The sequence below is a fragment of the Methylorubrum podarium genome (assembly GCF_040270385.1).
GTDB classification, from domain to species: Bacteria; Pseudomonadota; Alphaproteobacteria; order Rhizobiales; family Beijerinckiaceae; genus Methylobacterium; species Methylobacterium podarium.
The window spans coordinates 1-54,712 of sequence record NZ_JBELQE010000084.1 but is presented as its reverse complement, the minus strand read 5'-3'; the positions used below and the strand labels follow the sequence as shown (position 1 = coordinate 54,712).

The 54,712-nt window shown below is 69.7% G+C and carries 57 protein-coding genes and 2 tRNA genes (1 of these 59 cut by a window edge); 26 read left to right on the top strand and 33 right to left on the bottom strand.

From position 1 onward, the window contains the following. On the top strand, positions 1–2,385 hold the 3' portion of the coding sequence (putA, locus tag ABS772_RS15255) for a bifunctional proline dehydrogenase/L-glutamate gamma-semialdehyde dehydrogenase PutA (RefSeq protein WP_350395699.1). 723 nt of this gene lie to the left of the window's left edge; only the last 2,385 of its 3,108 coding nucleotides appear in the window; its start codon lies beyond the left edge, outside the window; it ends in the stop codon at positions 2,383–2,385. 4 nt (positions 2,386–2,389) lie between these two features. On the opposite strand, the gene ABS772_RS15250 is transcribed toward putA, so the two are convergent. Both ABS772_RS15250 and ABS772_RS15245 read right to left on the bottom strand, forming a co-directional pair. Further along, entirely contained in the window at positions 2,390–2,632 is a 243-nt protein-coding gene (locus ABS772_RS15250; protein ID WP_238253830.1) for a DUF2188 domain-containing protein, read from the bottom strand. Positions 2,633–2,723: 91 nt separating this feature from the next. Then, complete coding sequence (locus ABS772_RS15245) at positions 2,724–2,951, bottom strand: hypothetical protein (RefSeq protein WP_350395698.1); 228 nt, start codon at positions 2,949–2,951, stop codon at positions 2,724–2,726. Between the two features lie 110 nt (positions 2,952–3,061). On the opposite strand from ABS772_RS15245, the gene ABS772_RS15240 reads away from it, so the two are divergent. Continuing rightward, complete coding sequence (locus ABS772_RS15240; protein ID WP_350395697.1) at positions 3,062–3,286, top strand: hypothetical protein; 225 nt, start codon at positions 3,062–3,064, stop codon at positions 3,284–3,286. A 28-nt stretch (positions 3,287–3,314) separates the two neighbouring features. On the opposite strand, the gene ABS772_RS15235 is transcribed toward ABS772_RS15240, so the two are convergent. After that, a complete protein-coding gene (locus ABS772_RS15235; protein WP_350395696.1) occupies positions 3,315–3,869 on the bottom strand; it encodes a glutathione peroxidase in 555 nt (184 codons plus the stop codon). Positions 3,870–3,961: 92 nt separating this feature from the next. Beyond that, positions 3,962–4,432 (bottom strand): response regulator, encoded by a 471-nt coding sequence (locus ABS772_RS15230; protein WP_238258359.1) that lies wholly within the window; start codon positions 4,430–4,432, stop codon positions 3,962–3,964. A 382-nt stretch (positions 4,433–4,814) separates the two neighbouring features. On the opposite strand from ABS772_RS15230, the gene argJ reads away from it, so the two are divergent. The 4 genes from argJ to ABS772_RS15210 are packed head-to-tail and all read left to right on the top strand — an operon-like array spanning position 4,815 to position 8,768. After that, positions 4,815–6,059: a bifunctional glutamate N-acetyltransferase/amino-acid acetyltransferase ArgJ gene (argJ, locus tag ABS772_RS15225; protein WP_350395695.1), complete on the top strand. Its 1,245-nt coding sequence runs from the start codon at positions 4,815–4,817 to the stop codon at positions 6,057–6,059. Then, the gene (locus ABS772_RS15220; protein WP_350395694.1) at positions 6,056–6,778 is read left to right on the top strand and encodes an SIMPL domain-containing protein; all 723 of its coding nucleotides are present in this window, start codon (positions 6,056–6,058) and stop codon (positions 6,776–6,778) included. Before argJ ends, ABS772_RS15220 begins: the two co-directional genes overlap by 4 nt. Further along, positions 6,775–7,191 carry a (deoxy)nucleoside triphosphate pyrophosphohydrolase gene (locus ABS772_RS15215; protein WP_350395693.1) on the top strand — a complete coding sequence of 139 codons (417 nt, stop codon included), beginning with the start codon at positions 6,775–6,777 and terminating at the stop codon, positions 7,189–7,191. Before ABS772_RS15220 ends, ABS772_RS15215 begins: the two co-directional genes overlap by 4 nt. Positions 7,192–7,223: 32 nt before the next feature. Continuing rightward, the gene (locus ABS772_RS15210; protein ID WP_350395692.1) at positions 7,224–8,768 is read left to right on the top strand and encodes a DUF6880 family protein; all 1,545 of its coding nucleotides are present in this window, start codon (positions 7,224–7,226) and stop codon (positions 8,766–8,768) included. Positions 8,769–8,777: 9 nt separating this feature from the next. Here the strand turns inward: ABS772_RS15210 and ABS772_RS15205 are convergent, their stop codons facing one another. Further along, positions 8,778–9,131: a DUF427 domain-containing protein gene (locus ABS772_RS15205; RefSeq protein WP_350395691.1), complete on the bottom strand. Its 354-nt coding sequence runs from the start codon at positions 9,129–9,131 to the stop codon at positions 8,778–8,780. Continuing rightward, a complete protein-coding gene (locus ABS772_RS15200) occupies positions 9,128–10,021 on the bottom strand; it encodes a methyltransferase domain-containing protein (RefSeq protein WP_350395690.1) in 894 nt (297 codons plus the stop codon). Before ABS772_RS15200 ends, ABS772_RS15205 begins: the two co-directional genes overlap by 4 nt. A 210-nt stretch (positions 10,022–10,231) precedes the next feature. On the opposite strand from ABS772_RS15200, the gene ABS772_RS15195 reads away from it, so the two are divergent. Further along, the gene (locus ABS772_RS15195) at positions 10,232–10,468 is read left to right on the top strand and encodes a hypothetical protein (protein ID WP_350395689.1); all 237 of its coding nucleotides are present in this window, start codon (positions 10,232–10,234) and stop codon (positions 10,466–10,468) included. A gap of 29 nt (positions 10,469–10,497) precedes the next feature. Next, positions 10,498–11,262 (top strand): ComF family protein, encoded by a 765-nt coding sequence (locus ABS772_RS15190; RefSeq protein ID WP_350395688.1) that lies wholly within the window; start codon positions 10,498–10,500, stop codon positions 11,260–11,262. Positions 11,263–11,510: 248 nt separating this feature from the next. On the opposite strand, the gene ABS772_RS15185 is transcribed toward ABS772_RS15190, so the two are convergent. The 4 genes from ABS772_RS15185 to ABS772_RS15170 form a co-directional block, all read right to left on the bottom strand. After that, on the bottom strand, positions 11,511–12,770 hold the full coding sequence (locus ABS772_RS15185) for an MFS transporter (RefSeq protein ID WP_350395687.1): 1,260 nt from the start codon (positions 12,768–12,770) through the stop codon (positions 11,511–11,513). Between the two features lie 258 nt (positions 12,771–13,028). Continuing rightward, the gene (locus tag ABS772_RS15180; RefSeq protein WP_350395686.1) at positions 13,029–16,775 is read right to left on the bottom strand and encodes an AAA family ATPase; all 3,747 of its coding nucleotides are present in this window, start codon (positions 16,773–16,775) and stop codon (positions 13,029–13,031) included. A gap of 10 nt (positions 16,776–16,785) precedes the next feature. Continuing rightward, the gene (locus ABS772_RS15175; protein WP_350395685.1) at positions 16,786–18,033 is read right to left on the bottom strand and encodes an exonuclease SbcCD subunit D; all 1,248 of its coding nucleotides are present in this window, start codon (positions 18,031–18,033) and stop codon (positions 16,786–16,788) included. Between the two features lie 132 nt (positions 18,034–18,165). After that, positions 18,166–18,438 (bottom strand): hypothetical protein, encoded by a 273-nt coding sequence (locus ABS772_RS15170; protein ID WP_350395684.1) that lies wholly within the window; start codon positions 18,436–18,438, stop codon positions 18,166–18,168. Between the two features lie 340 nt (positions 18,439–18,778). On the opposite strand from ABS772_RS15170, the gene ABS772_RS15165 reads away from it, so the two are divergent. Together ABS772_RS15165 and ABS772_RS15160 are read left to right on the top strand one after the other, a co-directional pair. Further along, complete coding sequence (locus ABS772_RS15165) at positions 18,779–19,699, top strand: L,D-transpeptidase (protein ID WP_350395683.1); 921 nt, start codon at positions 18,779–18,781, stop codon at positions 19,697–19,699. A 68-nt stretch (positions 19,700–19,767) separates the two neighbouring features. Next, entirely contained in the window at positions 19,768–21,648 is a 1,881-nt protein-coding gene (locus ABS772_RS15160; RefSeq protein WP_350395682.1) for a S9 family peptidase, read from the top strand. A 147-nt stretch (positions 21,649–21,795) separates the two neighbouring features. Here the strand turns inward: ABS772_RS15160 and ABS772_RS15155 are convergent, their stop codons facing one another. Together ABS772_RS15155 and ABS772_RS15150 are read right to left on the bottom strand one after the other, a co-directional pair. Beyond that, on the bottom strand, positions 21,796–22,143 hold the full coding sequence (locus tag ABS772_RS15155; RefSeq protein ID WP_350395681.1) for a hypothetical protein: 348 nt from the start codon (positions 22,141–22,143) through the stop codon (positions 21,796–21,798). A 137-nt stretch (positions 22,144–22,280) separates the two neighbouring features. Beyond that, positions 22,281–23,315, bottom strand: a complete 1,035-nt coding sequence (locus ABS772_RS15150; RefSeq protein WP_350395680.1) for an alpha/beta hydrolase — start codon at positions 23,313–23,315, stop codon at positions 22,281–22,283. Positions 23,316–23,461: 146 nt separating this feature from the next. On the opposite strand from ABS772_RS15150, the gene meaB reads away from it, so the two are divergent. Both meaB and ABS772_RS15140 read left to right on the top strand, forming a co-directional pair. Continuing rightward, the gene (gene meaB, locus ABS772_RS15145; protein WP_350395679.1) at positions 23,462–24,451 is read left to right on the top strand and encodes a methylmalonyl Co-A mutase-associated GTPase MeaB; all 990 of its coding nucleotides are present in this window, start codon (positions 23,462–23,464) and stop codon (positions 24,449–24,451) included. Continuing rightward, complete coding sequence (locus tag ABS772_RS15140) at positions 24,448–25,068, top strand: pyroglutamyl-peptidase I family protein (RefSeq protein ID WP_350395678.1); 621 nt, start codon at positions 24,448–24,450, stop codon at positions 25,066–25,068. The genes meaB and ABS772_RS15140 overlap by 4 nt, the downstream gene beginning before the upstream one ends. A 7-nt stretch (positions 25,069–25,075) precedes the next feature. Here the strand turns inward: ABS772_RS15140 and leuD are convergent, their stop codons facing one another. After that, the gene (gene leuD / locus ABS772_RS15135) at positions 25,076–25,681 is read right to left on the bottom strand and encodes a 3-isopropylmalate dehydratase small subunit (RefSeq protein WP_350395677.1); all 606 of its coding nucleotides are present in this window, start codon (positions 25,679–25,681) and stop codon (positions 25,076–25,078) included. Positions 25,682–25,838: 157 nt separating this feature from the next. On the opposite strand from leuD, the gene ABS772_RS15130 reads away from it, so the two are divergent. Beyond that, positions 25,839–26,012, top strand: coding sequence for a hypothetical protein (locus ABS772_RS15130; RefSeq protein ID WP_238254959.1), 174 nt, complete (start codon positions 25,839–25,841; stop codon positions 26,010–26,012). Between the two features lie 12 nt (positions 26,013–26,024). Here the strand turns inward: ABS772_RS15130 and trpS are convergent, their stop codons facing one another. Together trpS and ABS772_RS15120 are read right to left on the bottom strand one after the other, a co-directional pair. Continuing rightward, positions 26,025–27,086, bottom strand: coding sequence for a tryptophan--tRNA ligase (gene trpS / locus ABS772_RS15125; RefSeq protein WP_238254960.1), 1,062 nt, complete (start codon positions 27,084–27,086; stop codon positions 26,025–26,027). A 181-nt stretch (positions 27,087–27,267) separates the two neighbouring features. Continuing rightward, positions 27,268–27,597, bottom strand: coding sequence for an ArsR/SmtB family transcription factor (locus ABS772_RS15120; RefSeq protein ID WP_350395676.1), 330 nt, complete (start codon positions 27,595–27,597; stop codon positions 27,268–27,270). A gap of 107 nt (positions 27,598–27,704) precedes the next feature. On the opposite strand from ABS772_RS15120, the gene ABS772_RS15115 reads away from it, so the two are divergent. Then, on the top strand, positions 27,705–28,451 hold the full coding sequence (locus ABS772_RS15115) for a glucose 1-dehydrogenase (protein ID WP_350395675.1): 747 nt from the start codon (positions 27,705–27,707) through the stop codon (positions 28,449–28,451). Between the two features lie 135 nt (positions 28,452–28,586). On the opposite strand, the gene ABS772_RS15110 is transcribed toward ABS772_RS15115, so the two are convergent. Further along, complete coding sequence (locus tag ABS772_RS15110) at positions 28,587–30,653, bottom strand: protein meaA (protein WP_350395674.1); 2,067 nt, start codon at positions 30,651–30,653, stop codon at positions 28,587–28,589. A 408-nt stretch (positions 30,654–31,061) separates the two neighbouring features. Between ABS772_RS15110 and ccrA the strand changes: the two genes are divergently transcribed. Continuing rightward, entirely contained in the window at positions 31,062–32,360 is a 1,299-nt protein-coding gene (ccrA, locus tag ABS772_RS15105; RefSeq protein WP_238254964.1) for a crotonyl-CoA carboxylase/reductase, read from the top strand. Positions 32,361–32,608: 248 nt separating this feature from the next. Here ccrA and ABS772_RS15100 read toward each other — a convergent pair whose 3' ends face one another. From ABS772_RS15100 to ABS772_RS15090, 3 genes are all read right to left on the bottom strand, one after another. Next, entirely contained in the window at positions 32,609–33,262 is a 654-nt protein-coding gene (locus ABS772_RS15100; RefSeq protein ID WP_350395673.1) for a pyridoxamine 5'-phosphate oxidase family protein, read from the bottom strand. Between the two features lie 149 nt (positions 33,263–33,411). Then, positions 33,412–34,431: a ketol-acid reductoisomerase gene (gene ilvC / locus ABS772_RS15095; RefSeq protein WP_238254966.1), complete on the bottom strand. Its 1,020-nt coding sequence runs from the start codon at positions 34,429–34,431 to the stop codon at positions 33,412–33,414. Between the two features lie 34 nt (positions 34,432–34,465). Then, complete coding sequence (locus ABS772_RS15090) at positions 34,466–35,113, bottom strand: TetR/AcrR family transcriptional regulator C-terminal domain-containing protein (RefSeq protein ID WP_350395672.1); 648 nt, start codon at positions 35,111–35,113, stop codon at positions 34,466–34,468. A gap of 227 nt (positions 35,114–35,340) precedes the next feature. Between ABS772_RS15090 and ABS772_RS15085 the strand changes: the two genes are divergently transcribed. The 3 genes from ABS772_RS15085 to ABS772_RS15075 all read left to right on the top strand — a co-directional run bounded on the left by ABS772_RS15085 (position 35,341) and on the right by ABS772_RS15075 (position 36,492). Next, positions 35,341–35,415 (top strand) — tRNA-Val (locus ABS772_RS15085). Positions 35,416–35,540: 125 nt separating this feature from the next. After that, positions 35,541–36,095: a tellurite resistance TerB family protein gene (locus ABS772_RS15080; protein WP_350395671.1), complete on the top strand. Its 555-nt coding sequence runs from the start codon at positions 35,541–35,543 to the stop codon at positions 36,093–36,095. A gap of 70 nt (positions 36,096–36,165) precedes the next feature. Beyond that, positions 36,166–36,492, top strand: a complete 327-nt coding sequence (locus tag ABS772_RS15075; protein WP_350395670.1) for a hypothetical protein — start codon at positions 36,166–36,168, stop codon at positions 36,490–36,492. Between the two features lie 58 nt (positions 36,493–36,550). On the opposite strand, the gene ABS772_RS15070 is transcribed toward ABS772_RS15075, so the two are convergent. The 9 genes from ABS772_RS15070 to ABS772_RS15030 form a co-directional block, all read right to left on the bottom strand. Next, entirely contained in the window at positions 36,551–38,083 is a 1,533-nt protein-coding gene (locus ABS772_RS15070; RefSeq protein WP_350395669.1) for an acyl-CoA carboxylase subunit beta, read from the bottom strand. Positions 38,084–38,311: 228 nt separating this feature from the next. Then, the gene (locus ABS772_RS15065; protein ID WP_350395668.1) at positions 38,312–38,449 is read right to left on the bottom strand and encodes a hypothetical protein; all 138 of its coding nucleotides are present in this window, start codon (positions 38,447–38,449) and stop codon (positions 38,312–38,314) included. A gap of 171 nt (positions 38,450–38,620) precedes the next feature. Next, entirely contained in the window at positions 38,621–39,424 is an 804-nt protein-coding gene (locus tag ABS772_RS15060) for an ATP12 family chaperone protein (protein ID WP_350395667.1), read from the bottom strand. 100 nt (positions 39,425–39,524) lie between these two features. Next, on the bottom strand, positions 39,525–40,226 hold the full coding sequence (locus tag ABS772_RS15055) for an HAD-IA family hydrolase (protein WP_350395666.1): 702 nt from the start codon (positions 40,224–40,226) through the stop codon (positions 39,525–39,527). A 20-nt stretch (positions 40,227–40,246) separates the two neighbouring features. Continuing rightward, a complete protein-coding gene (locus ABS772_RS15050; RefSeq protein ID WP_350395665.1) occupies positions 40,247–40,648 on the bottom strand; it encodes a serine/threonine protein kinase in 402 nt (133 codons plus the stop codon). Positions 40,649–40,902: 254 nt separating this feature from the next. Further along, positions 40,903–42,273 (bottom strand): RluA family pseudouridine synthase, encoded by a 1,371-nt coding sequence (locus ABS772_RS15045; RefSeq protein WP_350395664.1) that lies wholly within the window; start codon positions 42,271–42,273, stop codon positions 40,903–40,905. A gap of 118 nt (positions 42,274–42,391) precedes the next feature. After that, positions 42,392–43,639: an Hsp70 family protein gene (locus tag ABS772_RS15040; protein ID WP_350395663.1), complete on the bottom strand. Its 1,248-nt coding sequence runs from the start codon at positions 43,637–43,639 to the stop codon at positions 42,392–42,394. A 94-nt stretch (positions 43,640–43,733) separates the two neighbouring features. Next, a complete protein-coding gene (locus tag ABS772_RS15035; RefSeq protein ID WP_350395662.1) occupies positions 43,734–45,230 on the bottom strand; it encodes a carboxypeptidase M32 in 1,497 nt (498 codons plus the stop codon). Positions 45,231–45,265: 35 nt separating this feature from the next. Next, a complete protein-coding gene (locus ABS772_RS15030) occupies positions 45,266–46,579 on the bottom strand; it encodes a replication-associated recombination protein A (RefSeq protein WP_350395805.1) in 1,314 nt (437 codons plus the stop codon). Positions 46,580–46,712: 133 nt separating this feature from the next. Between ABS772_RS15030 and ABS772_RS15025 the strand changes: the two genes are divergently transcribed. Next, positions 46,713–46,802, top strand: a tRNA-Ser gene (locus ABS772_RS15025). Positions 46,803–46,888: 86 nt separating this feature from the next. Next, a complete protein-coding gene (locus tag ABS772_RS15020; protein WP_350395661.1) occupies positions 46,889–47,155 on the top strand; it encodes a hypothetical protein in 267 nt (88 codons plus the stop codon). A gap of 10 nt (positions 47,156–47,165) precedes the next feature. Here ABS772_RS15020 and ABS772_RS15015 read toward each other — a convergent pair whose 3' ends face one another. Beyond that, the gene (locus tag ABS772_RS15015) at positions 47,166–47,558 is read right to left on the bottom strand and encodes a LexA family protein (protein WP_350395660.1); all 393 of its coding nucleotides are present in this window, start codon (positions 47,556–47,558) and stop codon (positions 47,166–47,168) included. 187 nt (positions 47,559–47,745) lie between these two features. Here ABS772_RS15015 and ABS772_RS15010 point away from each other — a divergent pair, with 187 nt between their 5' ends. The 3 genes from ABS772_RS15010 to ABS772_RS15000 are packed head-to-tail and all read left to right on the top strand — an operon-like array spanning position 47,746 to position 48,492. Continuing rightward, positions 47,746–48,012 (top strand): DUF6894 family protein, encoded by a 267-nt coding sequence (locus ABS772_RS15010; protein ID WP_350395659.1) that lies wholly within the window; start codon positions 47,746–47,748, stop codon positions 48,010–48,012. 10 nt (positions 48,013–48,022) lie between these two features. Continuing rightward, a complete protein-coding gene (locus tag ABS772_RS15005; protein WP_350395658.1) occupies positions 48,023–48,277 on the top strand; it encodes a hypothetical protein in 255 nt (84 codons plus the stop codon). 2 nt (positions 48,278–48,279) lie between these two features. Further along, entirely contained in the window at positions 48,280–48,492 is a 213-nt protein-coding gene (locus tag ABS772_RS15000) for a hypothetical protein (RefSeq protein ID WP_350395657.1), read from the top strand. A 126-nt stretch (positions 48,493–48,618) separates the two neighbouring features. Here the strand turns inward: ABS772_RS15000 and ABS772_RS14995 are convergent, their stop codons facing one another. Further along, positions 48,619–48,858 carry a DUF6894 family protein gene (locus ABS772_RS14995; RefSeq protein WP_350395656.1) on the bottom strand — a complete coding sequence of 80 codons (240 nt, stop codon included), beginning with the start codon at positions 48,856–48,858 and terminating at the stop codon, positions 48,619–48,621. A gap of 989 nt (positions 48,859–49,847) precedes the next feature. Further along, on the bottom strand, positions 49,848–50,999 hold the full coding sequence (locus ABS772_RS14990; protein ID WP_350395655.1) for a helix-turn-helix domain-containing protein: 1,152 nt from the start codon (positions 50,997–50,999) through the stop codon (positions 49,848–49,850). Positions 51,000–51,268: 269 nt separating this feature from the next. Between ABS772_RS14990 and ABS772_RS14985 the strand changes: the two genes are divergently transcribed. Together ABS772_RS14985 and ABS772_RS14980 are read left to right on the top strand one after the other, a co-directional pair. Further along, complete coding sequence (locus tag ABS772_RS14985) at positions 51,269–51,979, top strand: Crp/Fnr family transcriptional regulator (RefSeq protein WP_350395654.1); 711 nt, start codon at positions 51,269–51,271, stop codon at positions 51,977–51,979. Continuing rightward, entirely contained in the window at positions 51,980–52,216 is a 237-nt protein-coding gene (locus tag ABS772_RS14980; protein ID WP_407942995.1) for a DUF6894 family protein, read from the top strand. Between the two features lie 12 nt (positions 52,217–52,228). Here the strand turns inward: ABS772_RS14980 and ABS772_RS14975 are convergent, their stop codons facing one another. Continuing rightward, positions 52,229–52,978, bottom strand: coding sequence for a Crp/Fnr family transcriptional regulator (locus tag ABS772_RS14975; RefSeq protein ID WP_350395652.1), 750 nt, complete (start codon positions 52,976–52,978; stop codon positions 52,229–52,231). Positions 52,979–53,180: 202 nt separating this feature from the next. On the opposite strand from ABS772_RS14975, the gene ABS772_RS14970 reads away from it, so the two are divergent. Beyond that, positions 53,181–53,411, top strand: coding sequence for a hypothetical protein (locus ABS772_RS14970; RefSeq protein WP_350395651.1), 231 nt, complete (start codon positions 53,181–53,183; stop codon positions 53,409–53,411). 711 nt (positions 53,412–54,122) lie between these two features. Here the strand turns inward: ABS772_RS14970 and ABS772_RS14960 are convergent. Then, positions 54,123–54,712 (bottom strand): TCP-1/cpn60 chaperonin family protein (locus tag ABS772_RS14960; RefSeq protein ID WP_350395650.1); only part of this gene is annotated, 590 nt, incomplete at its 5' end.

Genomic DNA, 54,712 nt, shown 5'->3' with positions numbered 1-54,712 from the left:
GCGCTGCATCCGCGCTACGCGCCGACGCAAGCCGCGCGGGTGATGGCCGAGCTGGTTCCGGTGGTGCGCGACCTTGCCCGCGACGCCCGCGCCCACGACCTCAACTTCACCCTCGATGCCGAGGAGGCGGAGCGGCTCGAACTCTCCCTCGACGTCTTCGCCGCCGTGCTGGCCGACCCGGCGCTCGCCGGCTGGGACGGGTTCGGCCTCGCGATCCAGGCCTATTCGAAGCGCTGCCTGCCGCTGATCGACCACGTCGCCGCGCTCGCCGAGCGGTACGACCGCCGGCTGATGGTGCGCCTCGTCAAGGGCGCCTACTGGGACACCGAGGTGAAGCTCGCCCAGACGCAGGGCACGACCGACTATCCCGTCTTCACCCGCAAGGCGATGACTGACCTGAACTATTTGGCCGCCGCCCGGCGCCTTCTCGCCCACCGCCCGCGGCTCTACCCGCAATTCGCCACGCACAACGCGCTGACTGTGGCGAGCGTGCTCGGCCTCGCCGGGCACATCGACCGGCCGGCCGCCGAGGAGGCGGGGTTCGAGTTCCAGCGCCTGCACGGGATGGGCGAGGCGCTCTACCAGCGGCTTGCCGAGCGGGCGCCCGGCATCGGCCAGCGTGTCTACGCGCCGGTCGGCGGCCACCGCGAATTGCTCGCCTATCTCGTCCGCCGCCTTCTGGAGAACGGCGCGAATTCCTCCTTCGTCGCCCGCGCCGCCGATCCCGCGGTGCCGGTGGCCGAGCTTCTCGCCCGGCCCCAGATCCTGGTCGAGATGCCCTCGCAGGCCCGGCATCCGAAGATCCCGCTCCCGCGCGACCTGTTCGGGCGCGGGCGACGCAACTCGCCGGGACTCGCCTTCGGGGACGGCGCGTCGCTCCGGCGGCTGACCGAGGCCGTCGCGGCCGCCGCCGGCCCCGCCGAGGCCGCGCCGATCATCGACGGCGCCACCGGGGCCGGCCGCGCCCGGCCGGTGGCGAGCCCCATCGACGGCGTCACGCTCGGCAGCGTCGTCGAGGCGGATCCCGCCACCGCTTCCCTCGCCATGGAGGCCGCCGCCCGCGGCTTTCCCGCCTGGGCCGCGACGCCGGCCCGCGAGCGGGCGGCCTGCCTGGAGCGGGCGGCGGAGGCCTTCTTGCGGGAGCAGGGCCGGCTCCTTCACCTGCTGCAGGCGGAGGCCGGCAAGACCCTCGACGATGCCTTGGCCGAGTGGCGCGAGGCGATCGACTTCCTGCGCTACTACGCGGCGCAGGGGCGTGACCTCTTCTCCGAGCCGGAGAACCTGCCCGGCCCGGCGGGCGAGGCGAACAGCCTGAGTCTCGTCGGGCGGGGCGTGTTCGTCGCGGTCTCGCCCTGGAATTTCCCGCTCGCCATCTTCACGGGGCAGGTCGCGGCGGCGCTGATGGCGGGCAACGCCGTCGTCGCGAAGCCCGCGCCGCAGACGCCGCTGGTGGCGGATCTCGCCGTGCGGCTGCTGCAGGGGGCCGGCATTCCGGGCAGCGCCCTGCATCTCGTTCCCGGCGGCCCCGAGACCGGAGCCGCGCTGATCGGGCATCCGGCGCTCTCCGGCGTCGTCTTCACCGGTTCGACCGTGACCGCGCGGCGGATCAACCGGGCGCTCGCCGCCCGCGCCGGCGCGATCCTGCCGCTGATCGCCGAGACCGGCGGCATCAACGCGATGATCGTCGATGCCACGGCGCTGCCCGAGCAGGTGGCCGACGACGTGGTCACCTCGGCCTTCCGCTCCGCCGGCCAGCGCTGCTCAGCCCTGCGCCTGCTCCTGGTGCAGGAGGACGTGGCCGACCGGATGATCGCGGCGGTGGCCGGCGCGGCGCGGGAGCTCGCGGTCGGCGATCCCCACGATCTCGCCACCGATCTCGGTCCGGTCATCGACGCGGAGGCCAGGGAGCGGCTCGACGCACATGTCGCCGCCCTGTCCGCCTCGGCGCGCCCGCACTTCGCCGGTCGGGCACCGGGCGGATTGTACGTGGCGCCCCACATCTTCGAGATCGGCGGGGTCGCCGACCTGCGTGAAGAGGTGTTCGGGCCGATCCTCCACGTCGTCCGCTACCCGGCGGACGGCCTCGCGCGGGTCGTGGACGAGATCCGGGCTGGCGGGTACGGGCTCACCCTCGGCATTCACTCGCGCATCGAGGAGGCGGCGGAGCGGATCGCCGAGGCCCTGCCGCACGGCAACGTCTACGTGAATTGCAACATGATCGGCGCGGTGGTGGGCAGCCAGCCCTTCGGCGGCACCGGTCTTTCCGGTACCGGCCCGAAGGCCGGCGGACCCCACTACCTCGCCCGCTTCGCCATCGAGCGGACGCTGACCATCAACACCGCGGCGGCGGGCGGCAGCGTCGGGCTCATTACCCTCGACGGCTGAGGCGTCAGTCTTCCGCGACCCGCGCGACCGGCCGGTCGCTGCCCTGCGCGGTCTCGTCGTGCCATTGCCCGCTGCCGTCCTGGTAGCGGATGCCCTCGGTCGAACCCGGCACCTGCTGCTCCGCGGCCGCGGCCTGGGCCGCCTGGAGCGCCTCCTGGCGGCTCGGGAAGGTTTCGGAGAAGACGTCCCCGACCTTGTAGGCGAAGCCGCCGTCGTGCTCGACGATGTGATAGGTCACTTCGGTCATCGCGAAAAATCCCGTTCGTTTCCGGCGCGCATTGCTCTCGCGTGCTGGAGCCCGAACTGGTCGAAATGCCGGAGGTTCCGTTTCCCCGGCCTCAATGCCGCGTCGGCGCCCGGCGCGGGATGCGCGCCACCGCAGCCTCGCAGCCGGCGATCAGCGAGCCGCGCACGTCGTCCGGATCGAAGCCGACGCCGTTGGGAAAGGCGAAGACATGCGCCTGCGCACCGTCCTCCGGCTGAATGCGGGCGATCCAGCCGTCCGGCGTCTGCTCGAAGCGAACCTCGTAGACGATGCCGTCCCGTTCGAAGCTGTGCGGTTCCATGGCGCGATCTTCGGCTCGATCTGTCCGGCCGCAAAGATGACGCGGCCCGGTGGCATGTGGGGACGCGCCCCGTTCGGGCGCGAGTCCCACCGACCGGAATTCCGCTGCCGATGCGTCCGAGCACCGTCTTCGCCGTCGCGAGTCTCTGCCTCGCGGCCTCACCCGTCCTGGCCCAGGGCGTGCCGCCGAACCCCTTCGCCTCGAATTACCCGTCCGCGCCGCCGCGCGCCGTGGAGCGGACGGAGCGTCTCCACGGGCCGCGCGCACGGCGTCCGCTGCCGCCGGCCCGGGTCGAACGGGGAATGCTGCCGCCGGCCGACGTGCCCGGCCGGTGACGGCGAGGCACGCCCGAAGGCCCCCGGCTCAGGCCTGACCCAGCTCCGCGACGATCGCGCTGACGACGCGCGGATCGCTCGGATCGACCTGGGTCGCGAATGCGGCGCGCAGGGTGCCGTCGCGGCCGATCAGGTATTTGTGGAAGTTCCACTGCGGGCTCTGCCCCGGCTTCTGCTCCGCCGCCCAGCGGTAGAACGGATGCGCGGCGGGTCCGCGGACATGGGTCTTGTCCGCGACCGGGAAGGTGACGCCGTGGTTCTTCCGCGCGGCCTCGGCGATGGCGGGACCGTCGAGGGGCTCCTGATTGCCGAAATCGGGGGAGGGCACCGCGATCACCGTGAGGCCCCGCTCGCCGAAGCGGGTCCACAGCCCCTGGAGGCCGACGAATTGCGGGGCGTAGCCGCAGGCGGTGGCGGTGTTCACGATCAGGACGGGCTTGCCGGCATAGGCCGAGAGCGGAAGGCTGCCGCCCTCCGGCTTGTCGAAGGCGAAGGCGGCCGCCGGGCCGGTCTCCGCGGCATGGGCGCGGCCCGCCGCGAGAACGGCGATCATCGCGAGGCAGTCCCGGCGGCGAATCGTCATGGCGTTGTCTCCTCCGTCTCCGAGGCTGCCACACGGGGCCGGCCGTCGGGTACGAGCCCGATCGTCGCGGGTTCGCGCGGCGGAGGGAGTTGTCAGACGGCGCGGGCGGCCAGCGCCTCGCGCACCGAGCAGGCGACCGCCTCCTCCTCGCTCGGGCAGGGCACCAGCAGCGCGTCGGCCGGCACGAGGTCGGCGCAGTCGCTGACCGCCGAGTCGCAGGCGACGACGATGCCGAGATTCGGGCGGAGCGCCCGTGCCTCGGCCGCGAGCTCGCTGAGTCCGAGCGAGCCGTGCAGCTCGGCATCGGTCACGAGGACGTCGACCGGCAGTCCGAGCACGAGCACGGTGAGGGCATCGACGGCCGAATCGACGGTGATCGCACTGTAGCCCGCGCGGCGGATCTGCCCGTTGATCTCGTCGCGCCACTGTTTGCGGCGCCCCGCGACCAAAACCTGCACACCGTAGCAACTGCGCGGCGTCCCGTTGCCGCCGACAGCGCCGTCCGCGCGAGCGGCAGCCGGGTCGATGGTCGCGTGCTCACGGTCTTGGGTGCGCTGCATCATTCTAGGTTACGCAGATCGCCCAAGGCATTCAAGCATCACAGAGCGATGACAGGGCCTATGCTCCATACGGGACACACCCCGCATCACGCGACAAGACTCGGGCTCGTCTTGCCTATCGCAAGTTGTGCCGCTCGTACCCTCTGATCCGATACGGGCCGGCCACTTCCCTGGTTGAGCGACTGCGAGATTCCCCGAGGCGGCAGAGGTTTCGCCAACCTCAACCGACCGCCGCGTGTTGACGTGGGGCGCGCCGGGCGCAAGACAGCGGCCCGCGACCTCAAGCTTCACGAAGCTTCATGCCCGTGTCGCCTCCGCGTGCGAGGCCGCGCCTCTCGACGCGGCCGAACGGGCGAGAACGGGTACGAGACGGAGCCGACGACCGATGTCATCCACCGAAATCTCTCCCCTGGCCCCCGCCACGTCGCCGTCGCTGCCGGAGATCGCGGGCGTGCGCCTCGCCACCGCGCAGGCCGGGATCCGCTACAAGAACCGCACCGACGTGCTCTACGTCGCCCTGGACGAGGGGACTCAGGTCGCGGGCGTGTTCACCCGCTCGCGCTGCCCCTCCGCGCCGGTGGATTGGTGCCGGGACGCGCTGACGGCCCGTAAGGGCGCGCGGGCGCTCGTGGTCAATTCGGGCAACGCCAACGCCTTCACCGGGATGAAGGGCCGCGAGGCGGTGACGCTCACCGCCGAGATCGCCGGCCGGGCGGCCTCCTGCGCCCCGGAGGCAGTGATGATCGCCTCCACCGGCGTGATCGGCGAGCCGCTCGACGCACGCAAGTTCGAAGGCGTTCTGGCCGAGTGCGCCGCCCGCGCCGAGGGCGGCGCCGAGGCCTGGGCGCAGGCGGCCCAGGCCATCATGACGACCGACACCTTCCCGAAGCTCGCCACCCGCCGGGTCGAGATCGGCGGCGTGGCGGTGACGATCAACGGCATCGCCAAAGGGGCCGGCATGATCGCCCCCGACATGGCGACGATGCTCTCCTTCGCGTTCACCGACGCGGCTCTGTCGCAGGACGTGCTGCAGGAGCTGCTCAGCGAGGGCACCAAGACGTCGTTCAACTGCGTGACGGTGGACGGCGACACCTCGACCTCCGACACGCTGCTGCTCTTCGCCACCGGCGCCGCGGGCAATACGGCGATCACCCGCGCCGACGACCCGCGGCTCGACGGTTTTCGCGCTGCCCTCGACGACCTCCTGATCGAACTCGCGCAGCTCGTCGCCCGCGACGGGGAGGGCGCCAACAAGCTCGTCACCGTCGAGGTCGAGGGCGCCGAGAGCGATCCCTCCGCCCACCGCATCGCGATGTCGATCGCCAACTCGCCCCTGGTGAAGACGGCGGTGGCCGGCGAGGATGCCAATTGGGGGCGCGTGGTGATGGCCGTCGGCAAGGCCGGCGAGCCCGCCGACCGCGACCGCCTCGCGATCTGGTTCGGCGACGTGCGCGTCGCGGTGCAGGGCGCCCGCGACCCCGATTACAGCGAAGAGGCGGCGAGCGCGGTGATGCGGCGGCCCGAGATCACCGTGCGGGTCGATCTCGGCCTCGGCCAGGGCCGCGCCCGGGTCTGGACCTGCGACCTCACCAAGGCCTACGTCGCCATCAATGGGGACTACCGCTCGTGAAGTTCCTGGCCCCCGCCGCTTCCCTCCTGCTCCTCGCAGTTGCCACCGCACCGGCCGCGGCCGACGACGAGCCCGGTCGCATCCGGGTGATCGGCCGCGCCTCCCAGGAGATCGCGCCGGACTTTGCCTCGGTGGAGATCGGCGTCGAGAGTCGCGGCGCGACGCCCGCCGCCGCCCTCGACGCCGCGAGCCAGGCCGCAAAGGGCATCGTCGCGACGGCGAAGGCGATGGGCGTGGCGGAGGCCGATATCGGCACCTCCTCGATCACCCTGCAGCCGCGGACAAAGAATGTCCGCCTGCCCGACGGAACGATGGGCGAGCGGGACGACGGCTACACGGCCGGCAACCGGGTGCGGGTCCGCTTGGCCGAGATGGGCAAGCTCGGCGAACTGATGCGGCGCACCCTCGAATCCGGCGCCAACCGGATCGAGGGCATCAGCTTCGGCCTGCGCGACCCGGCCTCGGCGGATGCCGCCGTGCAGGTCGCCGCCGTGAAGGACGCGAAGGCCCAGGCCGAGCGCATTGCCGAAGCGACTGGGGTCAAGCTCGGCACCGTGCTCTCGATCGAGTCGCCGCCGCGGGCCGAGTCGCCCCGCCCGATGCCCTACGGTCTCGCCATGAAGGCCGCGGCCCCCCGCGGCCGCACCGCCGTGCCGGTCGAGGCCGGGACGATCGAGACCTCGGCCGAGGTCGACGCCGTGTTCGCGATCGGCCGATGAGCCCGCCCGTCAAGCTGGTGCTCGTCGTCGCGGCGGCGCTCGTCGACGCCGACGGCCGGGTGCTGATGGCCGAGCGCCCCGAGGGCAAGACGCTGGCCGGCCTCTGGGAGTTTCCCGGCGGCAAGGTCGAGGCCGGCGAGCGGCCGGAGGAGACGCTGATCCGCGAACTCGCCGAGGAGCTCGGCATCGCGGTGAAGGAGCCCTGCCTCGCACCGCTCACCTTCGCGAGCCACGCCTACCCGGATTTCCACCTGCTCATGCCGCTCTACATCTGCCGGCGCTGGGAAGGGGTTCCGCAGTCCCGCGAGGCGCAGGCGCTGCGCTGGGTGCGCCCGGGGGCCCTGCGCGACCTGCCGATGCCGCCGGCCGACCTGCCGCTGATCCCCTTCCTGATCGATCTGCTCGGACCCTGACCGGGCCTCGGGCTCGGAGGGGGTTGGGAGCGATGGCGCGGCGAGCCAAAGCGGCAGTCGAGAGCGCGGCGTCGGCGAGAGCGCCGGCTGAACCGAAGCCGCAGAAGAAGTCGCGCAGCACCACGCCGACCGCGGACAGCCTCGCCGCGCTCAGCCAGGAGCGGCTCATCGCCCTGATCCTTGAAGAAGTGGGCCAAAGCGCCGCCTTCAAGAAGCGGGTGAGCGCTGCGCTCGCCGCGCTCCAGGGGCCCGAACGGGTGGCGGCGCTGATCGACCGCCGCCTCTCGGCGCTGGAGAAGGCCCGCGGCTACATCGACTGGCAGAAGCGCAGGGCCTTCACCGCCGACCTCGACGCCACGCTCGCGACCATCCTTTCCGACCTGAAGCCGCTCGACACCGGGATGGCCCTCGACCGGCTGCTGCGCTTCCTGCGGAGCGCGGACGCGACGCTGGAGCGGGTCGACGATTCGAGCGGGCAGGTGCACGCCCTCTACGAGGCCGCCGCGGAAGCCGCCGCCGGTCTCGCCGCGGGGCTCTCGGCCGACGCCGCGCTCGGCTTCGCCACCCGCGCCCTCGACGCTCTCGACCGCGACGGCTTCGGCCTCGTCGGAGCGCTGCTGGTCGATCTCCTGCCGAAGCTGCCGGAGGCGGCGCTCGACCCCCTCGATGCGCGCCTGGTCGAAGCCCTCGCGGCGCTTCCCGCCCAACCCAAGAGGAAGAGCGGTCCGGCTGCCTTCGAGATGGCTGGGCAGGCGTGGGAGCGGCGCTACCAGCGTTTGAGCCTGAACCGCCTGCGCCAGGTCATCGCCGATGCCCGCGGCGACGCCGACGCCTACATCGCCCTCGAACTGGAGATGTCGCCCGAGCGGCCCGACCGCGTCGCCGTCGCCGAGCGTCTGCTCGCGGCCGGCCGCGCCGCGGAAGCCCTCGAGTGGATCCGCCGCGAGCAGAAGCGTGGCGTGGTGGTCATGACCCGTGAGGATCTGCTGGCCGGCAGCGTCGACGCGCTGGGGCCCGAGCGGGAGCGCGAGGCCGTCGAGATCCGCATCCTCGACGCGCTCGGACGCAGGGACGAGGCGCAGGGCCTGCGCTGGTCGCGCTTCGAGAGGAGCCTCGATCCTCAGGCCCTGCGCGACTACCTCGCGCGCCTACCGGATTTCGAGGACGAGGAGGCGCTGGAGCGCGCCTTCGCCCACGCCGCGAGCCGCAAGGATCCCCATGGCGGCCTCTACTTCCTGGTCCGCTGGCCGAACCTGGATCGCGCCGCGCGGCTGGTGCTGGAGCGGCGCGACGAATGGTCGGGCCGCATCTGGGAGCTGCTCGCCCCGGCTGCCGAGGCGCTGGAGCCGGACCATCCGCTGGCGGCGAGCATTCTCTACCGCGCGCTCATCGACGACATCCTCGAGCGTGGCCGCTCGCCCGCCTACGGCCACGGTGCCCGCCACCTGACGCGCCTCGGCGAACTCGCGCGGGACCTGGCGCCGGGCGACCTCACGCCGAACCACGCGGATTACGTGGCGCGCCTGCGCAAGGCGCACGGGCGCAAGTCCGGGTTCTGGTCGCAGGTGGAGGGGTGAGGCCGAGCCTCACGCTTCGATGATGTCGACCCGGTCCGGGTAGAACGCGACGTGGCCGCGGATCTGGGCCACGGCCGGAAACGGATTCTCGTAGGACCACGCCGCCGCGCGGGTCTCGCGACCGGCCGCGACGTCGAAGTAGAAGGCCTCGCCCTTGTACGGACAGTAGGTCCGCCGCGGATTGGGGACGAGCATGTCCGCGGCGATGTCCTCGCGGGGGATGTAGAGAACGGGATCGTAGCGCGCCTCGCGCAGTTCCAACGCGTCCCACGTCTCCGCGATCACGCGCCCGCCGAGTTCCACGCGCACGCGGTTCGGGTGGGGCGTGATGGTGATTGGATGGGACGGACTCGGCTCCTTCATGATGATTCTCCGTTGATCGGCAGCCGGTGCTCGGCGGCGCCGAGCGCGTCGGCGAGCCGCGTCTTGGCGCTGCCGGGCCGCAGCGGCTTCTGCTGGCTCTCGTGGGGCGCCCAGCCCGACAGCCACAGGATCTCGAAGGTGGCGCGCAGCCGCCCGTCCGGATCGGAGAAGCGCTCGGCGTAGATGGCGGCGGCGCGCATCAGCGTGGCCCGGCGCAGGGGCGTGCGGCGGCGATCGTGCAGGGCGTTGGTCAGGCCCATGGCGCGCAGGTCGCGCATCAGCGAGAACGGGTCGCCGTAGCGGACGGTGATCGTCTCCGCATCCACCACCGGCAGCGCGAAACCCGCGCGCTGGAGCAGGCCGCCGAGGTCGCGCAGCTCGGCGAAGGGGGCGACGCGCGGACTCACGCCCCCTTCCGTCTCGCTCTCCGCCTGAAGGAAGGCTTGGCGCAATTCGGTGAGCGTCGAACCGCCGAGGAGGCCGGCCAGCAGCAGGCCGTCGGGCTTGAGCGCGCGACGCAGCTGCAGCAGGGCGCCGGGCAGATCGTTGACGTGCTGGAGCGCCAGGACCGACACCGCGAGATCGAACCCGGCGCCTCCGCCGAACGGCAAAAGCTCAGGATCGCCGACGACTGCTCCGTCGGGTTCGGGGGTTGGCCCGAGCCGGACCATTCGCTCCACCCGGCCGCTCGTCCGCAACCGCTCGGAGAGGGTGGGCACGGGCGTGCCGAGATCGAGGCCGAGGGCGAAGGGGCGCGTCACCGCCGCCAGGCGATCCTCCAGATCCTCGATCATCCGTTCCACGAGGAATCCGGCAAAGCCGGCCCTCCGCGCACGGGCGATGCGCCGGCGGATGAGGGCGGGATCAAACAGGGGGGCGGACTCGTTCATCGGGTGAGCAGATGGGGCTTCGAGGGCGCCGCGGCCAGGGTGGAAACCCGGTCCGGTCCGCGCGCCGGCGGACCCCCTGGCTGGGCACGGAACGTTCCCGTGGTCCGGCCGGCTGCACGATCATTCGGCGGCGAAATGACCTGGAACGGAGATCAGGTATCTTCGTTTGCTCGTCGATTTCGTTCGCCCGTCGCTCCAAGGAGACGGAAGATGACACGGATTGTGATCCGCGCCACGATGATCCTCGCCGCCGTCGCGCTGGCCAGCACCGCCGAGGCCAAGGGGTGCCTGAAGGGCGCCGCGGTGGGGGGCATTGCGGGACATATGGCCGGGCACGGCATCCTCGGCGCCGCGGCCGGATGCGCCGTCGGACGGCACGAGGCGAACAAGAGGGACAAGGCGGACAAGGCAGCCCGTCAAGGCGATCAGGGGGCCGGCGCGCGCTGACGCCGCCGGCTCGAAGCGACCGACGGCCGATGGCGCCCGGTCTCCCCGTCTTCCGGGAGAGTCTGCGGCGCCTCGCCTCGTCGGCCGTCGGCCTCGTCTATCCGCCCACCTGCGTCGCTTGCGGGGCGGCCACCGGACAACCCCACGCTCTCTGCGCCGCCTGCTGGAGCGGGCTCCGCCTGATCGAGCGTCCCTACTGCGAACGGCTCGGCACGCCCTTCGCCCTCGACCTCGGAATCGGCGGCTTGATCTCTCCCGGCGCCATCGCCGAGCCGCCGGTCTTCGGGCGCGCCAGGGCGGTCGCGATCTATGACGGGACGGCGCGCGACCTCGTTCACCGCCTCAAATACGGCGACCGTCTCGACCTCGCCCGCACCATGGCCCGGATGATGGCCGCCGCCGGGAGCGAGCTGCTGGAAGAGGCCGAGCTCATCCTGCCGGTGCCGCTGCACGGTCTGCGTCTCTGGCGGCGGTGCTTCAATCAATCTGCGCTCCTGGCCCGCGAGATCGGCCGACGGAGCGGCAAGCCCTGCGACCTGCAGGCCCTTGCCCGCGTGAAGGCGACCCGGCCCCAGGTCGGCCTGACGCGCCACCAGCGCGCCGAGAACCTTCAGGGCGCGTTCCGCGTCACCGATTCCGGGCGCGCGCGGATCGCGGGGCGGCGCCTGCTCCTCATCGACGACGTGACGACGACGGGCGCCACGGGCAATGCCGCCGCCCGCGTGCTGCTGCGCGCCGGCGCGGCGGGGGTCGATCTCCTCACCTTCGCGACGGTGACGCGGGACGGGCTCTGAACCGGCTTCCGGTCGATCGCTTCGGTCTCTCCGCCGTCATTGCGAGGCGAAGCCGTGGCAATCCAGGGCGCGACCCTTCCGGAAAGGTCACGCCCTGGATCGCTTCGGCTTCGCCTCGCGATGACGTAGTAGGGCGAAACCCGCTCGATCGACCGGAAACCAGTCGGTGTCTTGCCCCTGAGATTCGCTTCGAACGCAAGCGGGGGGCCGCAAGGCCCCCCGTTCGTCACGAAATCGATGCTTCGGCGTCACGCGCCCGCCGGTTCCATCCGGCCCGCGGCCTCGACCTGCGCCGGGGCCGGCTGGTCGAGCACCTTGCCGCGCGGTCCGACCCAGGCGCCGACCCATTTGCGCTGCCACAGGAACAGGCAGCCGAGCACGAGGCCGGTGAACACGGCGTAGACGACGAAGCCGGAGGCGAAACCGCCGGTATACTGCTTCGAGAAGCCCATCACGTTGGGCAGGATCGCGCCGCCGAGGGCGCCGACCTCGCCGATCATCGAGCCGGCCACGGCGGTGTTGGTCGGCCAGCGCAGGGGGACGAGCTGGAACAGCGCGCCGTTGCCGGCGCCGAGGGCGGCGAAGCAGAGCATGAACAGCAGCGTCGTCACGGCGAGCGAGGGCGTGGCGGTCAGCGCCAGGAACGAGCCGATCGCCGCCAGCAGCACCAGGGAGAGGACGAGGATGCCGCCCATCCGGTCGGCGAAGTAGCCGCCGAGGATGCGGATGCCCGAGCCCATCAGGGCAGCGAGCATCGTCAGGCGCCCGGCCTCGACCTTCGTCACCGCGAACTGCTCGTAGAAGAAGGTCGGAAGGAAGTTCGACAGGCCGATGAAGCCGCCGAAGGTGATGACGTAGATCAGCGAGAAGGCCCAGCCGTCCTTGGTGAAGAGGCAGGAGACGTGCTCCTTGAAGGTCTGGCCGTGGCAGTCCGGCGGCTCCTTCGCGAGGAAGATCATCACCAGGATCGGCACGATCATCACGAGGCCGGCGAAACCGTAGACCGCCTGCCAGCCGAAGGACTGCGCCAGCGGCGGCGCGAACAGAACGGCGAGCACGGTGCCGGAATTGCCGGCGCCGGCGATGCCCATGGCGAGCCCCTTGTGCTCCGGCGGGAACCAGCCCGAGCCGAGCGAGAGCGCCACGCCGAAGGAGGCGCCGGCGATGCCGAGCAGCACGCCCATGGCGAGCACGTCGTTGTAGGAAGAGACAAAGAAGAAGCCGTAGGCCATCGCCAGGACGATGACGCCCATCTCCGTCAGCGCCGCGTTCTTGCGGCCGATGTATTGGGCCAGCACGCCGAGCGGGAAGCGCATGATCGCGCCGGCCAGGATCGGCAGCGAGATCATGAAGCCGGTCTGGGCCGGGGTGAGCCCGTAGGTCTCGGTGATGAACGGACCCATGGCGCCGTTGAGCACCCAGATCGCGAAGCAGAAATCGAAGTAGAGGAACGCGGCGAACAGGGTCGGGGGGTGGCCCGACTTCATCACGGTCTTGAAGGAAGCCATCGGCGTGCTCGTAGGGCTCGAAGACGCCGCTCGGGACACCGGGCGGGGCCGTTCATGCGGGAGAGTGTGTCCGGACACGCGCCGTCCGAGCGCGAGGCGCCGTTGCCCCGCCCGCTGCCCAGGGGCAGCGCCCTCACCTATGCAGAGGGCGTGCCAACTCAGATCCGCCGACGAACCGAGGGGGAGGGGAATACGCGGCCACGTTGTGCCGTCGGCGGATGCACCGGTGCCTATGAACGAAGCAGCGACCGCGTTGCCTCAAACGACGGCACACCCGCGGTCCACCACGCGGACGACGCTGCGCCCGGAACCGCGCTTCTCCACGCGGATCTGCACGGCGATGCGCTCCATCATCCCCGCGACGTGGGTGATGACGCCGACCTTGCGACCGCGGCCCTGAAGCGTCTCCAGGGCGTCCACCGCGAGGTCGAGGGTCTCGGCATCGAGGGAGCCGAAGCCCTCGTCGATGAAGAGCGTGTCGACGAAGGATTGCCGTCCCTCTAGGCCCGACAGGGCGAGCGCCAGCGCCAGCGAGACGAGGAAGCGCTCGCCGCCGGACAGGCTGCGGGTCGCCCGGCGCTCGTCGCCCATGTCGCGATCCACCACGTGGAGGGCGAGGTCGGCACCGGCGCTGCGGGCGAGGCGGTAGCGCGGGCTGAGCGCCTTGAGCTGGTCATTGGCGAGGTGGACGAGGTGATCGAGCGTCACCCCCTGCGCGAAGCGGCGGAAGCGGTCGCCGCCGGCCGAGCCGATCGCCTCCTCGACCCGATGCCAGGTCGCGAGCTCGGCCCGTGCCGTCTCGATCTCCCGCGCGAGGTCGGCCGCCTTGGCGCGGGCGGCCTCGTCCCGGCGCAGTTCCGCGTCGAGGGCGCCGAGGCGCTGCTGCGCCTGCGCCGTGGCGTCTGCGAGCCGCGCCGCCTCGGCCTGCGCGGCGGGGACGTCGATCCCGACCTCGGTGCTCAGCGCCTCGACGTCGGCGCGGCGGGTCGCGAGGGCGGTCATCGCCTCGGCTTCCTCGCGGCCGAGCCCCTCGATCCGCCCGCGCAGCGCCTCGCGCGACTCGGCGGGAACCGCGAGCAGGGCGGCCACCGCCTCGCGCCCGCGGTCGCCGCAGGCCTGCGTGAAAGCGGCCTCCGCCGCCGCGTGGCGGGCGGCGGCGCGCTCCAGGGCCGCGGCGGCGGCGGAGGCTTCGGTGACGGCACCCGTCAGCGCGCGGGCGGCTTCGGCGCCGGCGGCCTGCGCGGCTTGGAGCGCCTCGCGCGCCCCGCGGCGCTCGTTGTTGAGCCGCGTTCGGTGGGCGCCGGTCGCCTCGCCGCCGAGGAGGCCGGCGCGGGCGGCGCGGGCCTGTCCGAGCCGTGCCTGCCGCTCCGCCGCCTCCGTGCGGGCCCTCGACGCTGCGCGGGCCTCGGTCTCACGGAGGGAGGCGGCCACCGCCCGTTCCGGGGCCAGGGCGCCAAGCTGCGCCTCGTAGCCGGCCTGCTGTGCGAGGAGCGCCGCGTAGGCTTGCCCCAGAGCGGCGATCCGGTCGGCGCAGGTCTCCGCGGCGCGATCGAGATCGGCGAGGCCGAGATCGGCGGCGCTGAGCGCCGGAGCGATCTCGCCCGACAGGTCCGACACCCTCTGGAGGAGGGCGGTGCGGCCGCTCTCCGCCCGTTCGGCCGCGAGCTCGGCCTCGGTCCGACGGCGCGTGAGCGCGTCGAGGCTGCGGGTCTGCGCCTCGATCTGGGCCTCGACCGCGTCGCGCTCCCGGATCAGGCCGTCGATCGCGCTGCGCAAGGTTCGCGCATCCGCGAGCGTCCGCTGGATCGCGTCGCGCTCGGCCCGCGAAGCGGCTCCGGCCGCGCCGAGCGATGACAGGTCCGGCTCCGGCGGCAGGCTGACGGCGAGCCCGGCCGCGTCGAGGGCGGCGGCGAGATCGGGCAGGCCGGCGCGGTAGCGGGCGGCGGTCGAGGCCACCGCCTCCGCCGCGACGGCACCCCGCTCCTGCGCGTCGTCGTGGCGCCCCTCCGCCGCGGCGGCATCGCCCCGGGCACGGTCGCGGGCGGCCTGATGCTCGGCGATCCGCGCGTCGAGTTCGGCGCGGCGGGCACGCATCTCATCGGCCAGCCGTCCGAGGGCGTCGTCGGACCCGTGGGCATGAGGATGGTCGAGGCTGCCGCAGACGGGGCAGGGCGCGCCGTCCACGAGCAGGCTCCGCAGCCGCGCCGCCTCGCGGGACACGCTTTCCTGCGCGAGTTCGGCGAGCGGCGCGATCTCGGAGCGGCGGATGCCGGCCTCCTGCAGCGCCCGTTCCTCGGCGGCGAAGCGGGCCGCCGCCTCGGCGAACGCCGCGGCGGCCTCGGCTTCCGCTTCCGCGGCGGCCGCGCGGTCGGCGAGGGCCGTGCCGTGGCGCTGCGCGAGGGCGTAGGCGTCGCGCAGGCCATCGAGGACACCTTCCAGGGCGACGGCGCGGGCCTGCAGGGCCGGCTCGGCGAGGGCGTCGAGCGCCGTCTCGCGCTCGGCGCGGGCGGCGGTCAGCGCCTCGCGACGGTCGCGGAGGGCAGCGAGACGGGCCGCGCCGGTGCCGGCCTCCGCGTCGCAGGCGGCGATCTCGGCCCGGCGCGCGGCGGCGTCCCGAGCGGCCGCCTCCGCCTGCCCGCGCAGCCGCGCCCGCTCGCGGATGCGCCGGGCGAACTCGTCGCCGCGCTCGGCCAGGAGGGTGTGGGCGCGGTCGGCATCGAGGCGGCGGGCCGCGGCATCGCGTGCCTCCCGCGCTTCGGCGAGACGCCGGTCGAGGACGGCGAGCGCCACGCCGGTCGCCTCGGCGGCTTCGGCCGACCGGGCGGCCGCCTGCGCCGCGTCCTCGGCTTCGCGCTCCGCATGGGTGATCGCCGCATCGAGTTCGGCCGCTTGGTCCCAGAGCGGACCAAAACTCTTGAAGACGGCTTCCGCGGCCTCATCTGCGGCGCTCGCCTCCGCCCGCATGGCCTCGGCCGTCTCGGCGGCCATGCGAGCCGCCGCGACCCGGATCGCGGTCGCTTCGACATGCGTCTCCGCCGCGGAGCGCTCGCGGGCGGCCTCGTCGAGGGCTTCCGCGCGCCCGCGCAACGGCTCGACGGCCAGAAGTTCGGCCCATCGCTCCCGATCGGGCGCCGCCGCCTCAGACGCCGCCCGCGCCGCGGCGGCCCGGAGTTCGGCCTGCGCGAGCGCCGCCCGCGCGGCCTCGATCCGGCGCGCGGCCTCCAGCGTGCGGCCGACCGCCTCCTGCTCCGCGCGCCACGCCGCCACCTCGGCGAGGCGTTCCGCGCGCTCCGTCCGGCGGGCCTGCAATCCGGCCTCGTCGAGCAGTCCGATCTCCCCCTGCCGGACCTCCAGCGCCTCGACCGCGCGGCGGTGCTCCTCGTAGCCGAGATGCACCCGCTTCGAGATGTCCGAATAGATCGCGGTGCCGGTGATCTTCTCCAGAAGCTCGGCCCGCTCGCCCTCCGCCGCGAGGAGGAAGGCGTCGAACTCGCCCTGCGCGAGCAGCACCGTGCGCCGGAATTGGTCGAAGGTCAGGTCGGTCAGCGCGACCACCTTGTCGAGCACCTGCGTCTTGCCCGCGGCGACGGCGCTGCCGTCGTCGAGGCGGTGCAGGCGCCGCCGCTCCGCCTGAAGCTTGCCGGTGGCCTTGTTGCGGGCGCGATAGGCTTCCCAGCCGACGCGGTAGGCCACGCCGTCCTGGCCGACGAAATCGACCTCGGCATAGCCGGACCCGGCACCCCGGCGCAGGATCGCCCGCCCGTCGCTGGCGCTCAGCGCCTCGCCGCCGGGATCGGGCACGTCCTCGCGGCGGGACACCGCGACGCGGGGATAGCGGCCGTAGAGGGCGAGGCAGAGCGCGTCGAGGATCGTGGACTTGCCCGCGCCGGTCTCGCCGGTGATGGCGAACAGACCGGTGGCGCCGAGCGGTTCGGCCGAGAGATCGACGGCGAAGGGCGCGGCGAGACTCGCGAGGTTCTCGCCGCGGATCGCGAGGATGCGCATGGCCGGCGGCTCAGGCTTCCGCCCGCGCGCGGTGGAACACGTCGAGATGGGCCGGCGCCGGTTCCTCGTCCCACTTGGCGCGGTAGGCGAGGCGGAACAGCTCTTCCGGATCCCGCTCCGACAGGCGCGGCGGCGGCGCTTCCGATTCCACGATCTCGACCGAGGCCCGCGGCGGCACGGTCACCCGCACATCGACCACGCGCACCGGAAAGCTTTCGGCGATGCGGTCCACCTCGGCCCGGTAGCCGGGGAGCAGGCCCTCGCGGGCGAGCCGCACCTGGATGTAGGGCCGCGCCTCCAGCGGCAGGTCGGGGTCGAGCGCCAGGGCCGCGAGATGGTCGCCGAGATCGGCGAGCGGCATGTCGCCGGAAGCCGGCAGCCGCAGGAACGGGACGGGGCGGGCGATCTCGATATGCTCGATCTCCGCAGCGCCCGCGCCGAGCGTCACCAGGGTGACCCCGTGGCGGTAGGGCTGCTCGGCCGCCGAGAGCGGGATCAGCGAGCCGCAGTAGCGCACCTGCCCGCCGCCCAGCCCCTGCGCCCGGTGAAGATGGCCCAGCGCCACGTAGCGCGCTTCCTCGGGAAACACGTCGGCCGGCACAGCGTGCTCGCCGCCGACCAGGATGCGCCGCTCCGCCCCCTCCGATTCGAGGCCGCCCGCGACGTGGAGGTGGCCCGTGACGAGGAGCGGCAGGCCGGCGAGCCGCGGCCGGGCCGCCTCGAAGAGCTGGCCGTAGAGGTCGCGCACCGCCGCCACGATGGGCGAAGTCTCACCGATCCGCCGCTCGCTGCCGAGCGAGGAGAGCGGCGGCAGGCAGGCGGCGGTGGGGTAGGAGACGGCGAGCACCTGCGCCGCGACCTCGCCGTTGCCGGCACGGACCGGCACGAGATGGCGTTCGAGGTCGATCGCGCCGTCGCGCCGCCGGACATTGCCGACGACGTGGACGCCGATGGCTTCGAGGAGCGGGCGCGGCGCTTCCAGGCGACCGGCGGCGTCGTGGTTGCCGGCGGTGATGACGATGGTCATCGCGGGCCGCGCCGCGTGGAGGCGCGCCATCAATGCGTAGAAGCGCGCCTGCGATTCGCCGGACGGGTTCTGGCTGTCGAACACGTCGCCGGCCACGACGAGAGCATCGACTTCGCGCTCGACGACGAGGCGCTCCAGGCAGCCGAACACGGCGTCGTGCTCGCGCTCGCGGGAGAAGCCGCGCAGGGTCTGGCCGATGTGCCAGTCGCCCGTATGGAGAACGCGGATCACTGGGGACGCCACTCGCCGAGACTGGGGCAGCGACCGTCGCCGCCTCGGGCGGCTTGTAGCCGGTTGTGTCGCCGGCTTCGAGAGCATCCCGGCGGCGGGGCCGGGATCTCCTGTGGCTTGCGGCCGCGGGCCTTAGTGGCAGACGGTGACCGTCTTGACGATCCAACCCTCGTCCGCCTGCCAGAGCTTGCGCCGCACGCGGCCGCAATTGGCCGGTTCGGCCGCAGTCCAGGCCGTCTGCGGCGCGGGGGCCGGCGTCTTCGCGTCCGCCTGGGCGACCTTCGTCTTGACGGTCGTCTTGGCCGGGCGCGAGGTGGTCGCCTTGCGGGCGGCCATGGCCTCGCCGGGGAGCATCAGGCCGAGGCAGAGCAATCCGAGCGAGAGGCGGAGGAGAGAGGCGCGCAAGGGGGTAGTCCGTGGTCGGGGCCGAACGGCTACGCTTGATCTAGGCAGCGCCCTCGCCAAAGCAATCGCCGTTCGCCACGATTTGCCTCGCGATCCGCACCTTTTTTGCGAAATCGTTAAAGCTGCCTGCCCGGCGCTTGGCGGACACGCGTGTAACCTTTCGGACACAATGTTCGCACAGTTGGCGGTGCAGGAGCCTTGACGGTTGCGTCCGGCCCTGACGCCCGCGCGCTTCCTTGCTAGGGAACAAGCGGGGCAGTTCAGCCGGCCCGGATGATCGTGACCGTTCCTCCGTATTCCGGGGACGTTTCTCGGCCCGGCCCATTCGATCGAGCGATCCATGTCATTTCAGAACCGCCGTAAGCTTCTTGTCGGAGCCGCGACTACCCTCGGGCTCGCGACCCTGCCGGGGCGCGTCCTCGCCCAGACCTTCGACGGTTTCGACGACGACCGCCTCTATCAGGACGGCAACGGCCAGCTCTACCGCCGCCGCGGCGGGCAGTACGTTCCCTATAACGGGCGCGTGAGCAACGGACGTCCGGTGCCCGATTCGCAGACGGACATCGACGCGGAGGCCTATGCCCGCCGCCGGGCCGAGCGCAGCGGTGAGCCGCCCGCCGCCGCCGAGGCGCCGAACCAGACGCCGCGCCAGCAGCAGGCCGGCTATCCGGTGCCGCCGCAGGAGCCCGATAACGGCCCGATCGACTACACGCGGGCCTACGCGGCGATCGCCAACGAGCCGTTTCCCGTCCAGGCGATCGCCTACAAGAAGTTCAATCCGATCTACCTGCGCCAGGAGGTCGATTTCCGCACCACCGAGCCGCCCGGCACGATCGTGGTCGATCCCAAGGCCCACTTCCTCTACCTCGTCCTGCCGAACGGCCGGGCGCGCCGCTACGGCGTGGGCGTGGGCAAGCAGGGCTTCTCCTGGTCGGGCACCGCGACCGTCAATTCGAAGCAGGCCTGGCCGGACTGGTATCCGCCCAAGGAGATGATCGCCCGCCGGCCGGATCTGGCCCGCGAGGTCGACAAACTGCAGAGCGGCCTCGGCGTCCCCGGCGGAAGCCGCAACCCGCTCGGCGCGCGGGCCATGTATCTGTGGCAGAACAACAAGGACACGCTGTTCCGCATCCACGGCACGCTGGAGCCGCACTCCATCGGCAAGAGCGTGTCCTCGGGCTGCATCCGCATGATCAACCAGGACGCCATCGACCTGTTCAACCGCGTCGAGGTCGGCGCCAAGGTGGTGGTGCTCGGCTGATCCCGCGATAGTTTCCTCGAAACCCGAGCGCGTTGCCCGAGGCGGGCGCCGGACTTCGAGGAGACGTCATGGTCGATCTGATCCCCCGCGAGCACCTGTTCGGCAATCCGACGCGCTACGGCCATCAGATCAGCCCGGACGGGCGCCGCCTCGGGTGGGTGGCGCCCTTCGAGGGCGTCCTGAACATCTGGTCGGCGCCGCTCGACGACCTCGACGCCGCCGTGCCCGTCACCACCGACCGCCGCCGCGGTATCGACGCCTACGGCTTCGCCTATGACGGGCGCCACCTGCTCTACGTGCAGGACGCGGACGGCGACGAGAACAATCATCTCTACGCCGTCGATCTCACCACCGGTGAGCGCCGCGACCTGACGCCTTATCCCGGCATCGCCGCGGCGATCGTGGGCGTGAGCCGCATTGTGCGCGACCGCGTGCTGGTGGCGATCAACGACCGCGATCCGCGCTTCCACGACCTGTACAGCGTCGATCTCGCCACCGGCGAGCGCAGCCTGGTCGTCGAGAATCCGGGTTTCGCCGGCTTCCTCATCGACGAGCGCTACGCCGTGCGCTTCGCCTTCCGCAATCGACCGGACGGTTCGAGCGAGCTGCTCGCCCCCGACGGCGCGAACTGGAAGCCGCGGCTCACCTTCCCGCCCGAGGATGCCCGCGTCTCCGGCGCGGAGAATCTCGACGCCGCTGGCACCGCCCTGTTCTGCCGCGACAGCCGCGGGCGCAACACCGCGGCGCTGACCCGGATCGACCTCGCTACGGCTGAGACCCGCGTACTGGCCTCGCACGCGGAGGCGGATATCGGCGCCGTGCTGCAGGACGTCGAGACGCACGAGCCGGTGGCCTACTCGGTCACCCATGCCCGCAAGTCCTGGCACGTGCTCGACCCGCGCTTCGCCGACGACTTCGCCTTCCTCGACAATCAGGGCCTCGGCGACTGGTATCCGGCGAGCCGCACGGAGGACGATTCGCTCTGGATCGTCGTCGCCCGCGCCGACACCCGCGTCGGCGAAGCCGCGATCTACGACCGGCGGGCGAAGAGCCTGCGCTCGCTCGGCAGCGCCCGGCCGGAGCTGGAGGGCGCCCCGCTCGCATCGATGCGCCCGGCGATCATCCGCTCCCGCGACGGGCTCGACCTCGTCTCCTACCTCACCCGCCCGCTCGACGCGCAAGCGCCCGGCCCGCTGGTGCTCCTCGTCCACGGCGGTCCGTGGGCGCGCGACAGCTACGGCTTCGACGGTCTGCACCAGTGGCTGGCCAACCGCGGCTACGCCGCGCTCAGCGTCAATTTCCGCTCCTCGACCGGTTTCGGAAAGGCCTTCCTCAACGCGGGGGACCGCGAATGGGGCCGGCGGATGGACGACGACCTCAGCGACGCCGTCGCCTGGGCGGTGGCCGAGGGCGTGGCCGACCCCGCCCGCGTCGCGATCATGGGCGGCAGCTACGGCGGCTACGCCACGCTGATGGCACTGACGCGCAATCCGGAGGCCTATGCCTGCGGCATCGATCTCGTCGGCCCGGCCAACCTCGAGACCCTCGTGCGGACGATCCCGCCCTACTGGGAGGCGATGCGGGCGCAACTCCACCGCGCCATCGGCGATCCGGACACCGAGGAGGGCATGGCGCTGATCCGCGAGCGCTCGCCGGTCTACTTCGCCGACCGGATCAAGGCGCCGCTGCTGATCGTGCAGGGCGCCAACGATCCGCGGGTGAAACAGGCCGAATCCGACCAGATGGTCGCCGCGATGGAGCGGGGCGGCATCCCGGTCACCTACCTGCTGTTCCCGGACGAGGGCCACGGCCTCGTGCGCCCGGCCAACCGGCTGGCCTTCTTCGCCCGCGCCGAGGCGTTTCTGGCACGCTACCTCGGCGGACGCTGCGAGCCGATCCGCGAGGCGGAATCGATGGGAACGTCGATGCAGGTGGTGCGGGAGGGGTGAGCCGCTCGTTCCCTCCCCCTTGTGGGGAGGGATAAAAGGGTGGGGGTGGTGCAGGAGGCAACGCGACGCCGCATCCTGAACCACCCCCACCTCCCACTCCTCCCCACAAGGGGGAGGAGAGTATCCGCTCCACTCGCGCTCGACCGGTCACGCGTCGTGCGGCTGATCCTCGTCCTCGTCGTCGATGTCCACGAGGAAGACGATGTCGGCCTCCTCGTCGTCGGCGCCGCTGCCGCCCTCGGCCGCGTGCTGCTCGTCGGGCTCGAAATCGCCCTCGCCGTCATCGGCGGCGAGCGCGTCCTCGAATTCCTCGATCTCGTCCTCCGTGGACTTGCGCACGGTGAGCTCGGAGGTGCCGTTCCAGATCGGACGACCCGCCGTCGTCATCGTCCGGATGTCCTCCTTGAAGCCGTCGCAGGTGAACAGGTCGCGGGCGGTCGCCTCGTCGCCGTTGATGACCGCGATCGCCGTGCCGTCGATCTCGAGCGTGAACATCGGGAACGTCCTCGAAGGAGGGAAATGGGCCGCAGGCCGACGGGCGGCGCTGCGCATGAAACCCGACCGGTGTGGCCGGGTTCGGCGGCGCTTGTAGGACGCCGGAACCGGATTCGTCGATGGGGTCCCGCGCGCGATTACGCGCCGCTGCTCCCGCGGGCGATGGCGCGCTTCACGACGCCCTGCACCTCGCGATTCGACAGGAACAGGTCGTGGTTGAAGATGCCGCCGCCGTAATCCGAGGCGTCTGCGACGCGGACGCCGAGCGCCTCCAGGCGCTCGCGGTCGGCGGCGCCCGCGCGGACGACGCCGCCGGCAATGGCGCCGGAGAGCTCCAGCGCCCGGTCGTTCGTGGCCGAGATGACGGTGATGCGCTTGGCATCCGGCCCCAGGCGCTCCACGCCGTTGGCGAACAGGTCGATGTCGATGTCGGGCGCGGCGAGCACCACCGCGCCGATCCGGGCGACCGCCGCCTCACCGGCCTCGACCCGCAGCATGCGCAGGGTCTCCAGCGTCAGCAGCGTCCCCATCGAGTGGGCGACGATGTGGATGCGCCCGCCGCTCGGCGTGGTGGTCACGGTCTTCAGGAGATCCTCGAAGGCGTCGCGGGACCACAGGGCGCTCTCGCGGTCGTAGCCGTAATCGAAGGTCGCCGCGGCCGACGGCCAGGTGAACAACGCCGAGGCGCCGCTGAAGCGGATCCCGTCGGAGAGGCGCGCGGCGCTGACCGCGGCGGATTCGAAGCTCTCGCGGTAGCCGTGGACGTAGATCAGCACGTCGCGGCCGAAGGCGGATTGCGCGAAGGCGGCCGCCGCACCCGGCCCCGTCGTGACCTCGCCGACGGAGCGGACGCCCCAATCGCCGCCCACCACAGCGGAGACCTTGCCGATCAGCGAGCGGTCCGGCGCCGACATGCGCGCCTCGGCGAAGCTCAGGCCCCGCCCGCGCTCGGAGCCGAAGAACGGCGCCTTCGGCGGGTTGCCGGTGGCCGGGCGGCGGGTCGTGGCGACGAGCAGCACCGGGCTCACGTCGAGCGCCGACTGCGTCTCGGCGACGGTGCCGGTGGCGAGCCCGTCCATGACGCAGGCCGACAGGGCAGGGGAGAGGCCGGCCACGCCGGCGAGGCCCATCAGGCGCAGGAGGGAGCGGCGCGTCGCGTCGGAGGGCTGCATGACCGGTCTCGGGTCCCCGAAGAAGCCCGTTCCGGTGGCAGGCCGGCGCCGGGCGCTCCTCCTTCGCGCAGGATCTTGACCGTGGCGGGGCACGATTGGGATTTTGGCCACTCGACGCCCGCACGACGCCCCGGCATGAAGGAGCGATGAGCGCGACCCTTCCCGACATGGATCACATCCGCGAGCGGCTCCTGGCCGGCGACCGGGCGGCGCTCGCCCGCGCCATCACGCTGGCCGAGTCGCGTCGGGCCGATCACCGGGCGGCGGCGCGCGACCTGATCGACGCGGTGCTGCCGCGGACCGGCCGGGCGATCCGGGTCGGCATCACCGGGGTGCCGGGCGTCGGCAAGTCGACCACCATCGACGCCCTCGGCGCGCTGCTGACGGGCGCCGGGCACAAGGTGGCGGTGCTGGCGGTCGATCCGTCCTCGACCCGCACCGGCGGCTCGATCCTCGGCGACAAGACGCGGATGGCGCGGCTCGCCATCGACCGCAACGCCTTCATCCGGCCCTCGCCCTCCTCGGGCACCCTCGGCGGCGTGGCGGCCAAGACCCGCGAGACCATGCTGCTGTGCGAGGCGGCGGGCTTCGACGTAATCCTCGTCGAGACCGTCGGCGTCGGCCAGTCGGAGACCGCGGTGGCCGACCTCACCGACTTCTTCCTCGTGCTGATGCTGCCGGGCGCCGGCGACGAGCTCCAGGGCATCAAGAAGGGCATTCTCGAACTCGCCGACATGATCGCGGTCAACAAGGCCGATGACGGCGAGGGCGAGCGCCGGGCCAACGCCGCGGCCTCCGAGTACCGCGCCGCGCTCCACATCCTGACCCCGCCGTCGGCGACTTGGACGCCGCCGGTGGTCACGATCTCCGGCCTGCACGGCAAGGGGCTCGATGGCCTGTGGAGCCGGATCGAGGACCATCGCGCCAAGCTCACCGCGACCGGCGAGATCGCGAAGAAGCGCCGTGAGCAGGATGTGAAGTGGATGTGGGCACTGGTCCACGAGCGGCTGCACCAGCGCCTCGTCGGCAGCGCCGAGGTGCGCCAGGCGACCGCCGAGGCCGAGCGGGCCGTGGCCGGCGGCGAGCACTCGCCGGCCGCCGGGGCCGACGCGATAGCAACGCTGATCGGGTTGTGAGCCGCCTGCTCGTCACGGGGTTCGGCCCGTTCCCGACGGTGCCCGACAACCCGAGCGCCCGCCTCGCCCGGCGGCTGGCGGGCTCGCCGCATCTGCGCCGCGTCCTCGGGCAGGCGCCGGACTGCCTCGTGCTCGACACCCGCTACGCCGCCCTCGACGCGCAGCTCGCCCCGGCGCTGGCGGAAGGCCCGAGCGCGGTCCTGATGATCGGCGTCGCCGCGCGGCGATCCCGCGTCTGCGTCGAGACCCGTGCGGTCAACCGGGTAAGCCGGCTGTTTCCCGATGCGGGCGGCGCGGTGGGGCGAACCCTCGCCTTCGAGCCGGAGAGCCCGGCCCAGCGCCGGAGCCGGGCCGCGGCGCAGGTGCTCGTGGCGCTGCGGCGCGCCGGGCTCGCGGCCGTGGCCTCGCGCGATGCCGGGCGCTACCTGTGCAACGCCTCGTATTTCCAAGCCCTGGCAGCCGACCGTCCGGTCGTGTTCCTGCACGTCCCGATGCCGCCGCGCACCCGGCGCCCGACGGCCGGGGGAGGGCGCCGCCGGCCCACCCTCGATCGATGGGCCGCCGCCTTCGTCGAGGCGGCGCGGGTGCTGGCCCTGCGGAGCAGGGCGCAGCGTTAGTGGTTGATCAGGCCCATTCGCGCTGGGCGAGCTTCGCCTCGTAGGCGTCGATCGCCGGGGCCTTCTGGTCCAGGGTCAGGCCGATCTCGTCGAGGCCGTTGAGCAGGTTGTGCTTGCGGCCCTCGTCGATGTTGAAATGCAGGGTGCCGCCGTCCGGTCCCTTGATGGTCTGCGCGGCGAGATCGATCGTCAGCGTCGCGTTGGCGCCGCGCTCCGCATCCTCGAACAGCTTCTCGAGATCCTCCGGCGGGACGACGATCGCCAGAATGCCGTTCTTGGCGCAGTTGTTGAAGAAGATGTCGGCGAAGCTCGTGGAGATCACGCAGCGGATGCCGAAATCGGCGAGTGCCCAGGGCGCGTGCTCCCGCGACGAGCCGCAGCCGAAATTGTCGCCGACGACCAGGATCTTGGCGTTGCGGTAGGCCGGCTGGTTGAGGACGAAATCCGGGTTCTCCGACCCGTCGTCGTTGTAGCGCATCTCGGAGAACAGGCCCTGGCCGAGCCCGGTGCGCTTGATCGTCTTGAGATACTGCTTGGGGATGATGCGGTCGGTGTCGATGTTGATGATCCGCATGGGCGCGGCGACGCCCTCCAGGGTCGTGAACTTTTCCATCGGTCTTCTCGAAATCGTCGTCGGATGCCGGGTAGATGTCCCCCGGCCTCGGTCCGCCGGTATCTAGCAGTCGAATCGCCGTCCCGGTAGACGCCCTATACCGGCCGGCATCAGGCTTGCCATATGAACGGATCGGACGAAGGGGAGCGCGCGGACGATGGCCGAGACACCAGACACCTTCAAGAAGGCGCCCAAGCGCAAGCCGTCGAAGGGCAAGAGCGTCGCCGTCTCGCCCGAGATGCGCCAGGCCTATGCCGACCTGATCAAGGAGCGCGAGGAGAAGGAACAGGCCTACGGCCGTCACCTGCGCAAGGACGAGCCGCGCCGGTGACGGCGCGACGCCTCACACGGCCCTGAGCGCCGGACCCCGCCGGACGAAGCCGACGATGTCCTTGACCGCGTCCAGCGTCGGCGCGGCGATCGCCTCGGCCCGGCCCGCCCCGTCGGCGAGCACGCCGTCGATATAGGCCGGATCGGCGACGAGCCGCTTCATCTCGGCGCCGATCGGCGCCAGCGTCTCCACGGCGAGATCGACCAGGGCCGGCTTGAAGCTGGAGAACTGCGCGCCCCCGAAATCCTTCAGCACCTCGTCGCGGGTGATGCCGCGCAGGGCCGCGAAGATGCCGACGAGGTTGTCGGCCTCCGGCCGCCCTGCGAGCCCGGCGGTCTCCGAGGGGAGGGGCTCCGGATCGGTCTTGGCCTTGCGCACCTTCTGCGCGATGGCGTCCGCGTCGTCGGTGAGCGCGATGCGCGAATACTCGGACGGGTCCGACTTCGACATCTTCTTCGTGCCGTCGCGCAGGGACATGACCCGCGCCGCCGGCCCGCCGATCAGCGGCTCGGTCAGCGGGAAGAACTGCTCGCCGTGGCCGTGCGCCAGGATCGACCCAGCGAAGTCGTTGTTGAATTTCTGGGCGATGTCGCGGGTCAGTTCGAGGTGCTGCTTCTGGTCCTCGCCCACCGGCACGTGGGTCGCCCGGTAGGCCAGGATGTCGGCGGCCATCAGCACGGGGTAGTCGTAGAGACCGATCGAGGCGTTCTCCCGGTCCTTGCCGGCCTTGTCCTTGAACTGCGTCATGCGGTTGAGCCAGCCGAGGCGGGCGACGCAGTTGAAGATCCAGGCGAGTTCCGCGTGCTGGGGCACCTGGGACTGGTTGAAGACGATGGAGCGGGTCGGATCGATGCCGGCGGCGAGGAAGGCGGCCGTGACCTCGCGGATCTGCCCCTTCAGCGCCTGCGGATCCTGCCAAAGGGTGATGGCGTGGAGATCGACCACGCAATAGAGGCATTGCGCGTCGCGCTGCTGCATCTCGACGAAGCGCTTGATGGCGCCGAGATAGTTGCCGAGATGCAGGTTCCCGGTCGGCTGGACGCCGGAGAACACGAGTTCGGTGAACGCGGCCATCGGCGCGGGTCCCTGGAAAGAAGGTCCGGGCCGAGGCGATCTCGCATCCCGCTTGAAGCGGCGGTTTCTGGCACCGCCGGCGGCGGCGGGTCAAGCAGGATGGACGGCACGGGCGCGCCCTGTCCGATCCCGAATTTCGACCTCGCGGATGCAGCCTATGCGGACCCCTCCGAACCCGCGATCAGGAACACCGCGCCGCGTAGGCGTTCATGATCGCCGGGAGGAGGCCGGGAAAGCGGGCCTCGACCTCGGCGCAGCGAGAATGGTTGCGCATCTCGACGCCGTGACGCTCGCAGCGGATCAAACCGGCCTCGCGCAGCACCTTAAAGTGGCTGGACAGGGACGATTTCGGGATGACCTGATCGCCCAGGGCGGACACGGCCGAGCAAGCCTGGACGCACCCCGCCTTCGTGATCCGGGCGAAGATCTCCGCCCGACGCGGATCCGACAGGGCGTGCAGGATCGCCTCCGGCTGGACGTCCTCAATCGCTGGGTGAAACAGGGGCCTCATGATTCATCCATATGGGGACTTGAACCTCGCTTCCATAGTTCCGAAATCCCGAACTATGGGACTGAGGCGCCGCACCGGAGCCGGCCCATGTCGAAGGGTTAGCACAGATGTCGAAGCTTGAGGGCAAGGTCGCGGTGGTAACCGGCGCATCGAAGGGGATCGGCGCCGCGATCGCCAAGGCTCTGGCGAAGGACGGTGCTTCCGTCATCGTCAACTACGCGTCGAGCAAGGCCGGCGCGGACGCCGTCGTCGAGAGCATCACGGCCGCCGGGGGCAAGGCCGTCGCGGTCCAGGCCGACGTCTCCAACGCCGCGCAGGCGCACGGTCTGATCGAGACCGCCGTACGGCAGTTCGGCCGGCTCGACGTGCTGGTGAACAATTCCGGCGTCTATGAGTTCGCGGCGATCGAGGACGTGACCGAACAGCACTATCGTCGTCTGTTCGACATCAACGTGCTGGGCGTCCTGCTGGTGACCCAGGCGGCGACGAAACACCTCGGAGAGGGCGGCAGCATCATCAATATCTCGTCGGCGGTCATCGACGTCGAGACGCCGACCAGCGCGGTCTATACCGGCACCAAGGGTGCCCTGAACGCGATCTCCGGCGTCCTCGCCAATGAACTCGCTCCGCGCAAGATCCGGGTGAACACGGTCAGCCCCGGCTACGTGGTCACGGAGGGCACCCATAGCGCCGGCATCGCCGGCTCGGAGATGGAGGCCGGCTTCGTCGCGACGACCCCGCTCGGCCGGGCCGGCCAGCCGGACGACATTGCCGGCGTCGTCGCCTTCCTCGCCTCGGACGACGCCCGCTGGGTCACCGGCGCGGTGATCAACGCCAGCGGCGGCATTCGCTGAGGCCGAGCCTCCGCGCTCTCGGATCGCCCGATCCGGCCATCCGCGAGCGCGGGTGCACTTGCCGCCGACGGCGGGACTTCGAGCGCCTTCTCACCGCCGGGGGCGAGAAGGCCGTCCGCCGCGACGCGGCAGCCCTCAGAAGACCTGAGCGGCGTCCCCGTTGTTTTTCGGCGCGCCCGGCACGCCGGCTTCCGTATCCGCCCGGTCGGCGGCGCGCTTGTCGAGAGCACGCTCCACGACCTTGGCGAGCCCGACCATGATCTTGTCGAGCTCGTAGTCCTTCGGCGTGTAGACCGCCGTGACGCCCATGTTCTTGAGCACCAGCTCGTCCTCGGTCGAGATGATGCCGCCGACGACGACCGGCACGTGGTCGAGACCGGCCTCGCGCAGCTTCGCCTTCACCTCGCGCACCAGCGGCACATGGCTCCCGGAGAGTACGGAGAGACCGATGACGTGGGCGCCGCGCTCCTTCGCCTTGGCGACGATCTCGGTGGGCGTCTGGCGGATGCCGTCGTAGGTCACGTCGAAGCCGACATCGCGGGCGCGGAGCGCAATCTGCTCGGCGCCGTTGGAATGACCGTCGAGGCCGGGCTTGCCGACGACCAGCTTCGGCGTCTCGCCGAGGCGCTCGCCGAGGTCGGCGATGAGCAGGCGCGCCTCCTCCGCCGCGCCCGAGGTGACCGTCTCGAGCGTCACGCCGGTCGGCGCGCGGTACTCGCCAAAAACCTCGCGCAGACGCTGGCCCCATTCGCCGGTGGTCACGCCCGCCTTCGCCGCGGCGATGGAGGGCGGCATGATGTTGGCGCCCGAGCGCGCGGCCTGTTCCAGATCGTCCAGCGCCTGACCGACCGCGCGGTCGTCGCGCTTCGCGCGCCACTCGCGGATGCGGGCCTCGGCCTCCATCTCGACCGTCTCCGAGACGGTGAAGATCGCCCCATCCCCGGCGGTGAGCGGCGAGGGTTCGCCCTGCTGCCACTTGTTGACGCCGACGACGATCTGCTCACCCTTCTCGATCGCCGCGATGCGCTTGGCGTTCGATTCCACCAGCGCCCGCTTCAACTCGCCCGCCTCGACCGCCGAGACCGCGCCGCCGATCTCGGCGATGCGCTTCAATTCGGCCCGGGTCTGCTCCTTGAGCGCCTCGACGCGGGATTCGATCACGGTCGAGCCGTCGAAGATGTCGTCGTATTCGAGCAGGTCGGTCTCGAAGGCGAGGATCTGCTGCATCCGCATCGACCATTGCTGGTCCCAGGGGCGAGGCAGGCCGAGCGCCTCGTTCCAGGCCGGGAGCTGCACCGCGCGGGCGCGGGCGCGCTTCGAGAGCGTCACCGCCAGCATCTCGATCAGGATGCGGTGCACGTTGTTCTCGGGCTGCTGTTCCGTCAGTCCGAGGGAGTTGACCTGCACGCCGTAGCGGAAAATCCGCTTCTTGGCGTCGGTGATGCCGTAGCGCTGTTGAGCGATCTCGTCCCACAGCTCGGCGAAGGCGCGCATCTTGCAGATCTCGGTGACGAACCGCATGCCGGCGTTCACGAAGAACGAGATGCGGCTGAACACGTCCGAGAAGCTGGCCTCGTCGAAATCGGGGTCGTCGCGCACCGTGTCGAGCACGGCGATGGCGATGGCGAGCGCGTACGAGAGTTCCTGGACCGGGGTCGCCCCCGCCTCCTGCAGGTGGTAGGAACAGACGTTCATCGGGTTCCACTTCGGCACGTTCTTGGTCGTGAACAGGATCACGTCCTTGGTGAGCCGCAGCGAGGGCGCGGGCGGGAACACGTAGGTGCCGCGCGAGAGGTATTCCTTGATGATGTCGTTCTGCGTGGTGCCCTGGAGCGCCGCGATCGGCGCGCCCTGCTCCTCGGCCACCGCGAGATAGAGCGACAGCAGCCACGGCGCCGTGGCGTTGATCGTCATCGAGGTGTTCATCTGCGCCAGCGGGATCTGGTCGAAGAGGGTCCGCATGTCGCCGAGATGCGCGATCGAGACGCCGACCTTGCCGACCTCGCCGCGGGCGAGTTCGTGATCGGGGTCGTAGCCGGTCTGCGTCGGCAGATCGAAGGCGACCGAGAGGCCGGTCTGGCCCTTGGCGAGGTTGCCGCGATAGAGCTTGTTCGACTCCGCCGCCGTGGAGTGGCCCGCATAGGTGCGGATGATCCACGGCTTGTCGCGCTTGACCTCGGCGACGCCCGCTTGCGCGCTCATCCACTCGACTCCCTGATCCGATGCATTCGCGCGCCTTGAGGCACGGCTGTTGGCCGGCACCGTAGCGAAGCCGTCGCGGCTCGTCATCTAGGAGAAAGGTCGAGGATCGTTACTCTCGGAATTGGAAAAACTTGATCCGGCTCAAAGCGAATTTTTGAATGAGAGCTCGGGTCCATGCCCCGTCGTGGAGAGACTTGGTTCGAAGTGAGAGCACGTTGGCGAGGGTTCATCTCCACGTTATTTTGAATTCAAATACGCAGTCCGACCGTAGCGCCAGGTTTTTATGCGGACCGGACGAAGCCTCGCCTTTTAGGCCACTTGGAAGGCCGGAAACATCGTGCTTATAGCGTCGGCCAAGGTCGCGCGGATCGAGGCGCGCGAGCCGTGAATAGGACAGGGAGTGCCACGATGGCTGCAAGCGCAGCGCCGGCCTGGACCGGGCAGACGGCGGAAGCCAAGGACCTTTACGAGCTCGGCGAGATCCCCCCGCTCGGCCACGTGCCCGCCAAGATGTATGCCTGGGCGATCCGCCGCGAGCGCCACGGACCGCCGGAGGAGTCGCACCAGCTCGAAGTGCTGCCCGTGTGGGAGATCGGCGACGACGAGGTGCTCGTCTACGTCATGGCCGCGGGCGTGAACTACAACGGCGTCTGGGCCGGCCTCGGCGAGCCGATCTCGCCGTTCGACGTGCACAAGGGCGAGTACCACATCGCCGGTTCCGACGCCTCCGGCATCGTCTGGAAGGTCGGCGCCAAGGTGAAGCGCTGGAAGGTCGGAGACGAGGTCATCGTCCACTGCAACCAGGACGACGGCGACGACGAGGAGTGCAACGGCGGCGACCCGATGTTCTCGCCGACCCAGCGCATCTGGGGCTATGAGACCGGCGACGGCTCCTTCGCCCAGTTCTGCCGGGTGCAGTCGCGCCAGCTCATGGTCCGGCCGAAGCACCTCACCTGGGAAGAAGCGGCCTGCTACACCCTGACCCTCGCCACCGCCTACCGCATGCTGTTCGGCCACGCGCCCCACACCGTGCGCCCGGGGCAGAACGTACTGATCTGGGGCGCCTCTGGCGGCCTCGGCGTGTTCGGCGTGCAGCTCTGCGCGGCGTCGGGCGCCAACGCCATCGCGGTGATCTCGGACGAGTCGAAGCGCGACTACGTCATGAGCCTCGGCGCCAAGGGCGTCATCAACCGCAAGGACTTCGAGTGCTGGGGCCAGCTGCCGAAGGTGAACTCGCCCGAGTACAACACCTGGCTCAAGGAAGCCCGGAAGTTCGGCAAGGCGATCTGGGACATCACCGGCAAGGGCAACGACGTCGACATCGTGTTCGAGCATCCAGGGGAGGCGACCTTCCCGGTCTCGTCGCTCGTGGTGAAGCGCGGCGGCATGGTGGTGTTCTGCGCCGGCACCACCGGCTTCAACATCACCTTCGACGCCCGCTACGTCTGGATGCGCCAGAAGCGCATCCAGGGCTCGCACTTCGCCCATCTCAAGCAGGCCTCGGCCGCCAACCAGTTCGTGATGGACCGGCGCGTCGATCCCTGCATGAGCGAGGTGTTTCCCTGGGACAAGATCCCGGCGGCCCACACCAAGATGTGGAAGAACCAGCACCCGCCCGGCAACATGGCCGTGCTCGTGAATTCGACCCGCGCGGGCCTGCGCACGGTCGAGGATGTGATCGAGGCTGGTCCGCTCAAGGCGATGTGAGTTAGGCTCCGCCGTCCTCGCGAGCGGGGCAAGGCGATCCAGGTGTGCGAGGGGGGCGCGCCGGATGGCGACGCCTCGTCTCGCGAGGACGGACCAGGGAGTGCCGCCGCATGCGGCCGACCGGACACGAAAAGGCCCGCGCATCGCACAGGATGCGCGGGCTTTTTTGATCCTTCATCGCAGCGGCCGACCGTTCGGCCTGCCGTTCCGGTCGGGGCGAACAACCGGTTGCCGAAGCGGCGGCCGGCTCAGGCCTCGCCGCGGGCGACGAGCGCCTCGTATTCGGAGACCTCGAGGCGACCTTCCTTGGCGACCCGCGCCTTGTCCTCGTCGCTGATCACGTCGCCGGCGAGGTCGAGACGTTTCCAGGCGGCGAGCGGCGTCTCCCGGTTGGGGCGCGGCACGTATTTGTTCTGCTCGAGCTTCCTGTACTTGTGGATGTAGCGCGGGCAGTTGACCCAGATCTTCGTGACGTCAACCTTCACGAGGTACTTCGCTTCCGTGTACTCGGCCATCAGCGGGTCGTCGCGCAGCAGCGAGGCGTGGCCCTGGACGCGGATGCGGTGCGGTGTCTCGAAGTCGATGAAGAGGAGACCGACCTTGGCCTGCCCCGCGATGTTGCCGACCGAGTAGAACATCCCGTTGCCGTCGAAGCCGGGAAACACCAGCGTCGAGCCGTCGACCACCTTCACGAAGCCGGTCGGGCCGCCCTTGTAGGAAACGGTCGGCATGCCGTCGGGATCGACGGTGGACAGGAAGAACATGTCGCGCGAGCCGATGAAGGCGGCCTCTTCCGGCTGGATCGTCTCGTGCACCCAATCCTCGTCCAGGCGGACGGCGAGCTTGGTCGTGCCGAATTCCTCTTGAAGCGCGCGGTGCGCTTCCGAGTAGAGCGATGCCATGTGCGTCTCCTCCGGGGCCTCGTTTCGCGGGCCTCCCGGGGGGCTTTTAAGCCAAGGTCCGGACAAGAGAAAGGCCGGTCACGCTGGCGCGAACCGGCCCTCCGCAACAGTGGAGGCCGAGCAAAGCACGGCCTCCCGATCCAAAAACATCAGTTCTTGGTCTTGTCGACCAGGGCCTTCTCCGAGATCCACGGCATCATGCCGCGGAGCTTGGCGCCGACCTCCTCGATCGGATGGGCGGCGAGCTTGGCGCGGGTGGCCTTGAACGAGGTCTGGCCGACCTTGTTCTCCAGCATCCAGTTGCGGGTGAAGATGCCCGACTGGATGTCGTTGAGGACGCGCTTCATCTCGGCCTTGGTCTCCGGCGTCACGATGCGCGGGCCGGTGACGTACTCGCCGTACTCGGCGGTGTTCGAGATCGAGTAGTTCATGTTGGCGATGCCGCCCTCATAGATGAGGTCAACGATCAGCTTCACCTCGTGCAGGCACTCGAAATAGGCCATCTCGGGGGCGTAGCCCGCCTCGACCAGCGTCTCGAAGCCGGCCTTGATCAGTTCGACGAGGCCGCCGCAGAGCACGGCCTGCTCACCGAACAGGTCGGTCTCGCACTCTTCCTTGAACGTCGTCTCGATGATGCCGGCGCGGCCGCCGCCATTCGCCGAGGCGTAGGAGAGGCCGAGATCGTGGGCGTTGCCCGAGGCATCCTGCGCGATGGCGATCAGCGTCGGGACGCCGCCGCCCTTGAGGTACTCGCCGCGCACGGTGTGGCCGGGGCCCTTCGGCGCGACCATCAGCACGTCGAGATCCTTGCGCGGCTCGATCAGGTTGAAGTGCACGTTGAGTCCGTGGGCGAACAGGAGGGCGGCGCCCTCCTTCATGTTGCCCTCGAGCGACTCCTTGTAGATGTCGCCCTGAAGCTCGTCGGGGGTGAGCATCATCACCACGTCGCCCCACTTCGCGGCGTCGGCGACGTTCATCACCTTGAAGCCCTCGTGCTCCGCCTTCTTGGCGGTGGCCGAGCCTTCGCGGAGCGCGATGACGATGTCCTTCACGCCGGAATCGCGCAGGTTGAGCGCGTGGGCGTGGCCCTGGCTGCCGTAGCCGACGATGACGACCTTCTTGCCCTTGATCAGGTTCAGGTCGGCGTCGCGATCGTAATAGACGCGCATGGGGGTATCCTCTCTGGTTGGCTGGGGTTTCGGTTCAGGGTTTCGCCTGGCCGTAGAGGGCCAGGAACTGCTCGACGGCACGGGCCGCGTCGCTCCGGATCCCGGCGGCGTCGAGATCGAGCGCGTCGCCGAGGAGAAGTCGGATCTGGATATCGCGGCCGACCAGACCGAAGAAGGTCCGGAACGCCGCTTCACTGTCCTCGAAAGCGAGGAGGCCCGCCGCGCGGCCGGCCTCCAGCACGGGCTTCACCCGCTCGCCGATGGCGAAGCGGCCGTTCGCCAGGACGATGCCGCCGAGATTGCTGTTGCGCGAGCCGGTCTCGGCGATGGCGATCCGGTTGAGGGCGACCGAGGTGCGGCTGCCGATCACCGCGAGCCAGCTCTCGGCGAAATCGACGAGATTTTCGCGCAGGGCGGCGGCGTCGAGTCCGCTGATTTCGTAGCGGCCGGCATGGACCCGCGAAGCCTGCCAGCGCACCGTCGCGGTGAGCAGGCCGTCGCGGTCGCCGAACCACTTGTAGAGCGTTTCCTTGGAGCAGCTCGCCCGGCGCGCCACCGCATCCATGGTCAGCGGATCGCTGCCATCGACCATCAGCGCCAGGGCGGCGTCGAGCACGGCCCGCTGACGCGGGGAGGGCGTCTCGGCGGACGGCGCTTCGGTAGGAACGGGGCTCGCCTGCATGATCCGGCTGGTGGAACAGTACCGTACCGTACGGTACGCCCTCCTAGCCCACTCGCATCCACGCGGCAACCCGAGGCCACAGGATATCCTGCGGTCCCTGGCGCCGTCACGATTCCGTCGTAGGGGATGCCGAACCCGCTTGCCGAGCGCCCGGCCTCGGCGTATACGGCCGTCCGTCGCCATGGCGACGCCCGTGCCGCCCTTCCGCAGGCGGCATCGTGGGGCTCGGGTGCGTAGCTCAGCGGGAGAGCATTCGCTTCACACGCGAAGGGTCACAGGTTCGATCCCTGTCGCGCCCACCACGCCCTTCCTACAAATCTTTCCGTTTTCGTTCGTCTGCCCGGCCGACGGCATGGTTTGACCCCATGCCGGCTGCGTGGTGAGCTTCGCCGCGATTCGCATCCCTCGCGCTCGTGCGGAGACGCCTTTGCCGGTCCTCATTCTCGTCGCTGCCCTCATCACCGGCGTCCTGATCTGGCTCCTGCGGGCCCATTACACGGTCAAGCAGCTCAAGGAGATCGATCAGGACACGAAGGGGCTTCAGCGCAAGGCGAAGTCCGCCTTCGAGAACATCATCGGGACGCCGCTGCAGCGGGTGAACGACGTGCGGCTCGCGGCCGTCATCCTGATGATCCAGATCGTGCGCACCGGCAGCCCGGTCACGGCGTCGGAGAAGACCCGTATCTTCGAATTCATGGAGAACCCGCTGGAGATCCAGACGATCTCCGCGACCTTCGAGCGGGCGTGGCGCTACACTGAGGAGCGGCGCCCGTTCTCGCTGGTGGCCGATCCGCTGCTTCCGCTGCTGCGCGAGAAGCTGACCATCGAGGAGCGGATGCATCTCGTGGACATGCTGACGAAGGTCGCCTCGGCGCATTCCGCGCCGAGCGAGTTGCAGCGCGAGGCGCTGGTGCGGCTGAAGCGGCGGCTGAGCGCCGGCAAGCCGGAACTGGCGGCGAGCCGCACGGGAAATTTCGGATAGCGTCGGTCTCGACGGCGCAGAACCGGGAGCGGCGCCACGTCCCTGTTTCGAAGCATTCGATGAGCCGTCGATGGAACGATCCGGGCGCGATGCGCCGCTCCCCCACGAGATGCAGGGACGCTGGTCGGATGTCGACGACGCAGCCTCGCAGCTCATCGTGCGAGGAGGCGATATCACCTGCTTCGGCCAACCGATCGACTACGATTACAAGCTCGTGAACGTCGTCGACGGCGCTCTGACCGTCAGCCTCAAGATCGAGGACAGATCGGGCGAGGACAGCTTTCAACGATCGAACATCACCGAGTTGGTGATCACCCTGGAAGGCGAGTTCTACGCCTACAATCTCAAGTTCGGAACGCAATTCGAGCGGGTCGGGGCTCGGCCAAAGCGCAGTTAGTCGCCGGCAGGCCATCGCCAAAAAAAGGCCGCCCCGAAGGGCGGCCGACATTTCCGCATCAGAGCGGAATGTTGTCGTGCTTCTTCCAGGGCTGCTCCATCTCCTTGGTGCGCAGCATCCCGAGCGCCCGCGCGATGCGCTTGCGGGTGGAGTGGGGCATGATCACCTCGTCGATATAGCCGCGCTCGGCCGCGACGAAGGGCGAGAGGAAGCGGTCCTCGTACTCCTTGGTGCGCTCGGCGATCTTCGCGTCGTCGCCGATCTCGCTGCGGAAGATGATCTCGACCGCGCCCTTGGCACCCATCACCGCGATCTGCGCCGTCGGCCACGCGTAGTTGAGGTCGGCGCCGACATGCTTCGAGGCCATGACGTCGTAGGCGCCGCCGAAGGCCTTTCGCGTGATGATGGTGACGAGCGGCACCGTCGCCTGGCTGTAGGCGAAGAGCAGCTTGGCGCCGTGCTTGATCAAGCCGCCATATTCCTGCGCCGTTCCGGGCAGGAAGCCCGGCACGTCGACGAAGGTGACGATCGGGATCGAGAAGGCGTTGCAGAAGCGCACGAAGCGGGCCGCCTTGCGGGAGGCGTCCGAGTCGAGCACGCCGGCTAGCACCAGCGGCTGGTTGGCGACGAAGCCGACGGTGCGGCCCTCGATGCGGCCGAAGCCGGTGATGATGTTGCGGGCGTAGGCCGCCTGAATCTCGAAGAAGTCGCCCTCGTCGACGACCCGGCGGATCAGCTCGCCCATGTCGTAGGGCTTGTTCGGGTTGTCCGGGATCAGGGTGTCGAGCGACTTGTCGAGGCGGTTGACGTCGTCGAAGCTCTCGATCTCCGGCACGCCCTCGATGTTGTTGGCGGGCAGGAAGTCGAGCAGGCGCCGGATCTGCAGGATCGCCTCGACGTCGTTCTCGAACGAGCCGTCGGCGATCGAGGACTTGGTGGTGTGGACCTTGGCCCCGCCCAGTTCCTCGGCCGTCACGACCTCGTTGGTGACGGTCTTCACCACGTCCGGGCCGGTGACGAACATGTAGCTCGTGTCGCGCACCATGAAGATGAAGTCGGTCATGGCCGGCGAGTAGACGTCGCCGCCGGCGCAAGGCCCCATGATGACCGAGATCTGCGGGATCACGCCGGAGGCGGCGACGTTGCGGCGGAACACCTCGCCGTAGCCGCCGAGCGCCGCGACGCCCTCCTGGATGCGGGCGCCGCCGGCGTCGAAGATGCCGATGATCGGCGCGCGCATCTTCAGCGCCATGTCCTGAACCTTGACGATCTTCTGCGCGTGCGCTTCCGACAACGAACCACCGAAGACGGTGAAGTCCTTCGAGAACAGGAAGACGGTGCGCCCGTTCACGGTGCCCCAGCCGGTGACGACGCCGTCGCCGGAGATCTTCTGCTTCTCCATGCCGAAATCGGTGGAGCGGTGCTGGACGAACATGTCGAACTCCTCGAACGACCCGTGGTCGAGCAGGAGTTCGATGCGCTCGCGCGCCGTGAGCTTGCCGCGCTTGTGCTGCGCCTCGAGCCGCTTCTCCCCGCCGCCGAGACGGGCCTGCGCGCGGCGCTCTTCAAGCTTCTCGAGAATGTCCTTCATGATCCGGCGAGACTCCCTGGCAATCGAAATCGTTTTTTGAATGCAGATCAGAGCATAAGAGCTTGACCTTGCACCGTTCGATCGCCCTTAGCACGCGTTCCCGCCCTCGGAAACGGCTCGGGAGTAGCCTATCGCAGTCCGTTCTCGGCAGCCCGGCCGATGCAGTGGCCCCGGCCCGAAGACCGCGACCACCGGCTTTCATGCGCTTCCGACGGAAAGCTCGACCGCTCAGCCCTTCTTGATGAGCGGCGCCGGCTCGACCGGCGGGGGCGGGGGCTTGGTCGCACAGGCGGCAGCGCTCAGGGCGAGCAGGGCGGCGAGGGTGGCAAGGGTGACCTGCCGGGCATTGATACGAAGGGTCGGCACGTTCGTCTCCAAAATCAGACGAGAGCGAGAGTGGAGCGGGACCGAACCGATCCGATAGTGCAGGAAAGCGACACCTGGACTTAAAGAAACGAGTACAGTTTAACTGCTCTAAGAATAAGCGCGATGCCTCACGCGTGAACGTACCGGCATCATCGGGAGGCACCTCGCCGGTCAGGCGGGGCGCTGCGCGATGACGGACGCCGCCTCGAACTCCGCCCATCGATGCGCGAGGCGGGCCTCGGCCTCCGCGTCGCGGCCCCAGACGCCCGCCTGATAGGTCTCATCGACATGCGCCGCCGCCCAGGCCGCGTCCGCGTTCAGGCGCCGGTGGAGCACCGCCAGCGCGATCACGAGGGAGCCGGTCAGCGTGGTCATGGCGTGGAGCGCGGCCAGCCTAAACGGGTCGTCGACTGCGTCGATGGCGGCGCGCAGGGCCGCGACCGCGCCTTCGGGCTGCTCGACATGCATCACGCCCTCGGCGAGGAAGAGCCGCGCCCCCAAGGTCTCGGCGGCCCACGCCACGAGCGGGTCCCAGGCCGCGGCCTGCTCGGCGACGAGACGTTCCGGTGTTCCGGCGCGATAGGCGACGAGATCGGTGCCGGCGAAGGCGCCGAGATCCTCGGCCACCGCGGCGCGGCGCTCGACGACGCCGTCGATCGTCGTGTTGACGAGGCGGGTCAGCGGCATCGTGCGCGGGTCGATCACCGTCTCCTGCGTCGCCCATTCCGCCGCGAGCGCCTCGCCGAGCACGGCGTCGGGCACGACGAGCGGCCGGCGGCCGGGCGTGTTGGCGCCGCGCCCGTCGAGGACGAGGCGGAAGCCGCCCTCGGCCGGCGCGATGCCGGCCTGCGCGTAGAAACGCTTCGGCAAGGTCGGCGCCGTGCTCGCGCGGGCGGCGCGGACCGGATCGTGTTTGCTGTCGTCGCCGGGTTCGCCCAGCCAGTCGCGGGTCACGTCGTCGTCTGAGGTGCTCATGGATCGCAGATAGGATTTCTCGAAGCCCCGCGCGAGTCTCGGCCGCGGAGGGCACCCGCCTGTCGTCCTGACGGTGGCCGCCGGGCGTCGCCGCTGCACCTTACGAGGCGGCGAGCCGTTGCGTGACCGGGCCGGCTCGGGAGCCGTCGAGAGGCCCCGAGAACAGCTCGCTCAGGGACGCGGCCGAATCGACCACGGTGACCGCGCCGGCGCTGAACAGGGCGCCGGGCGCGTGGTAGCCCCAGCCCACGCCGATGGCCGCGACGCCGGCGCTCCTGGCCATCATCATGTCGTAGGTCGTGTCGCCGATCATCACCGTCATGGACGGCTCGGCCCCGGCCTCGTCCATCGCCTGGAGCAGCATCGCCGGATCCGGCTTGGAGGGCGCGTCGTCGGCGGTCTGGATCGTGGCGAACCAGCGCTCCCAGCCGTGCTTGTCCACGAGGTGATCGACGCCGCGGCGCGACTTGCCCGTGGCGATGCCGAGCTGGATGTCGTCGCGGCGATGCAGCCGCTCGACCAGCTCGGCCATTCCCGGAAACAGCGGCTCCTCGTAGTCGGGATCGATGCGCAAGGCCTGGAACGCCTTGCGATAGCTGTGCGAGAGCGATTCGATCGGTCCGGCCTCGCCGACGAGACGGCGGAACGCGTCGGGCAGGGAGAGCCCGACGACGGACAGGGCTTCCTTGCGCGCGGGTGCCTCCATGCCATGCTCGGAGAAGGCGCGCCGCTGCGCCTCCACGATCAGGTGCTGGCTGTCGACAAGGGTGCCATCGACGTCGAAGACGATGAGTTTGAGCACGGACGCAGAGCCCCGCAGGCTCAAGGCCGGCGGGCGGGCGCCGGCTGCGAGGCCGGGCGCCGTTCGTAGCCGAGCCGGCAGCGGACGAGGAAGCGGCGGCGGGCGCCGCCCGAGAGCTTGCGGCGATGCGATTCGCGGTTGCAGGCGGCGTAGGAGGTGCGGCGTCGCCGCTCGGAGGCACGCGTTCCCTGATTCTGCCCCTGGTTCTGCGCGCGCGGTGCGGGCGCCACCTGGGACGACGTCGCGGCGGGTTGCGGCTGCCCCAGATTCTGCGCTCCCTGGGGCTGAACCGCCTGGGGCTGTCCCGGGGCCTGCGCCTGAGGCGCCCCCTTCGCCCCGTCGCCGGGCGGTGCCGCGCCGGCCGGCGCGACGGCGCAGAGCAGGCCGGTAAGCGCGACGGAAATCAGCGTGACGGGCCTCATGCGATCCTAAAACCTCGTTGCAGCGGCCACCGGCGGGAGGGCGACGTCCGAGTGGCCCGGCGGCAGATCCTGTCACGGCCCATCGATCCGAGCGCCGACGCGGCTTCGCCGGATCGGACGCCGAAGCGATCAAAGCACCTCGCCGTGTTCCCGTCCACGCGGAACGCTGACGATGCGCGGCCTATGGCAAGACCTATGGCAGGCGCCCCGTCTTCCAAGGCGCACCGCGCTGTCGTGAAGCGCCGGCGGCCGGCTCAGGCTTCCGGCGCCTCGACGATCGGGTCGTAGCGCGCGGCGTCGAAGCCGAGCAGGTTCCAGCTCTGCGCCATGTGCGGGGGCAGGGGGGCGCTGACATCGATCGGCTGGCCGGTCCGCGGATGCGGGATCACGATGCGGCGGGCGAGGAGATGCAGGCGGTTCTGGATGCCGCCGGGCAGCTCCCAGTTCTCGACATCGAAATATTTCGGGTCGCCGACGATGGGGTGGCCGATATGGGCGGCGTGGGCGCGGAGCTGGTGCGTGCGGCCGGTCACGGGTTTCAAGGACAGCCAGGCGAGCTTCTGGGCCGCCTGATCCACGGTGGCGTAGTAGGTGAGGGCGTGGCTCGCCCCCTCGTCGCCGTGCTTGGCCACCCGCATGCGCGCGTCGGCATCGGTCGGCTCGTCCTTGACGAGGTAGGTCGAGACCCGGCCCTGGCGGGTGCGCGGCACGCCCGCCACCAGCGCCCAGTAGATCTTGCGCGCTGCGCGCGAGCGGAAGCTCTTGGCCAAGGTCGCGGCGGCCAGCCGCGTCTTGGCGACGATGAGGCAGCCGGCCGTGTCCTTGTCGAGGCGGTGGACGAGGCGCGGGCGCTGCCCGTCCGGCCCGGTCAGCGCTTCCAGGAGGCCGTCGACGTGGCGCACGGTGCCCGAGCCGCCCTGCACCGCGAGGCCGAACGGCTTGTTGAGGATCATCATATCCGCGTCCTCGTAGAGGATCAGCGAACGCAGGAACTCGGCGTCGCCCGCGACCTTGGTGGCGCTGCGCGGCCTGTCGGCGGGCTGCTCCAGCTTGAGCGGCGGCACCCGCACGCTCGAACCGGGCTCCAGGCGGTCGTTCGGCTTGGCGCGCTTGCCGTCGACCCGCAGCTCGCCCTTGCGGACGATGCTCTGCACGCGGGTGAAGGGAAGCTGGGGAAAGCGCGCGCCGAGGAAGCGGTCGATGCGCATCCCGGCCTCGTCGGGGGCGACGGTGAGGGTCTGCACGCCGCTCGCCAGCGTCGCCGAGGCGGCGGCGCGCTGCTCGCGGCGGGTCGGGCCGGCGGGCGGGGCAGGGGGCTCGCTCCGCGGCGCCTTGGCCGCGGACATCTTGGCACCAGGGGCTTTGGCAACCGGCGGCTTCGCCCGGGTTCGCGGCGCGTCCGGCTTCGGTGCGGCGGCTCTCGGCGCGCGCTGCGGGCGCGGCGCGCTCTCGGGTGCCGTGCCGTCGTCCCACGGCGAGAGGTCGCTGACATCCTCGCCGCGGTTGCGGGCGGCGCGCTGCGCGGCGTCCTTGGCAGATGTGCGCGGTCCCGTGCCGGCGCGCGGCGCGAATCCGCCGGGTCCGCGTTTGGCGCCGGAGCCGCGATGTGGAGGACGTCCCTTCATGCGCCGCTGCTATCATCCTGAGATGACGGCGCAAAGCGCCGGGACCGGTCGGGGGCCAGATTCGCCGGATGGGCCATGCGCGGATCGCAGGTGAATGGTCCGCGCCGGGGCGGACGCGTCAGGCCGCGAGCCGCGCCGCCTCCAAGGTCAGGCCGAGCCCGACCGAGCCGAAGGTGTCGCCGTCGACCACCCGCGCCGTCGGCACGCAGGCGGTCAGCGCCGCGCGCACATGCGGCAGCCCGGTCGAACCACCGGTGAGGAACAGTGCGTCGATCCGGTCGGCGGAGAGCCCCGCCTGATCGAGGCAGCGGCCGATCCGCTGCGCCATGCGCCGCGCGAGGTCATCAGTGTGCCCGGCGAGCCGCGGGCGATCGACGTCGGCCGAGAGGCCCGCCTCGACCCATCCGAGATCGACCGTGCCGGCGCCCGCGTCGGAGGCGGCGATCTTGGCCCCCTCCACCGCCATGGCGAGCGAATGCCCGCGCTCCGCCTCCACGACCGTGCGCAGCCGCGTCACGAGGTCCGGCCGGGCGGCATCGCGCACCACCTCGTCGATCTCGCGCAGAGTCTTGGGATTGTAGAGCCGGTTGATGCTCGACCACGTGGCGAGGTCGTGAAAATAGGCATTCGGCACGGCGAGGTCCGCCCGCTTCATCGGGCTCCCGAGGCCGAGGAGCGGCATCACCGCACCGAGGCTCAGGGTGCGGTCGAAATCGGTGCCGCCGATGCGGATGCCGTCATTGGCCAGGATGTCCTCGGCGCGCTCGTCGCGGCGGTGCCGCTCGGGCGAGAGCCGGACGATGGAGAAGTCCGAGGTGCCGCCGCCGATATCGGCGATCAGCGCGATCTCCTCCGCCGTGACCATGCGCTCGTAATCGAGCGCCGCCGCGATCGGCTCGTACTGGAAGCGGACGTGGCGGAAGCCGATGCCCTCGGCGATCCGCCGCAGCGTGTCCTCCGCCTTGCGGTCGGCCGCCGGATCGTTGTCGACGAAGTGGACCGGGCGGCCATGGACGACGGTGTCGAGTTCGACGCCGGCTTCCGCCTCGCCCCGCGCCTTCACCAGGGTGAGGTAGCGGGCGATGACGTCGCGGAAGCGGATGCGCTCGCGGCCGATCGGCGTCGTCTCGTCGATCAGCGGCGAGCCGAGGACCGATTTGAGCGCCCGCATCAGCCGGCCCGGCGTGCCCTCGACATAGGCCTCGATCGCCGCCCGCCCGATCTGCGCCTCGCGGCCGGGCGCGAAGAAGATCGCGCTCGGCAGGGTGCGGTGCGTGCCCTCCAGCGGCACGAGGACCGGGCGGTCGCCCGCGCCGATCCCGAGGGTGGTGTTGGACGTGCCGAAATCGAGGCCGCAGGCCGCCATGGGGACCGGATCGCTTGCATTCCGAGGGAGGGGGCGGCCCCGTTACGGTCCCCCGCCGAAGAGTGCAATCCCCGAACGCCGCGTCAGTCGTCGCCTACGCCGCCGCGCCGAGATAGCGGCGGCGCAGATGCGCGAGGAAATCGTCCGCGCCGAGCGGCTTGCCGGTCGCCGCGATCAGCAGCTCGTCGGTCTCCATCAGGCTCGCGCGGGCATGGACATTCTCCCGCAGCCAGCCGCGCAACTGCGAGAAGTCGCCCTCGGCCAGGGCCGGGCGAATGCCGGGATGAGCCGCGCAGGCGGCCTTGAACAGCTGTGCCGCGGCCAGCGCCCCGAGGGTGTAGGTCGGGAAGTAGCCGAAGCTGCCGCCGGGCCAGTGGATGTCCTGGAGGCAGCCGTTCCGGTCGTCGGGCACGGTGAGCCCGAGCAGCGCCTTCATGCCGTCGTTGAAGGCCCCCGGCAGGTCTGCGACGGCGAGGTCGCCCGCGATCATCGCCGTCTCCAGGCGGTATCGCAGCAGGATATGGGCGGGGTAGGTCACCTCGTCGGCATCCACCCGGATGAAGCCCGGCTCGACGCGGGTGTAGAGGCGATGCAGGTTCTCCGCCTCCCAGGCCGGACCTTCGCCGCCGAACGCCTCGCGCAGGGTCGGCGCGAGATAGGTGCAGAACTCGGCCGAGCGGCAGGCCTGCATCTCCACCAGCAGCGACTGGCTCTCGTGCAGGCTCATACCGCGGGCCTGACCCACCGGCTGGTGGCGCCACGCCGCCGGGCGGCCCTGCTCGTAGAGCGCGTGGCCGGTCTCGTGCAGCACGCCCATCAGCGCCCCGGTGGCGCTCGCCTCGTCGTAGCGGGTGGTGATGCGCACGTCGTCGGTGGCGCCGCCGCAGAACGGGTGCAGGCTGACATCGAGCCGCCCGCGCGAAAAGTCGAACCCGACGGCCCGCATCAGCCGCAGGCCGATCTCCCGCTGGATCGCCACCGGGAACGGCCCCGGCAGCGGCAGGGGAGGCGCCTGCGCCGCCTGCCGCTCGCGCACCGCGACGACGAGATCCGGCAGGACGGCGCGCAATTCCGCGAAGATCGGATCGATGCGTGCCCGCCGCATGCCGGGATCGTAGCCGTCCAGCAACGCGTCGTAGGGTTCGAGGCCGAGGGCCGCTCCCTTGGCCTCGCCGACGAGCCGCTGCAGCTGCAACACCTCCTCGAGATGCGGACGCAGCCGCGCGAAGTCCGAATCGCGCCGTGCCTCGCGCCAGACCATCTCGCAGCGCGTCGTCGCCCTCGATGAAGCGGCGACGAGATCGCCCGGCACCGCCGCCGCGTGGGCGTAGGCCCGGCGCATCTCGCGCAGGTTCGCCCGCTCCCATTCGCCGAGCCCGGCTTCAGCCTCCGCCGCCTCCAACCGCTCGGCATTGCGCGGATCGGTGAGGATCTCGTGGGCCAGCACGCTGAGTACGGCCATCTGCTCGCCACGGGTGTCGGAGGCGCCGTCCGGCATCTGGGTCTGCGTGTCCCAGCCGAGGATGCCGCTCGCATCCCCCAGGGCGCCGAGCCGGGCGAAGGTGGCGGTCAGCGTCGCGTAAGCCTGCATGATCGGTCGAGATCCTTTCGTGTCGCCGGTGACGGTCAGTCCTCGCCGCGGCGCTCCTGCCGCAGCCGTTCCCAGTAGGCGAGGCGCTCCCGGTAGCGGGTTTCCATGCCCCGGTCGGTCGGCTCGTAGAAGTGCTGGCGCCCGAGCGCCTCCGGCCAGTAATCCTGACCCGAGAAGGCGTCGGGCTCGTCGTGGTCGTAGCGGTAGCCCTCGCCGTAGCCGATCCGCTTCATCAGCCCCGTGGGGGCGTTGAGGATCGTCCGCGGCGGCGCGAGCGATCCGGCGGCCTTCGCCACCCGCGTCGCCGTCTTGTAGGCGGTGTAGACCGCGTTCGATTTCGGCGCGCAGGCGAGATAGACGGTGACCTGCGCCAGCGCGAGCTCGCCCTCCGGCGAGCCGAGGAAGTCGAAAGCGTCCTTGGCCGCGTTCGCCACGACGAGGGCCTGCGGGTCGGCGAGCCCGATATCCTCCACCGCCATCCGCACGAGGCGCCGGGCGATGAACAGCCGGTCCTCGCCCGCATCCAGCATCCGGCAGAGATAGTACAGGGCCGCGTCGGGATCGGAGCCGCGCACGGTCTTATGCAGCGCGGAGATGAGGTTGTAGTGCCCCTCCTGCGCCTTGTCGTAGATCGGCGCCCGGCGCTGCACGAGGGTCTGGAGCTTCTCCGCGTCGAGGATCTCCCCGGGGCGGGCCGAGCGCCAGACCTCCTCCGCGAGCGTCAGCGCGGCGCGCCCGTCCCCGTCGGCCATGCGGACCAGGGCCGCGCGCGCTTCCTCGTCGAGGGGAAGGGGCTGGCCGTCCATCTCTTCGGCCCGGGCGAGCAGCCGGGCGAGCGCGGTCGAGTCGAGCGCCCGGAACAGCAGCACCCGGGCGCGCGAGAGCAGGGCGGCGTTCAGTTCGAAGGAGGGATTTTCCGTCGTCGCGCCGACGAGCGTGACGGTGCCGTCCTCCATGACCGGCAGGAAGGCATCGAGCTGGGCGCGATTGAAGCGATGGATCTCGTCGACGAACAGCAATGTGCCCTGACCCGTCGCGCGGCGCTTGCGGGCCGCCTCGAACACCTTCCGCAAGTCGGCGATGCCGGAGAAGATCGCCGAGATCTGCTCGAAATGCAGGGCGGTCTCGTGGGCGAGCAGCCGCGCCACGGTGGTCTTGCCGGTGCCGGGCGGTCCCCAGAACACAAGCGACCCGAGCGAGCGCGAGGCGAGCAGCCGCGTCAGCGCCCCGTCGGGTCCGGTCAGGTGCTCCTGGCCCACGACCTCGGCGAGCCGGCGCGGGCGCAAGCGGTCGGCGAGCGGCCGTGGCGCGCCCGTTTCGAGGCCGGCGGAAACGAACAGGTCGGACATGCGTGGCATGAACACCGCAGCCCCATCCGTCCGCAAGAGCCTTGACGGTCGGAGGCCCACTTCCCCCGCTGAGCCGGCTTGTGGGCTCGCTCGCCGCGTGCTAGGGCGCATCCCGTCGTCACGACACCTCTGCGGAGAGGTGGCAGAGTGGTTGATTGTACCGCACTCGAAATGCGGCATGGGTGCAAGCCCATCGGGGGTTCGAATCCCCCCCTCTCCGCCAAGTCCCACTGATCTCATTGCAGAAATTGGCGCAGAAGACGGCCTACCCCACCATCTACCCCACCAGGGTGAGATGGCAGGCCTGAGATGGCGGACGCGAGCCCCACCGTCGGCGAGCTTTTCAAGGCCAAGGCCGTCACCGACTCTGAGGTGAGCGCGGCGGTCGAAGCCTACCTCGCTGATCCTGAGACGCACGCACACCTGATAGCGCAAGGCTACAGCGTCGATCTCGCCGCAGCGGTCATCGGACACGCTTGGGCGCATCACGTTGTCGGTCTGATCGAGTCGAGCCAATCACTGAAGCGCGGGGCCGTACGCACCGCGATCCTGCTCGCGCGGGCGCGGAAGGCGTGACGCGAGGCGTCTAGCGACCTTGCCGCGTTCGGGAGATATGCCAGCGGATGGTGAAGCGCACGACGCCCCAGACATCGACCTCCGCCAGTTCCTCCAGCGCGTAGACGGGAAGGTCGGCGTTGTCGAAGGCGAGGCGCGTGCGGTGGCCCTCCACGACCATGCGTTTAATCGACATCTCGCCATCGACGGCCGCGACGACGACGCTGCCGTGGCCGGGCTTGAGGGTGCGGTCGACGCAGGCGAGATCGCCGTCGAAGATCCCGGCATCGCGCATCGAGTCGCCGGCGATGCGCCAGAGGAAGGTGGCGGGCGGGTTCGGCACGAGCCAGCGCGGCAGCTCCAGCGCGTTCTCGACGAAGTCATCGGCCGGCGAGGGAAATCCAGCACAGAGCGCTGGGCCCATCAGCGGCACACGAACTGTGGAAAAACCTTCCGATGGCAGCTCCGCGACCGTGTGCAGCCTCACCCAAGCCCCCATCTGCGTTAGAACAGATGAAGAACAAACAGCACCTGCGCTGCCGGTTCAATCGAGTTGGCGGACCAAGCGCAAACGGCTGTGTTCGCCTGTGGATAACGGGGACGGAGGGGTGATGATGATGTCGCAGGAGCGCCGCCACTTCCACTGCACGGACGGCCTTGATGTCGTCTTTGACCTGAAGGGGCGAATGGTGGCTGATGAGGAGGTGCGCTTGGTCTGCGCGAGCGTGGCGGCCGAGCTGATGCAGGGGTGTGCTGCTACGATCGATTGGTCAGCCTGGATCGTCGACGTGCACGACGCCTACGGTCAGCACGTGATGACGTTCGGCTTTGACGAGATCGCGAACGAGGTCGGCTTTCTGCCGGCTCTGGCAGCCTGAGGAGAGCACCATGGCGATGAAGACGACCTACCTCGTGCAGACCTTCGTGCTGAAGCGGAAGCGGCTGGTGCCCGGCGATCGGCAGGCGTCACCGACGAGCAGCGGGGCGATGAAGCGGGCGGAGGCGATGGCCGCGCGGATGCCCGGCACGGCCGCCCTGCAGATCGTCGCCGACGATGAGACGGGCGAGCTCGAAAGCGCGACGATCCTCGGCCAATACGGCGAGGTGCCGGACGACTTCGCCGAGAGCCTGCAGGCAGCCTGACCATGCGCACCATCATCGAGATCCACAACGGCAGCGCCGCGGCTATCAGCGGCGGTGGGGAGGTTCTGGCCGACCTCTTGGGCCGAGCTCTGATGACCGGCAGCGACGCGGCGTGGGACAAGCTGCGGCCCTACGGGATTTCGCGCATCACAGAGCGACACCCGACCGAGCCGACGAAGGTGATCGTCGGCGAGCGTGAGATCGAAGTGCGATGACCGACGACGAGAGTTCTGCCGCCGAGATGCGCGGCCTTCTCGGCTTCGCCCGCGGTCTCGGCCTGGACGAGGCGACCGTGCGGGAAATCTACGAAGCCGTCGGGCAGGAAGCTGCGCCGGCCGGCGTCAACGCAGCAGCCAAGTGCCGACGAAGCACAGAGCGGCAGAGTAGACGGGATGCCCTTCCTCATCCGTCACTAGCACCGTGATGGTTTGGCGCTCGCCATCCTTCGGAACCTCGTATTTTGCGATCTCAGGCAGCAGGAGCTTGGCCTCCAGAGCAGCGGCCTGCACATCGTCACAGAGAGTACCTTCGTCGTCGCGCTCGTTGCGACCGTCATGGATGTCGAAGAAGAAGCGAGGCACACGGCACTCCACGCGTGAGGCGGGAGCACATCTGTCTCTCAAGCGCGGAACGCCAGGGGTTAGGCCGCGACGTCATCAAGCTAGAACGCAGCCTGAGCGCTGGCCATAACATAGACGTCGCTTGATGGCTTTGCCGTCGAGCGCTGCTGCCCTACGCCTCGGGCTGCCGTATGTGCGGGCGAGATAGCCGCGTGGGCCGCCGGCGTCAGCGTTGACGACCGCATGGACGAGGTTCGGAAGCGGATGCTCGCAGCGGCGCACGCAGTCTAGAACAAAAACCCCGCGCCGGCGGACCGGGCGGGGGCTGAAATTGAGCGAGTTTAGCGGGAAGCGGGCATAACTCGCGGGCTCACCCCGGCGCTGCCCATCCGAAATGAAGCGCGCCCGTCCGCCATCGGTCCCCGATATAGAAGCGAGTGCGCTCGATCGCCGGGCCGATGTCCGCAGAGGGTGGATTTCGTTGAAAAACTCCCAGGTAACGTCTTAGGCGTTGCCCAGGGCTGGTCGTCGGAGAATGTTTTCCTCCCGTCGGCCGTTCGATACCACAACTGAAGCGCGTTATCGGCGAGACAGTAGTAGAACTTTCTCCAGCGGGCGCGTCTCTCGGTGCTGTTTCGGGCCGGCCCCGAGTTTTCAACGAAATCGGTGGTAAGCAGGCATTCGGCCGAGAAGTCCCGACAGGCGGCTTCTCCGCTTACAGCAGACCTTCGGCGAGCGTGCATCACTGAGCGCTCCAGGACGCTGGCGTCGAGGATGCTATGCGAGCCGGCTTATGATCCAAGCCTGTGCTTCAGCAAGGTCGGCGAAGAGGGGAGGATTCGGATCGTCCACTCGCCCGAACCCAGCCTCCAAGAACCACTTACCCGCTTCCGACCCGTGCTCGTCCGAAAGGTGCACCAGTACCGCAACAAGGAAGCCCTCTTGGAACACAAGATAGCTCTCTTGATCGTCGCTGCCCGTAGCGATCTGTACGGGCTGTAGGCGCAGGTTCATGCGGTGGCTCGGTCACCCAGGTGCAGGTAGTTGGCCCTGAATTCGGCCAGCGCCCGCAGGCGGGCGTAGTCGAGGATCTTCAGCCGGCCACCTCGAAGTTCAATCAGCCCGCCCTGCCGCAGTTCCCTCAAGGAGCGGTTGACGTGAACGGAGGTGATACCGGTGGTGTCGGCCAGATCCACCTGCGTTAGCGGCAGCGGGTAACTGTCTCCGGGTGCAAGCCCGGCTGCCTGAAACCGCAGAAGAAGCTCGCAGAACAGGTGCGCCAACCGCTCCACGGAGGAGCGCCGGCCCAGGTTCATCAGCCACTCACGCAGGGTCGCTTCGTCCACCAGCGTGTTCTTGCGCAGCGCTAGGGCGATCTGGGGACGGTGCTCCCGCAGATCGGCGATCACCTCGGGCGCGAGGTGCACGACCTGGCAGGCTGAGAGCGTAGTGATGGAGTGGTCCATCTCGTCCAGGAGCGCCACGTCAAGATCACACAGATCGCCCGGCAGAAGGTAGGCGTTGATCTGGCGTGCGCCGTTCGCCCGGAGCTTGTGGCGGCAGGCAAGGCCCGACAGCACTAGGAACACGCCGTTGGGCTTGTCGCCTTCCCGCACGAGATACGTGTCCGGCGGGACGATCCGTGGGTTTGCGCAGATCTGCTCCAGCAGAGCACGATCCGTATCCGACAGAAGCGCGAACCTCTCCAGCTTGCGGGTGAGCGGATTGGCGCCGCCCACGATTTGCGTAATCGGGTTGGTAGGGGTGGCACTAGCTGCTTCCTGTCTGACGGCCGCAGCGGTCAGCGACAGCTCGTCGAGGACCGATACCACGTCGTCGGGCGGAGCCGGCTTGATGATCCACGTGACATCGCGGAAGGCAACGGCGAGCGGCTCGTCCTGCCGGTAGCCGGAATGCACGAGGAAGGGCACACCGCGCTGCCGCAGGGCATGCACCAATTCGGCGCAACGCTTATCCCTAAGGGCGATGCCAATGACGGCAAGGGTGGGCGTCTCCTGCTCCAGCAGGTTCAGCGCCTCAGCCGCCGTGGCAGCTGGCCCGAGCACACGGTAGCCTGCCTGCTCCAGACTATCACTAAGGTCCATGCCCACCAGCGGAAACTCTTCCGTCAGCAGGACCGAGAGTTTGTGATTGAGGCTCATCACGGACACATTGCTGACTATGCCACTCGCCTTCTCATCGAAGCAAGGCCCACCGATGAAGGTTAAGCCTCGATCCAAACGAATAGAATACGGCCGTGTTCCTTGGTCTGGTACCTGACCATTCGCTACGTCTGACGCCGGACATAAGTCCGCCGTTTCGTTGAAATGGCAGGCGGTACGCGCCAGATAATCATCATCGCTTGCCGGTTGGTCCGGGCGCAGGCGCTTGGGAGACAGCGTGTGCTCTTGCCCCAAACGGGAGCAGAGTCGTGTCTCAGCCTCAGCAAACAGCCGTCCGCAATCGCCTGCTTGGTGCGCTCACACCGGATGCCTTCGCCCATCTCGCACCTGTCCTGGAAGCGGTGCCGATCGGAATGACCGAGGTCCTGATCGAGGCCAACCAGCCGATTGCTTACGCCTCCTTCATCGAAGACGGACTCGTGTCCCTGATCTCGAACACTGCCGAAGGGCGTATTGAGGTCGGCCTAGTCGGCTACGAGGGACTGATCGGTGTGCCGCTCCTGCTCGGGACCAACCGCACGCCGCATGTCGCGATGGTGCAGGCTGGTGGCAGAGCCTTGCGCATCGGTGTGTCTGAGCTACGTGCGGCAATTGACGCGAGCCCGGCACTGCGTGGGGTGCTAGGGCGTTATGTACAGAGCCTGATTGTGCAGGTCGGGCAGACAGTGCACGCCAACGCCGATCTTCAACTTGAGGCTCGCCTCGCGCGCTGGATCCTGATGATGCATGACCGTCTGGCCAAGGACGAGTTGCCAGTCACGCATGATTTCCTGTCGCTCATGCTTGGCGTGCGTCGCCCTAGCGTGACGACCGCCACGCACATCCTGGAGGGTGTCGGCATGATCCAGAACCGGCGTGGGCGCATCTATGTCCGCGATCGCGAGAAGCTGCTGGATCTGGCCGGTGATGCCTACGGCTTGGCCGAGGCCGAGTACGAGCGGCTGCTCGCGGAGGCCTGAATCCTGCCGCGCTTCTTCCTCAACATACGCCGGCAGGGCGTGCTGATCCGCGACGAGGAAGGCGATGAGCTTCCCGACCTTGAAGCGGCGCGAGCACTGGCGTTGAACACCCTGCGTGAGATGATGCGGCTACCCCACATCTATGGCCAGCCGCGTGAGTGGAAGCGCAACGTCTTCGTCATCACGAACGAGGCTGGTACGGTACTGGCCGAGGTGCCCTACGATGCGCTGCTGTGACCCTGACGCACCTCAAGCCGTGCGGCGCAGGGGGCTGATCAGACGTGCGTACTCGGCCTCGGCAGGCCCGTAGGCCTCGCCGGCAGCCTCCTCCAGGCCCGCACGGTTGAGTACAATGACGCGACCGCGCCGTGCCTGGATCAGCCTAGCACCTTCTAGCATCTGCAGCGCCACAGTGACGGTCGGTCGGCGCACCCCGAGCATCAGCGACAGGAACTCGTGCGTGATCGAGAGTTCATCTCCTTCTTGCCGATCATGGTACATCAGCAGCCAGCGAGCGAGCCGCTCCTCGACCGGCGCGCTCGCGTTCGCCAGAGCCGTTTGAGCTGTCTGGATCAAGAAGGTCTGAACGTAGCACAGCAAGAGGCTGCGAAGCGTGGGGCTTGCTTCGAAGGCCTGTCTGAGTGCGTCGGCGCTGATCCGGTGACCATGCCCACCCACCTGCATGAAGATCTGATGTGGGATGCGATCTGAGCCAAGGACCAGGGACGTCCCGACAAAGCCGTCGCGGCCTACGAGGCCGATCTCGGCACCGCTGCCAGACTGTGAGTTGGCCACAACCGAGCCGAGACCCTGCTCGGGAAAGAAGGCGTGACAGATCGGCTGGTCCGGCTCGATGAGCACGGTTCCAAGCCGTAGACCGACCGGTTCCAAGTGGGGGCTCAACGACGCGAGGTCATCCTCGGCAAGGCTAGCCAGCAGGCGGTTGTGGTAGAGCAAGGCGGTCGACAAGGGCAGCAGCTTGAATTGGAGCAGAAGCACGTCTGTGCCGCATACCTGATCGGCCGCCGAAGGCGACCAGATTGTGCACGAATGAAGAGAAGGGTCAGGAAGCTGACTCTTCGACCGAGCGTCTGACGAACTGAAAGAGGCCGTACCTAACATAAGATGTCGAGCCTGAGTTGGGCAGGTTTGCAAAGATCAAAATGTTATGTCAGGTAGCGTACATAATGCGCGAGCCACGATGTACACGATCGGCTGCCTTGGCCCTGGTGGCCCAGTGACGACCCTGCACAAAACAGCAAGCGAGGCGATGCTGGAGCTCTACGATCTGCGGCGTACAACCGCGACCGAGCTCCGCGTCACCGATGCCGCGGGCCAAGTGCTGTCTGAAGTGCAGCTCATTGTTCTGACGCTTGTGGAGCGCCTGACGCTTGTCCCAGAGCTTAATACCGACAACTGCGACAAATCTTAAAGCGGATGCTTTGCTAAAGTCTGCTTTCGTTATGTTCCACTAGAGCCCGGTCCTGGTGGTACATCACACAAGACCTTGCGGCTCGCCTCAAGCGAACGGTTCAGCATCTTGGACCGCCTCGCCCCTTCTAAGCGTCAGAGACCATCCGAGCAGCGAAGCTCATCTGCTGCCGCTAGCATTGCCCCATGGACGCCTGCTTTACCTCCGCCAGCGGCCCTTCCTTAGTAACGCATCGCACGGCTTCTCAGGGTGGTGAGCGGAAGTGAGCATACGACCCGAAACCGGACCTTCGGCTTTGCACGCCATCGCGGCCATTCAGCTGGCTATGACGTCGTTCCGTAAGCACACGCGACCGGCGAGGGTCGACGACTTGTATGAGGGCAGTCTGTGGCATTGGCGATCCGATCGTGAACATAGTCGCAAATCGCCTGCACACGCGCCCAGCCTGGCGGTAGGTACCCGAACAGATCCCACGCGATCGATCTCACAATAGCGGCTGCCGGGGAGGAACAGCACGGTGTCCGACGGCAGTTTCTCGATGGCGGTCTTCTGAGCGTCGAACTCCTGCGTTTCGCCGCTGCCATGGTCCCGCATGACACTCGCGCAACGATGCGTGATCAGTCCGACTCGTTCAGGCCAACCTCAGGCAGAGGTGCTCTCCGGCGAGCCGGCATATAGCTCGTCAGAAAGCACCCGGAGTACTTCGGCAGATCAGAAGTCCATGCCGCCCATTCCGCCCATGCCGCCAGCAGGCATGGCAGGAGCGTCCTTGCGCGGAGCCTCGGAGATCATCGCCTCCGTGGTCACGAGTAGGCCGGCGACCGAAGCTGCTCCCTGGAGCGCAGCGCGGACAACCTTGGCCGGGTCGACGATGCCGGCCTGGAGCATATCGACGTACTCTTCGGTCTGGGCGTTGAAGCCGTAGGTCGAAGAGGAATTGGCCAGGATCTTGCCGACCACGATCGAACCCTCGACGCCCGAGTTCGAAGCGATTTGACGGATCGGGGCCTCGAGAGCCTTCAGCACGATCTTGATGCCGGCCTGGACATCTGGGTTGTCGTTTGAAAGACCCTGAACGGCCGCCTTGGCACGCAGGAGCGCCGTGCCGCCGCCCGGGACGATGCCTTCCTCGACCGCCGCGCGGGTGGCGTGCAGCGCATCGTCGACGCGGTCCTTCTTCTCCTTCACCTCGACCTCGGTCGAACCGCCGACGCGGATCACCGCGACGCCGCCCGCGAGCTTGGCGAGACGCTCCTGGAGCTTCTCACGGTCGTAGTCCGAGGTGGTCTCCTCGATCTGCG

Bases quoted from the DNA above. Each gene is read 5' to 3' on its own strand.
- ABS772_RS15160 (WP_350395682.1), top strand. From the start codon at position 19,768: ATGGTCGATCTGATCCCCCGCGAGCACCTGTTCGGCAATCCGACGCGC.
- ABS772_RS15040 (WP_350395663.1), bottom strand. From the start codon at position 43,639: ATGGCGGCCTGCGGCCTCGATTTCGGCACGTCCAACACCACCCTCGGG.
- ABS772_RS15235 (WP_350395696.1), bottom strand. From the start codon at position 3,869: ATGACGATTCGCCGCCGGGACTGCCTCGCGATGATCGCCGTTCTCGCG.
- leuD (WP_350395677.1), bottom strand. From the start codon at position 25,681: ATGGAAAAGTTCACGACCCTGGAGGGCGTCGCCGCGCCCATGCGGATC.
- ABS772_RS15015 (WP_350395660.1), bottom strand. From the start codon at position 47,558: ATGGGCCCAGCGCTCTGTGCTGGATTTCCCTCGCCGGCCGATGACTTC.
- ABS772_RS15180 (WP_350395686.1), bottom strand. From the start codon at position 16,775: ATGCGCATCCTCGCGATCCGCGGCGAGAACCTCGCGAGTCTCGCCGCG.
- ABS772_RS15120 (WP_350395676.1), bottom strand. From the start codon at position 27,597: ATGAGGCCCCTGTTTCACCCAGCGATTGAGGACGTCCAGCCGGAGGCG.
- ABS772_RS15240 (WP_350395697.1), top strand. From the start codon at position 3,062: ATGCGTCCGAGCACCGTCTTCGCCGTCGCGAGTCTCTGCCTCGCGGCC.
- ABS772_RS15165 (WP_350395683.1), top strand. From the start codon at position 18,779: ATGTCATTTCAGAACCGCCGTAAGCTTCTTGTCGGAGCCGCGACTACC.
- ABS772_RS15115 (WP_350395675.1), top strand. From the start codon at position 27,705: ATGTCGAAGCTTGAGGGCAAGGTCGCGGTGGTAACCGGCGCATCGAAG.
- ABS772_RS15100 (WP_350395673.1), bottom strand. From the start codon at position 33,262: ATGGCATCGCTCTACTCGGAAGCGCACCGCGCGCTTCAAGAGGAATTC.
- ABS772_RS15210 (WP_350395692.1), top strand. From the start codon at position 7,224: ATGGCGCGGCGAGCCAAAGCGGCAGTCGAGAGCGCGGCGTCGGCGAGA.
- argJ (WP_350395695.1), top strand. From the start codon at position 4,815: ATGTCATCCACCGAAATCTCTCCCCTGGCCCCCGCCACGTCGCCGTCG.
- ABS772_RS15245 (WP_350395698.1), bottom strand. From the start codon at position 2,951: ATGGAACCGCACAGCTTCGAACGGGACGGCATCGTCTACGAGGTTCGC.
- ABS772_RS15005 (WP_350395658.1), top strand. From the start codon at position 48,023: ATGGCGATGAAGACGACCTACCTCGTGCAGACCTTCGTGCTGAAGCGG.
- ABS772_RS15045 (WP_350395664.1), bottom strand. From the start codon at position 42,273: ATGAAGGGACGTCCTCCACATCGCGGCTCCGGCGCCAAACGCGGACCC.
- ABS772_RS15190 (WP_350395688.1), top strand. From the start codon at position 10,498: ATGGCGCCCGGTCTCCCCGTCTTCCGGGAGAGTCTGCGGCGCCTCGCC.
- ABS772_RS14990 (WP_350395655.1), bottom strand. From the start codon at position 50,999: ATGAGCCTCAATCACAAACTCTCGGTCCTGCTGACGGAAGAGTTTCCG.
- trpS (WP_238254960.1), bottom strand. From the start codon at position 27,086: ATGGCCGCGTTCACCGAACTCGTGTTCTCCGGCGTCCAGCCGACCGGG.
- ABS772_RS15035 (WP_350395662.1), bottom strand. From the start codon at position 45,230: ATGCAGGCTTACGCGACGCTGACCGCCACCTTCGCCCGGCTCGGCGCC.
- ABS772_RS15230 (WP_238258359.1), bottom strand. From the start codon at position 4,432: ATGATGCAGCGCACCCAAGACCGTGAGCACGCGACCATCGACCCGGCT.
- ABS772_RS14970 (WP_350395651.1), top strand. From the start codon at position 53,181: ATGTACACGATCGGCTGCCTTGGCCCTGGTGGCCCAGTGACGACCCTG.
- ABS772_RS15215 (WP_350395693.1), top strand. From the start codon at position 6,775: ATGAGCCCGCCCGTCAAGCTGGTGCTCGTCGTCGCGGCGGCGCTCGTC.
- ABS772_RS15000 (WP_350395657.1), top strand. From the start codon at position 48,280: ATGCGCACCATCATCGAGATCCACAACGGCAGCGCCGCGGCTATCAGC.
- ccrA (WP_238254964.1), top strand. From the start codon at position 31,062: ATGGCTGCAAGCGCAGCGCCGGCCTGGACCGGGCAGACGGCGGAAGCC.
- ilvC (WP_238254966.1), bottom strand. From the start codon at position 34,431: ATGCGCGTCTATTACGATCGCGACGCCGACCTGAACCTGATCAAGGGC.
- ABS772_RS15150 (WP_350395680.1), bottom strand. From the start codon at position 23,315: ATGCAGCCCTCCGACGCGACGCGCCGCTCCCTCCTGCGCCTGATGGGC.
- ABS772_RS15070 (WP_350395669.1), bottom strand. From the start codon at position 38,083: ATGAAGGACATTCTCGAGAAGCTTGAAGAGCGCCGCGCGCAGGCCCGT.
- ABS772_RS15195 (WP_350395689.1), top strand. From the start codon at position 10,232: ATGACACGGATTGTGATCCGCGCCACGATGATCCTCGCCGCCGTCGCG.
- ABS772_RS15250 (WP_238253830.1), bottom strand. From the start codon at position 2,632: ATGACCGAAGTGACCTATCACATCGTCGAGCACGACGGCGGCTTCGCC.
- ABS772_RS15090 (WP_350395672.1), bottom strand. From the start codon at position 35,113: ATGCAGGCGAGCCCCGTTCCTACCGAAGCGCCGTCCGCCGAGACGCCC.
- ABS772_RS15155 (WP_350395681.1), bottom strand. From the start codon at position 22,143: ATGTTCACGCTCGAGATCGACGGCACGGCGATCGCGGTCATCAACGGC.
- ABS772_RS15185 (WP_350395687.1), bottom strand. From the start codon at position 12,770: ATGGCTTCCTTCAAGACCGTGATGAAGTCGGGCCACCCCCCGACCCTG.
- ABS772_RS15200 (WP_350395690.1), bottom strand. From the start codon at position 10,021: ATGAACGAGTCCGCCCCCCTGTTTGATCCCGCCCTCATCCGCCGGCGC.
- ABS772_RS15030 (WP_350395805.1), bottom strand. From the start codon at position 46,579: ATGTCCGACCTGTTCGTTTCCGCCGGCCTCGAAACGGGCGCGCCACGG.
- ABS772_RS15050 (WP_350395665.1), bottom strand. From the start codon at position 40,648: ATGAGGCCCGTCACGCTGATTTCCGTCGCGCTTACCGGCCTGCTCTGC.
- ABS772_RS15060 (WP_350395667.1), bottom strand. From the start codon at position 39,424: ATGAGCACCTCAGACGACGACGTGACCCGCGACTGGCTGGGCGAACCC.
- ABS772_RS15010 (WP_350395659.1), top strand. From the start codon at position 47,746: ATGATGATGTCGCAGGAGCGCCGCCACTTCCACTGCACGGACGGCCTT.
- ABS772_RS15130 (WP_238254959.1), top strand. From the start codon at position 25,839: ATGGCCGAGACACCAGACACCTTCAAGAAGGCGCCCAAGCGCAAGCCG.
- ABS772_RS15020 (WP_350395661.1), top strand. From the start codon at position 46,889: ATGGCGGACGCGAGCCCCACCGTCGGCGAGCTTTTCAAGGCCAAGGCC.
- ABS772_RS15075 (WP_350395670.1), top strand. From the start codon at position 36,166: ATGGAACGATCCGGGCGCGATGCGCCGCTCCCCCACGAGATGCAGGGA.
- meaB (WP_350395679.1), top strand. From the start codon at position 23,462: ATGAGCGCGACCCTTCCCGACATGGATCACATCCGCGAGCGGCTCCTG.
- ABS772_RS15205 (WP_350395691.1), bottom strand. From the start codon at position 9,131: ATGAAGGAGCCGAGTCCGTCCCATCCAATCACCATCACGCCCCACCCG.
- ABS772_RS15110 (WP_350395674.1), bottom strand. From the start codon at position 30,653: ATGAGCGCGCAAGCGGGCGTCGCCGAGGTCAAGCGCGACAAGCCGTGG.